We start from the raw sequence: 49098 nt of genomic DNA, 5'->3' as shown, positions 1-49098 counted from the left end.
CGGGGGCGTGGCGGAATTGGCATACGCAGGAGACTTAAAATCTCTCGCCGCAAGGATTGTGGGTTCGAGTCCCACCGCCCCTACCATATGGAGCTTTCGAGCCCGTGTCCCCAAGGGATGCGGGCTCGCTTCTTTTAGATGCCGGTGGGACTCGAACCCGCGAGGGGGCGAGCGTTAAGCGGACGCGCAGCGTCCGAAGCCGGTGCGTATTTGCGCAGCAAATGCGCGGACGTCCCACCGCCCCTACCATATGGAGCTTTCGAGCCCGTGTCCCCAAGGGATGCGGGCTCGTTTCTTTTACACGCCGGCGGGGCTCTAAGTTGCGGTGGAATAGATCCTGTTTATACCGTTTACCAGCTTATTTAGGAACTATTTCACCGCAACTCAGAGGAAGACGGTTAAAGAGCACTCAGGCTCGGGGTCCAGGCGATGGTGGGAGTCGCGCCGTCGAGAACCTCGTTGATGGTGGCGGCCATGCCGGCGAGGAGGCTGTTCTCGCTTACAGTGAGCGCATCGTAGCCGCCGGCACGCATGAGCTCGCGGATCACCACGGCGCCGGCCAGAATCACGCCCGCGCGCTTGGGCTGCACGCCCGGCAGCGCAGCGATACCCTCCACATCCAGCGTAGACATATGATCGATAGCGTCCGAGATCTGCTCCATCGAAAGCTCGCGCAGGTGCACAAAGCTCGAGTCGTACGGCTCCAGCTCGTGGACCAGCGCCACGAGTGTGGTGACGGTACCGCCCACCGCGACCAAGCGCTCGGCGCGCTCAAAATCGCTCGGCAGGCTCTCAAAGTAAGCCTCGAACTGCTCGCCCGCCCAGTCGGCAGCGGCAGCAAGCTCGCCGTCCGAAGGCGGCAACGCCGAGAAGAAACGCTCCGTCACACGACGGCAACCAATGTCCAGCGAACGCGTTCCCTCCAGCGCGAAGACCCCGCGCTCCGGCGCGTATACGCCCGTCGCGAGCTCCGTGGAGCCGCCACCCGAATCGGCGACGATGATGCGCTCGCCTGCAAAGTCGTGCGCTACGCCAAAAAACGTCAGGCGCGCCTCGACCTCGCCCGGAATCACCTGCGGTTCGAGCCCCAGCTCACGCAGACCGTCCAGCAGCAGTGCGGCATTGGATGCATCGCGCGCGGCGCTCGTGCATGTGGTGCAAATGCACGCGGCCCCAAAGGCACGCGCCTCGTCCACAAACATGCGGCATGCAGCGAGCACGCGCTCGACCGCCGCCTCGCAAAAGCGACCCGTCGCGTCCACACCCTCGCCCAGGTCGGTAATCTCGGTATGCTTGGACGATTCCACGATCGCCCCGCCCTCGACCTGCGCCAGCACCAGTCGCGACGACACCGTTCCCAGATCGATCGCCGCCACCTTATATCGTTTGCAATCTGCCATTGCGGGCTCCCCTCCGGGCGCTATTTGCCGTTGGACACGACCGTCTGGCCCTCGACACCGTTAAACCCAAACAGCATGTCGAGCGCCTGGATGTACCACGGGGCGTCCTTACCGACTTCTTCGATTTCCTTGGCAACTTCGCTGGCCTTCTTGGCGTTCGACGACTTCTTGCTCGAAGACGAATCCGAATCGTCGTCCAGGCCCTGCACTTCAACCCTCTTCTCGCCGGGCATCACCAGGCCCAGATCCTCGGACGCCGCATCCTTAATGCCCTCCTCCGAGAGCAGTTTGTCGACGCTTTTTTGCAGCTCATCATTGTATTGCTGACGAATCTCGACCTGCTTGGCCAAGATATCGCTCGAACGCTTTGCCACGTACAGATCGCGCACGGGGAAATACAGGCTCACGAGCACCAGGGCAACGACAATGCCGATGAATAGCCCTCGCTGAGGACCGTGGGTAAAGTCGTAGATCGCCTTGACCACCGCGTTGTCGTTGGCGTAGTGCATAAAGTCCGAGCCCGAAAAACGGTTCGAAGGCCTGCTCGACCTATCGTGCGTTTGAGCCGACGAGCGCTGAGCATGCGACGAACGTGCCGGGCGCACTGGTCCATCTGTCGAAGTATTCACTTGAGCATTGGGGCGCGAGGTACTTGTCGGGCGTTGCATGGAGCGGTCGGCGCCGGCGTAGGCGGACCCACCGAGCTGCACCGTGCGCGCACGGCGAGGCGACGGCTCACGCGAACCGGCGGAATAGTACCTGTTGTCGTAAATCTGATCCATGTGCGCCTTGTGCGGTTGAGGTTTGTTTGCGCTAAGTATTCTAGTTATAGCACGAGCGCCCGCACCGCCTTCGCCAGCCTTTGCTCGACATAAAAAAGGCGCTGAGTCATATGGCCCAGCGCCCAATGGTGCTCAACAGCGCCCGGCTGGAGCAAGGCAAATCCGAGTCTTCCCCGCCCCCGCGACCTCCGCGTGCCTAGCGAATGTTGTAGAACGCGGCCTTGCCGGCGTAACGCGCGCTGCCCTCGAGCTCGTCCTCGATACGGATGAGCTGGTTGTACTTGGCGATACGGTCGCTACGGCACGGGGCACCCGACTTAATCTGGCCGGCATTGACGCCCACGACCAGGTCGGCGATCGTGGAATCCTCGGTCTCGCCGGAGCGGTGACTCACGATGCAGGCGTAGCCGGCCTCCTTGGCGGTCTCGATGGCCTCGAGCGACTCGGTGAGCGTACCGATCTGGTTGACCTTGACCAGAATCGCGTTGGCAGCGCCCAGTTCGATGCCCTTCTTGAGGCGCTCGGTGTTGGTAACGAACAGGTCGTCGCCCACCAGCTGCACCTTGTTGCCGATGCGACGGGTCAGCTCGACCCAGCCATCCCAGTCCTCCTCGGCCATGCCGTCCTCGATGGAGATAATGGGGTAGGTGTCGACGAGCTTCTCCCAGTAATCGACCATCTGGGCGCTCGTGTACTCAACACCCTCGCCCTTGAGCTCGTACATACCGGTCTCGGCGTTGTAGAACTCGGTCGAGGCCGGATCCATGGCGTACATGAAGTCGACGCCGGGCTTAAAGCCAGCCTTCTCGACGGCCTTGGTAATGTACTCGAACGGCTCGGCATTGGTCTTGAGGTTGGGCGCGAAGCCGCCCTCGTCGCCCACGCCGCCGCCAAGGCCGGCCTCGTGCAGCACGCCCTTGAGGGTGTGGTAGACCTCGGCGCACCAGCGCAGGCCCTCGGCAAAGCTCGGAGCACCCACGGGCATGATCATGAACTCCTGGAAGTCAACGTTGTTGTCGGCATGCATGCCACCGTTGAGGATGTTCATCATGGGCGTGGGCAGCAGGTGAGCGTTGACGCCGCCCAGGTACTGGTACAGCGAAAGACCCGCCGACTCTGCCGCAGCGCGGGCAACGGCCAGCGACACGCCCAAGATGGCGTTAGCGCCGAGCTTGGTCTTGTTGGGCGTACCGTCGGCGGCGATCAGCGCGGCATCGACGGCACGCTGGTCGAAGGCATCGAGGCCCACGACGGCATCGGCGCACTCGTTGTTGACGTGCTCGACGGCCTGCGAGACGCCCTTGCCCAGATAGCGACCTTTGTCGCCGTCGCGCAACTCGCATGCCTCAAAGGCGCCGGTCGAAGCGCCCGAAGGCACCATCGCGCGGCCGAAGCTGCCGTCCTCGAGCACGACCTCGACCTCGACGGTGGGGTTGCCGCGGCTGTCGAGTACCTCGCGACCGTAGACGTCCAAAATATCGCTCATGTTGTCTCCCTCTCACTTGGAAACGTAGTTGATGCAAGCGACTGGCCGACTGTGCACCATCGGTGCGCCTCCGTAAGTTAGCCATGTCGCACTTTTTGCATTATGCCCTAAGTTAGCCGAGGGATACACTTGATTTTCGAAAAATTTAGCGGGAACGATGAGGCATGTCAGCCCGTCGTTCCCGCAGTCTTACTCCTCCGCCTTTGCGGCATCCCACAGGTCGTTGAGGCCGTGGGTCGAAAGCTCGGCAAGATCCACGTGGGCGTCGGACGCCATCTGCTCCATCGCGGCCCAGCGACGGCGAAACTTGGCCGTGCTCGCGCGCAGGGCACTCTCGGCGTCGATCCCCTCTTTGCGCGCGACGTTGACCAAGGCAAAGAGCAGGTCGCCAAACTCCATTTCGCGCTCGGGCGAGCCAGGGGCCTCGGCCTCAAACTCGGCACGTTCCTCGGCGACCTCATCCCACACGTCCTGGACCGTCTCCCACTCAAAGCCCACGGCAGCCGCCTTGCGCGACACCTTCTGAGCCTGCATCAGCGCCGGCAGATGCGTGGGCACGCCGTCGAGCAGACCCTCGGGCGCGGCCTCGCCCGCTGCCACGGCCTTGTCCTTGGCGGCTTTCTCGGCAAGCTTGACCTCGTCCCAAATCTTGAGTACCTCGTCGGAACTGTCGGCATCTACATCGCCAAACACGTGCGAATGACGGCGGATGAGCTTGGCATCGATATCACGCGCCACGTCGGCCAGCGTAAACTCGCCGGCGTCCGCCGCAATCTGCGCATGCAGCACGACCTGCATGAGCACGTCGCCCAGCTCCTCGCGTAGGTGAACCGCGTCGTCCGCCTCGATGCAGTCGAGCGCCTCGTAGGCCTCCTCGATCATGTTCTTGCCAATGCTGCGGTGCGTCTGCTCACGGTCCCATGGGCAGCCATCGGGCTGACGCAGACGCCAGATGGTCTGCACCAGATGCTGCAGCTCGGTCGACGCGTCGACTAGCGTGGACAGATCGCGCGAGCCCTCGGCATTTTGCTGAGCCATGTGCTGCGCCATGGTTAGTCCTCCTCCAGGATCACGTGGCGGAACGCGCCGTCCTCGTAGATGCCGTAGCTGTGCGTGCCGTCCTTGGGAATGCTCACGCTACCGGGGTTGAAGAGCCACAGGCCCGGGTGCGCGGCGCTTTCCTCGTTGACCTTGATGTGCGTGTGGCCGTAGACGAGCGCTGAGCCCTCGGGCAACGCGGGCGCGTGGTCGACGCTGTTGTGCATGCCGGCGCCAAAGACATGGCCGTGCGTCAGGAACAGCTCGCGGCCGGTCTCGTCGAACAGCGTGGCATAGTCGGCCATGACGGGGAAGTCGAGCACCATCTGATCGACCTCGGCATCGCAGTTGCCGCGTACCGCGATGATGCGGTCGGCCAGGGCGTTGAGCAGCGGGATCACGCGCTTGGGGGCGTAATCGCGCGGCAGGTCGTTGCGCGGACCGTGATAGAGCAGGTCGCCCAGCAGCACGATGCGGTCGGGCTGCTGGGACTCGATGGCGGCAACCAGGCGCTCGGCCCAATATGCCGAGCCGTGGATGTCGGAGGCGATGAGGTATTTCATGGGGAGATCCTTTCGAATGGGGTTGATATGGCTGGGCGCAGGATGTCGCCACCAGCCGCGTTATTCAAATCGCAGTGCCACGGCTTGTGCCGCCTGCATCACGCGCTGGAGCGGCACATTGTGCTCGCGAGCGAGACGGGCGCAGTCCTCGTACTCGGGCGCTGCACGCTCGCTGCCGTCGGGCAGGGTTGCCACCTTGACGGACACCTCGCCCCATAGCGTCGTTACGCGCTCAAAGCGGCGTGGCAGGCAAACGCGCTCCATGACCTGGCGACGAATGCCGTTGGTCGTGGTTTCCAAAAAGATAATCGTCTGCAGGCGCTCGATATCCTCGTGAGCACAGATTACCTGTAGCTGCCAACTGGGACGGCCTTTCTTGCAATAGAGGGGCAGCCAATGCACCTCGCGCGCACCCGCCTCGCGCAGGCGGTCGGCAGCGTAGGCGAGCACCTCGGGCGACGCGTCGTCGATGTCGCATTCCAGCTTGACGATGGTCTCGGGCGCATCGGTCTCGCGGGACAGCGGGGATGTGCTATCGCATTGCATACGGTCCGGATCCTTTCCGCGCGGGCTCGTTTTGTTCATCCAAACGCTAGCACATCGCGGGCGGCGCGGATGTGACGGCGCGCGATGAGCGCGATTTTCCTTGCCCGCAAGAAACCGACACTCCACCGCCTCATCCAAACATGTACATCAGCCTCCAAACATGTCATTTTCTGCAGCTTTTGGAGGCTGATGTACATGTATTGGAGTAGAGCCGCACCGCGCACCCTTTCCAGTCGATTTCGGCCCCCCGCGTGCACGACGCGCCGAGGCTGCGCCATTACAATGAAGCGGATTCGCTTGACGCAAAGGAGCTGCCATGCCTGCTTGCCCGCTGGTCGATTGCCACACCCACACCTCGTTCTCGGACGGTCATGCCTCGTTTGAGGACAACGTTCGCGCCGCTGCTGCGGCCAGCTGCCGCGTCATGGTCTCAACCGACCATCTCACCCTGCCCGCCAGCATGGATGCCAACTGCGAAGTGCAGGTTACTGAGGGCGACCTGCCGGCACATCGTCTGGCTTTTGAGGATGCTCGCAAGCTTGCCGCGCAGATTGCGCCGGAGCTCAGCTTTATCTATGGCTTTGAATGCGATTGGTACGAGGGCTGCGAGCCTTTGGTTGATCGTTGGTCCCAGGGCGCCGTCGTGCGCCTGGGCAGTGTGCATTGGATTGGCAACCCAGGCGATATTGCGGCAGGCGCTGCGGGCACGGCGGGGACGGAGGACGCCGCTCGTCCCGATACGCCCGATTCGAGCTGCGGTTGGATCGACGACGACACCAACCTGCATGTTTGGGAAAACTTGGGCGTGCGCGGCGTATGGGAGCGCTATGTCGACGACTGGTGCCGCGCCTGCGAAAGCCCACTTAACTTTGATGTGATGGCTCATCCCGACCTGGTCATGCGCTTTTCGAAGGAAGGCTTTGCGCCCGACTTTGACCCCGCACCGTTTTGGCAGCAGATGGCCGAGTGCGCGCACGATACGGGTCGCCGCGTTGAGGTCTCGACCGCCGCACCCCGCAAGGGCCTCGACGACTACTATCCCGCGACTGGGCTGTTGCGTTGCTTCGCCCACGCCGAGGTACCGATTACCTTTGGCTCGGACGCGCACCGCGCCTGCGACATCTGCTGGAACATCCGCGAGGCCCAGGCCCACGCCTACGACTGCGGTTATCGAACCTTCGACATCCCCCACGCCACCGGCGAATGGGAATCCACGCCCCTCGCCTAGCCATCCCTTCATAAGTTGCGGTGAAATAGGGATTGTTTTGCTTGATGAAGCGCTTAAACAGTCCCTATTTCACCGCAACTTCCATGACCCCGTTACACCAACAAAGACTGTCCCAAACGACTAGTGGCGGCGGGCGTTGAGTTCGCCGGCCAGCTCGTCGAGGGTGATGCCGTAGCGCTCGAGCGTCACGAGCAGGTGGTAGACCAGGTCGCCGGCCTCGTAGCGGATGTGATCGTGATCGTTATCCTTGCAGGCCATGATCACCTCGCTCGCCTCCTCGGCAAGCTTCTTGAGCAGCTCGTCCTCGACGTCGGTCAACAGACGAGCGGTGTAGCTCTCCTGCGGCGATGCGTCGCGACGGCCGTGAATCACCTCGGCGAGCCCCGTCAGCGTCTCACCGATATTTCCATCCTGAACGTTTGCGGTGCGCACACCCATAGTTCAATCCTTTCTGGTTGGCCGAGCGTCTAATCGAGCGCCCGCCCTACGCGAGTTTCTTAAAGAAGCAGGTACGGTTGCCGGTATGGCAGGCCGGACCCGGCGAGTCAACCTTGACCAGCAGCGTATCGCTATCGCAGTCGGCCCAAAGCTCCTTGACCTCCTGCATATTGCCGCTCGTCGCGCCCTTGTTCCAGAGCTCCTGGCGACTGCGGCTCCAAAACCACGTGGTACCGGTCTTGAGCGTCAGCCCCACCGACTCCTCGTTCATCCAAGCAACCATAAGCACCTCGCCGGTGTCATACTGCTGAACCACACAAGGAATCAACCCACGGGCGTCGTATTTCAGCTCGGTAGCATTTACCACCTCAGTCATCATTCCTCCCAAGTAATTACCGTGAACATCGCAGGTCGGCGAGGCTTGCCCAGGTGCCGCAGGTTGCCGCGAAAGAGGAGCGACGCGTACTTTGGTACGCGAGCGACGGTTTGAACGGCAAGATGCGGTGCCTGGACAAGCCGCAGCGAAGCCCGCAGCATTAGAAGTCCAACCTCACAGGAATACCTTGAGAGGCCATATACTCTTTGACTTCGCGAATGCTGAACGTCCCAAAGTGAAAGACGCTCGCCGCCAGCACGGCATCGGCCTCGCCCTCAATCACGCCCTCGGCAAAATGCTCGAGCGCGCCCACACCGCCGCTCGCAATCACCGGAATCGGCACCGCGCGCGCCACGGCGCGGGTGAGCGCCAGGTCAAATCCGGCCTTGGTGCCGTCGCGGTCCATACTGGTGAGCAGGATCTCGCCGGCGCCGCGACGAGCCGCCTCCTCGGCCCACGCCACCGCGTCGATGCCCGTGGCGTTGCGGCCGCCCGCCGTGAAGACCTCCCACTTGTCGGCACCAGATGCGCCGGGCAAACCGACGCGCTTGGCATCGATCGCCACGACCACGGCCTGGCTACCAAACGCCGCGGCAGCCTGGCTAATCAGCGACGGGTCGCGCACGGCGGCAGAGTTGAGCGACACCTTGTCGGCACCGGCTGCAACCATGGTGCGCATGCCCGCCAGGTCGCGAAAACCGCCGCCCACGGTATAGGGAATGGCTAGCTCCTCGGCCGCATGCGCCGCCATCTCGATGGTCGTCGCACGGTTGTCGCTCGTGGCGGTAATGTCCAAGAAGACGACCTCGTCCGCACCCTCGCGGTCGTAGGCGCGCGCCAGCTCCACCGGATCGCCCGCATCGCGCAAGCTCACAAAGTTGACGCCCTTGACCACACGGCCGTCCTTGACGTCCAGGCAGGGAATCACACGTTTGGTAAGCATGGGCTACTCCTCCCCTCGGGCGGCGGTCAGCGCCTGTACCAGCGTAAAGTTGCCCTCGTAGAGCGCGCGACCGGTAATGGCACCTTCAATCGCGCCCTCACGCACTGCGGCCAGCGCGCGGATGTCGTCGAGCGTCGAGATGCCACCCGATGCCACGACGGGAAAGCCCGCGACCTCGGCCACATGGCGATACGCCGCCACATCGATGCCCGCCTGCATGCCATCGCGCGCAATGTCGGTATACACCAGATGCTTAAAACCCAGCTCGGAAAGCTGCGCCACGGCGTCGTCGAGCGCCACGCCCGCGCCGTCACGCCAGCCATTCACCTTGACCTGGCCGTCGCGTGCGGCAATATCTGCCACCAACAGCTCGCCAAAGCCTTGGGCCGCCACCTCGGCAAAACCCGGCTCGGTCACGAGCACCGTGCCTAGTGCGATGCGGCGCGCACCGTAGCCGGCCAACTCGTCGATGCGCGCGAGCGAGCGGACGCCGCCGCCCACGTCCACGGACAGACCGTTGACGCCGCAGATGGCCTTAATCGCCGCCGAGTTGGCAGCGCATGTGTCCTCGTCCTCGCCAAAGGCAGCGGACAGGTCGACGACGTGCACCCAGCTTGCGCCCTGCTCGGCAAACGAGCGAGCAACGGCCACGGGGTCGTCGGAATATACCTTGCAGCGACTCCGGTCGCCGCGCTCCAGGCGCACGACCTTGCCGCCGATCAGATCGATTGCGGGAAACAGGATCATCGGCCGGCCTCCTCGACGATGTTGACGAAGTTCTTAAGGATGCGCTGACCCAGCGCGGAGGATTTCTCGGGATGGAACTGGCAACCCCACACGTTGCCATGGCGCACGATGCACGGGAAGCTCCGCGTATAGTGCGTGCGCGCCAGCACATCGGCGGCATCGGAATCGTCGGCCACCGCGTAGCTGTGGGTGAAGTACATGTTGGCACCCTCGGCAAAACCAGTAAGCAGCGGATCGGCCGCACCGGCGGGCGTCATGTGCACCTGGTCCCAGCCCACGTGCGGCACCTTCAGGCGGCTCGACTCCAGGCGCGTGCACGAACCGCGCATAATACCCAGGCCATCGACCCAGAGGACACCGGCCCGCTCGGAGGCGTTGCCGTCGGCGACCGCGCTCTCGCTCGCAGGAACGCCCTCGTTGCCGCGCTCAAAAAACAACTGAAGGCCCAGGCAGATGCCGAGCAACGGAGTTCCGGCGGCAACGGCGTCGAGCACCGCGTCCGCCTCGCCGCCCTCGCGCATAAAGGCGACCGCGTCGTAAAACGCGCCCACGCCCGGGATGACCAGGCCGTCGGCGTTGCGGATCTGCTCCGGATCGTCCGACGTGCAGGCGGCGGCACCGGCGCGCGCAAGCCCGCGCGCAACGCTCGACAAGTTGCCCTTGTGGTAGTCGACCACCACGATCTTCGGTTCGCCCACGCGACCCCTCCCTTATCTCATCATCCAAAACCACCACAAAGGAGACAGGCACCTCTGTGGTGGTTTGTGCGATCCGTCAGCTACAGCGAGCCCTTGGTACTGGGGATGCCCTGCACGCGGGTATCGAGCTCGCAGGCGTGGCGCATCGTGCGGCCCACGGCCTTAAAGGCGGCCTCGATAATGTGATGCGAGTTGCCGCCCGCCAGCTCGCGCACGTGCAGCGTGAGCTTGGCGTCGCGCGCAAAGGCGTAGAAGAACTCGACGGCCAGCTCGGTATCGAAGCTGCCCACGCGCTCGGTCGGCACGGGCAGCTCGCAGTAGGCCTGCCCGCGGCCCGAAATATCAACAGCAGCCATCACGAGCGTCTCGTCCATGGCGATCGCCGCGTCGGCAAAGCGCGTAATGCCCGCCTTGTCGCCCAGCGCCCGGCAAAACGCCTCGCCCAGCACAATACCTGTGTCCTCGACGGTGTGATGCGCATCGACCTCGACGTCGCCCACCGCGTGCACCGTCAGATCGAACAGACCATGGCGGCCAAAAGCGTTGAGCATGTGGTCGAAAAACGGCACGCCGGTCGAGATATCGCACACGCCAGATCCGTCCAGGTCGAGCTTTACGACAATGTCGGTCTCGCCCGTCTTGCGGGTCACCTCGGCATAACGGCCCATCTACATCTCCTCCTTCACCAGCGCGGCAAACGCGGCCAGCACCTCGTCGTTTTCCTGCGGGGTGCCCACGGTAATGCGCAGGCAGTCCGCGAGCCCCGGCGCGTAGCTAAAGTCGCGCACCAAAATCGAATACTCGTCGCGCAGGCGCTCGCGCACGCACGTGGCATGCAGCGTGCGCACGAGCACAAAGTTCGCCGCGCTCGGCCATGCCTCCACGGGCAGGCCCTCGGCAGCCATCGCGCGCAGGGCGCACAGCTCGCGCTCGCGCTCGGATGCGACCTGCACCACCACGGGCGCGTACGCATCGCGGGCACGCACGCAAGCAAGCACCGCGGCCTGGCTCAGCACATTGACCGAGTAGATCTGGCGAATCGCCGCGAACACGTCGATGACCTCGGGTGCCGCGATCACGTAGCCCAGACGCGCGCCGGCGGCGCCGAACGCCTTAGACAGCGTATGCAGAATCACCAGGTTGGGATACTCGGCGATAAGTCCCTGTGCCGTGGTGGCCGCACCAAATGAATCATCGGCAAACTCAACGTAAGCCTCGTCGATCATAACCATGCCGGGGCACGCATCGCACAGGGCCGCGACAAAGTCGAGCGGAGCCACATCGCCCGTGGGATTGTTGGGCGAGGTCACGATAGCAAGGTTGCACTCGGGCGCCGCCGTGAGCACGGCCGCCTGGTCGAGCTCAAAGCTCGCCGGATCGCGCCACACGTCGCGAACCTCGGTCTGGCAGAGAGACGCAAAAAACGCGTACTCACTAAAGCACGGCGGGCAGTTGAGCAGGGTCCGCCCGGCGCCGCCAAATGCCAGCAGGTAGTTATAGAGCAGCTCGTCGCCGCCGTTTCCCACACAGATGTTCTCGCGCGTCACGCCATGCCAAGCGGCAAGCTCGTCGCGCAGGTCGTTGGACATGGGATCGGGGTAGCGGTTGAGCGGTGTGGCAGCCAGGGCGGCGTCGATCGCCTCGCGCACGCCGGCCGGCACGGGATAGGTGTTCTCGTTGGCCGAAAGGTTGATGCGCGTAGGCGTAAAGTTAGGATCGTAGGGCTCAATACCAGCCAGGTAAGGCTGGACGAGCTCCTTCATGCGGGGCGTCAGCTCGGCCATATTAGGCCTCCCCGCCGCTCGCGCCAGCGCCATCCGCGCCTGCGGCCGCGAGGTCAACGCCCTCGGCAACCGTCGCCACGGCGTCACCCGGCCAGGCGACCTTGGTCAGGTCGGCCGCGGCCAGCGACTCGGCACTCACGGCACCCTCGCCCTGCTCCAGCACGCGGCGGCGCAGTGCGGCCGAAAGCGCGTGCGCCCACAGGCCCTCGGCCTCGGCCAGGCACTGCGTAGCGGGAGCGTCGGAGAGCAGACCCTCAGGCGTATAGCAGATAACGCTCGAGCGCTTAACGAACTCTTCGACCGAAAGCGGGTTGGAGAACATGGCCGTGCCGCCAGTCGGCAGCGTGTGGTTGGGACCGGCAACGTAATCGCCGAGCGGCTCGGAGCTCCAAGCGCCCACAAAGATGGCACCGGCGTTGCGAATGCCGCCGAGCAGGCCCATCGCATCCTTGCAGTGCAGCTCAAGGTGCTCAGGCGCCACGGTGTTCACGGCCTCGACGGCGGCGGCCATGTCGGCGGCGACCACGATGGTGCCTTCGTTGTCGAGCGAGGCGCGCGTGATCTCGGCACGCGGCGACTGCGCCACCAGAATGTCGATGCCGGCCTCGACCTCACGCGCAAACTGCTCGTCGCAAGTCACTAGATAGCAGGCTGCCAGCGGATCGTGCTCGGCCTGGGCCATCAGGTCTGCCGCGACCACCATGGGCTTGGCCGTAGCATCGGCCAGCACGCAGACCTCGGACGGGCCAGCGACCATGTCGATGCCCACGTCGCCCGAGACAATCTGCTTGGCAGCGGCAACAAAAGCGTTGCCCGGGCCGGTGATTTTGTCGACGCGCGGAATGGTCTCGGTGCCGTACGCCAGCGCGGCCACGGCCTGAGCGCCGCCCACCATATAGATCTCGTCCACGCCGCCGAGTTTTGCCGCGGCGAGCGTGTAGGGGCTGATCAGGCCGTCTTTTTGCGGCGGGGTCACCATAACCACGCGCTTGACGCCGGCGACCTTGGCGGGAATGGCGTTCATGAGCACGGTGGAGGGATATTGCGCGCGGCCGCCCGGTACATAGATGCCGGCCGCCGCGAGCGGGGTCACCTTAACGCCGAGCATCGTGCCGTCCACACGCGTGGTAAACCAGCTCTGCTCGACCTCGCGCTGGTGGAACTCGCGAATCTGGCGCGCGGCCTTCTCAAGCGCGGCGACAAAGGCCGGGTCGAGGCCTTCAAGCGCGGCATCGACCTGCTCTTGCGGCAGACGGAAGCTCTGCAGCTCGACGCCGTCAAAACGCTGACAGTAATCGCGCACCGCGGCATCGCCGTTGGCGCGCACGTTGGCCACGATATCGCGGGCGGCGTCGATGATGTTTTGCGGCAGCACACCCTTGCGGTTGAGCTGGTTGGTAACGAGGCGCTCACCGGGAGCAAGCTTGATGGTCTTCATATCGGTATCCCCTATCGGTCGATGTTGTGTTCGAAAAACGAGAGGCCGGGCGGCGGCGCCAATCGGCCCGCAGTCCGTACGTTGGGGCGCCCGTGCGCGCTCGCGCTATTGTGCCGAGCCCGCGACGGGCTCAAAATGCTTGTCCTTAACGGCCGCGGCCAAGCGATCTGCCAGATTGCGTACGCGCGGATCTAAGCGCGCGGCACCCGGGTTGACAAAGAAACGGGCCGTGCAGTCCATGATGCGGCCGGTGATGACCAGGTCGTTGTCGCGCAGCGTGGCGCCTGTGGCGGTAATATCCACGATGCGATCGGTCATGCCGACAATGGGGCCCAGCTCGATGTTACCGTGCAGCGAAACGATGTCGGCGTTCACGCCGCGCTCGGCATACCAGGCACTCGCGATGCGCGGGTACTTGGTTGCCACGCGAAGCGAACCGCGGCGGGCATAGTTGCGCTCGGCCTGACCGGCGCGCCACGCGGGCTCCGCCTCGATAAAGGTGCACAGGCCATAGCCCAGGTCTACCAGCTGCAGCAGGTTGAGGTCCGCCTCGATGAGCGAGTCCCAACCGCAGATGCCGCAATCGGCACCACCGCAGCCCACAAAGGCAGGCGCATCGCTGGGACGCACGATGACAAACTCGATATCGCCGACCGTGCCCTCGCCGGCACGCGTGTCGCGACCGCGCACAATCAGGTGACGGCCGGGATCACGCAGCTCAGAGACGTCCAAGCCCGCGGTCTCGAGCACGTCGAGCGTGTCGGCCTTAAGCGAGCCCTTGGGCACAGCGATGCGCAGCGGGCCCTCGGCGCCACGGCCCGCGGCGTGATCGCCGTCGGAAGCGGCATCCTCGGCCGAGGTGCGCGCGGCCTCCAGGCGCTCGAGCGAAAAGGCGAAGCCCGCCGCCGGCACCTCAATACCGTCGCCAAATGCGCCGGTAAAGATGGAATCGTAGCGTCCGCCCGAACCGACCGGATCGGGCAGTCCGCCGGCATAGGCCTTAAAGACCAGGCCCGTGTAGTAATCGAAAGAATTCATAATGGAAAAGTCGAAGGACAGCACCTGAGCGTCCTCGGGCGCCAGGCCCTCGACCAGCGCGCGCAGCTCACGCGTGAGCGGCGCGACAATACCGGCAGCCGCCAGCAGCGCATCCACGCGATCGAGCACTTCGGCCCCACCATGCAAGCGCGGCAGTTCGCTGACGGCGGCCTTAACGGCATCGGTCTCGGCGCTTGCCGCCACGCGGGCATCGAGGCCCACAAAGTCGTTGGCGTGCACGCAGCGCAGAGCCTCGGCAGCCAGCTCGCGATCCTCGCACGCCGCGAGCAGCTCCTTAAACGGGCGCACGCTACCTGCGATAATGCGCGCATCGGGCAGCGCCAACTTGCGAACGGCCTCGGCCACCAGCGAGACGATCTCGACATCGCCCGCGGTATCGCCCGCGCCGATGAGCTCAAAACCCAGCTGGGTAAATTGACGCGAACCGCCGGCATTGCGCTGGCATTCGCGAACCACCGGCGCCTCATAGCGCAGGCGCAGCGGCAAGTCGGCCGCGCGCATGCGGGTCGAGACCAAACGCACGATCGGCAACGTATTGTCGGGACGAACCACCAACAAGCGGCCGTCATCGTCAAAAAGCTTAAACGGCGTGTCCGCGATACGGCCGCCCTCCTCGAGCGAGCCCTTGTCCTCGAGCAGCGGCGTCTCAACCGGCAGATAATTATGCTCCCTAAAGCAGCCCTTCACCGTCAGCGCAATCTCCTCGCGCGCCTGAGCCTCCTCGGGCAATATGTCCCGGAATCCCCACGGTGTGGCCGTCATCTGGTGAGCCTCCTCATGCTGTGTTTCGTATGGAACAGAAGACCGGCATAGCTCCGCCGGTTTTCTGGGTACTTTAGCATACTAGAGTGTTTGCGGGGAGAATCGTCCTCCTCGGCTCACACCGTATTCATTTGGAAACATAGGAGCGGATTGTCGCAACCCAACCCCACCTAGACGCCAATCGCACGACGATACTCTGCCATTACCTGCGCATCGGCAGCTGCGGGGTCGGCGAAATAGCGCCAGTCATAGGTCTCGGCCGAAACAACTCCGCGATAGCCGCGCGCCACCAGCCTATCCAGGTCGGCGCACATATCGCGGTCGCCGTCACCCCAAGCAAGATGCGTCGTGCCGTCTGCCGCAACATCGACAAAATGCACGTGGGCGACATCATCGCCAAGCAGATCGAAATAATCGTCGATGGTATCCCCTGCCACCGCCATAGCGCCCAAATCCAGACACGCCTTAAGTGCCGGATGATCAACTGCCTCGATCATGCGCTTCGTATCGGCCGCCGAGTTCACGATCATCGACTCAACCGGCTGTAGGGCCTCGAGCACCAGTCGCACGCCGCACTCTCCCGCATGCTCGGCAATCGCACGCAGCATCGAGGCGCTGCGACCCCACGCGTCCTCGATCGGCTCGTTCAAAAATGCCCAGCCGCTCGAGACCATGACCTGCTCGGCTCCAAGTTCCGCCGCGATATCTACAACGTTCTTAAAGTACGCGAGCGTGCGGGCACGCGCCTCATTCCCGCGCGCCGCGATATTCCACGGCTTGGGGTTGTTCTGTTCGGGACAAAGCCCCACAATCCGAACCCCATACCGCTGTGATAGCTCCCGCACCTGCTCGAGCGAATCGTATCCATGGCAATCGACATACAGATGCATCGCCCCGGTCCAAAGCTCGCAACACGTGTAGCCCGAAGCCGACGCCGAAGAAAAGAACTCCTCAAGGTCAAAATAACGATGGCTGATATTCATGACGGCAAGCTGGGGATAGCTCATAATTACTCTCCAACCCAAGCGAGGCCCCGTTCCATATAGGAGCGAGGCCCAATTACACAAACGTTATTTGCTCTTAGTAGTCGAACTGGTGATAGTAGCGACGGTAGTTGAGGTTGTGCTTGGTGATCGTCTCGTAGTAAGCGGCAAGGCGATCGGTGATCAGCGAGGAGAGGATCCACGGAGACACGATGACGCGGAACTCGTCGTCAAGGCCGGGGATCGCGAACTCGGCGGTGTCGATGACGTTGATGTCGGTGTCGCCGGTCACGCCGCGGGTCAGGAAGGCGCGGACGCGCTCGTCGAGCTTGCGGTTCTCGTCCTCGCCCATGAACAGGAAGACCGGGACGCCGGGCTCCACGAGCTCGAGGGTGCCGTGGAAGAAGTCGGCCGAGGTGATGTAGCGGGTGCGCTTCCACTGCATCTCCTCCAGGATGCACATCGAGAACAGGATGGTCTCGCCCCACAGGGCGCCGGAGCCGATGAACATGGTGTAGGGGGCCAGGGCGTACTTCTTGGCGAGCTCCTCGGCGCGCGGCTCGAAGCTCTTGCGGATGTCGACCAGGTGGGTCCAAACGTCCTTGGTCTGCTCGATGAACTTATCGAACTGCGGGAAGCAGCCACGGCGATTGAGCAGGCGCAGGCCGAAGCAGTCGGCGAGGTAGTAGCCCATCTCGCAGCCACCGTTACCATGATCGGAAGCCATCTTGACGCAATTCTCGGCGCCGACAGCCTGGCCGATGAGACCCTCAGGCTTGGTCATGGCGTAGACGCGAATGCCCTTTTCCTTCATCTTCTTGACGGCCTCGAGGACCTCGGGGGTAGTGCCGGACTCGGAGGCGGTGAGCACGACGGACTTCTCGGTCATGCGCTTGTGGCCGGAGACGTTCCACTCGGCGGCGTGGATCAGGTAGACCTCGAGGTCGCGGTCGCCGAACTTGTTCATGAGGTACTCGAGCTGCATGAGCTCGTCCCAGGTGCCGCCGACGCCCATCAGGAACACGGCGTCGTAGCCCTCGTCGGCGACCTTGTCGGCGAGCTCAATCATCTTCTTGCCGGTCTCGTAGACGTTCTTGCCGTCCTCGACGTAGCCCTCCTGGCTAAAGTGCATGATCTCGATCTTCTCGGTTTCCTTCATGGCTTTTCCTTTCTGTCCTGCACGCAACTCTATACATCGCGTTTCTTTTCGATACCAATTATAGACATACACCTAATGTGTTTTTAATACCACTTATCAATCTGCTCCAATCCTCGGTGAACGGTCGAAATTCTCTGGTGAGTGGTATTAAATTAGAATTGAATGTATAGCTAACGCCTCTTGCGCCTCCCTTGTGTGACAAAGAACAGCGTTCCTACCAGCGCAATAATGGTCGATGCCCCAAACAGTACCGTCTGGACACCCAAAGCCTCCGCCAAAAACGGAGCCGCCAGCAGCGGCACCACGCCGGCGCTCATCAGGCCAAAACGCACAAAGCCGGTAATGCGCCCCAGGTATTTGATGTCGGCACGCTCCTGAATCAAGATCATCTGCAGCGGCTCCAGGAACCCCCAGGCCAGACCGTTAATCGCCTGACCGATAATCGCGACCCCCAGCATATCGGTACCCACGTACACCATGGACCCAATGCCCACGGCCATGAGCGCGCCGAGCAGCAATCGCAGGTTGACATGGCGAGCAGAAAGCTTGGTCAGGATGAACGCGCCCACCGAGGAAGTGAGGCCCACGACCGAAGACAGCCAGCCCAGCCAGACGATATCCACGTTGAGTACATCACGGTAGAACAACGACTCCAGCGAATCGAACGCGCCAAACGCAAAGAAACCCAAAAAGCCCGAGATAAAGATGAGACGCAGGTCGTGGTCGCGAAACGTAAGTCGCGCACCCTCGGCCATGCCGCCCAGAATACCGCCCTTCGGCTTCTCCCCTTTTGCGGGAGCAACACACTCGTGACAGCCCAAGGAGAGCACGGCCGCCACACCCATCATGCCCGCCATGAGCAGATAGACCGATTGCGTGGCAAAACAGCTCACGATGGCACCGCCGAGCAGCGGGCCAGCGGTATAGGCGATATTGCTGTAGAACACCATGAGGCCGTTCACGCGGGTACGGCCCTCGGTGGTCGACTCCAGGTATCCCGGAAACGCATGCGTGCAGGTGTTGATAAAGCCGCCCGCAAGTCCCAAGACGCACGCGGCAAACACAAGCCCGGGGACAGACAACGGCGCTAACCCCACGCCAAGCGATAGCACTGCCGTAATCACGCACGTCACAAACGACGTCCGGCGCGGTCCAAAGCGATCGATGACCGAGCCCGACACCATATTGCCCACCGACGTCATAAGATTGCGCACGAGCGTAATGGCGGCAACCAAAAAGGCCGTGCCGGCCAGATCATACGTGGCCGCACCGATAAGCCCCAAAAAGTAGACCGCGTTGTTGGCGCACCACTGCAGGGACTCAATAAGAATCAGCCTGACCTCTGCCGGCGTCAGGCGCATTGCTTCGCGATCCTTCGCGAACATACGAACTCCTTCTATACAAAAAGGGGATGGAGGGCATAGGCCTGCTCCATCCCCTTTCCAGGTTGCAACGAAAATCTATGCAGCCGGGCCCTTACGCCAGCACGCCGAAGAACGCGCCGATGATGCCCACGACCATGGTGGCCACGATCAGCACCATGGGGTTGATCTTCTTGGACAGCAGCCAGTAGTACAGCCAGAAGGCGATCATGCCGAGCATGCCGGGCATGATGCCGTCCAGGATGTCCTGGAGGGTCTGGGCGTCCTCGCCCGAGCCGATGGCCACCGGGATGCTGGCCCAGAACATGTCCTTGCACATGGCGCCCACGACCATGACGCCCACGATGCCCACGCAGGTCATGATCTTCTGCATGAGGCCGGTCCTCTGGGCCTCGTCCAGGAAGCCCACGCCCAGCTCGTAGCCCTTGACGGCGCCCCAGATGCGCAGCGCGAAGCCGGGGACGTTGTAGATGAGCAGGAAGGCGATGGGGCCGAAGGGGTTGCCGGCCTGGCACAGGCTGATGCCCACTGCGGCGGCGACCACGCGCAGCGTCGACAGGAAGATGGAGTCGCCGATGCCCGACAGCGGGCCCATGAGGGCGGCCTTGACGTCGTTGACGCTCTCGGGCTCGATCTCGCCGCGGGCGACCTTCTCCTCCATGGCCATCGCGATGCCGCCGACGAACGGGGCGAACTGGACGGTGATGTTGAAGAACGCGCAGTGGCGGTGCAGGGCCTCGGCGTAGTCGTCGGGGCGGCCGGCGTAGATCTTCTTGAGCATGTTGGCGACCATCAGGCAGAAGGCGATGTTCATCTGCTTGTAGTAGGTCCAGGAGAACTCCATGCCCAGGGCGCCGGTGTTGACGGCGCTCTTGATGAGGTCGGAGCGCGTGATCTTGTTCTCGGGACTAGAAGTCATCGTCCTCATCCCCTTCCGCGGAGAGCTGGGGCTGGGCTCCGCCCAGGCCGAGCAGGTCGAACTTGTCGATGCCGATGATGATGGCGATCAGGGCGACGCCCAGGACGGGCACGTTGGCGTAGGAGCACAGCAGGAAGCCCAGGAAGTAGAAGGGCACGAGCTGCTTGGTGAGCACCAGGCGGCCGAGCATGGCGAAGCCCATGGCAGGCAGGATGTTGGCTGCAACGCCGCAACCGTCGATGATGAAGGGCGGGATGAAGTCGAGCAGGCCCTGGATGGCGTCGGAACCCAGATAGAAGGCGCCGCCACACAGCAGGAAGTACTCGAGGCAGCCCCAGATTCCAATTCCCCAATGAACGGCGTAGATGCCTTTGAGGTTTCCCTTGAGGGCGAACTTGTCTGCCATATCGACAAACACAGGGAACAAGGCATTGGTAATGTTGCCGATCGTCAGCGCAAGGACGGCGATGGGCATGGCGAGCGCGATGGCCGTCTCGGTACCCTGACCGAGCTGAATGGCGAAGGCGCAAGCGAGCACGCCGCCGACGGTTTCGTTAGGCGGTACGTAGGCGCCGATGGAGATCGAGCCCATGAACAGCAACTCAAGGCTTGCACCTACGGCAAGGCCAGTCTGCAGGTCTCCCAGCACCAGGCCCACGAGCGGGCATAGAACGATGGGGCGAAATGCGTAGAGGGTGCCGAGCTGGTAGTCGAGACATCCAAACGCTCCGACTAAGCCGACGAGGATTGCTTGGACAAGCATAGTTCCTCCCAATAAGGAATCTCGAACCGTCGTCACTCCCGTCGCGCGCGCTGTTGATATCAATCCGGAAACTCGACCACACGGCCCGAAGCGTACCTGGTGTGCTGTTAACACCTATTCCAGGCACAAATGATTTGATACCAATTATAGATATGCAGGTTCTTACTATTTAATACCACTCGCTCAGCGGGGTGTTTTTTACCGTAAACGGCAGACGTATCCCATCAGGCGCGCTCTTTGTTTCGATGGCGGACAAGCGCCACCAGAAAGCCATCGCCAAAGGCATCGTATGCCAAGTTGCCTACAATCACCAAAACGATTATCGCCGCGCCCAAAAACTCGTTCCAGCGAAAGACCTCGCCAAAGAGGAGCGCCGACCAGCAGGGAGCGAGCACGACCTCGCTCATGCAAACCAAGTTGGCCGCAAACGCGTTAGTGCGCGCAATCCCCTTGGCATACAGCACACTCGCAAGGCCGCTGCAAAAAAGGCCATGCACCAGCATAAGCCCCCACTCAAAGGGTTTTACGGAGCCTAGGTCGCCGGCAAAATAGACGATCGGCAGTATCGAGATGCCGCAGGAGATGAGCGAGGACACCATGGGCGACGCATCGGGGCGAGAGTTTAAAAAGAAACACAGCCCAAAGGTGGCTCCCGAAATGACGGCAAGCAGGTTGCCGAGCATGCCCTCGGCGCTCAAATCGCCTAAAAAGAAAAGTCCCATACCCGTAAAAGCAACCACCACGGAGGCAATCTTCGCAGGCGAGGGCAACGTGCGAGTTGCGAGCGACTGATACACGATAACGAAAATCATCGAGGTGTACTGCAGGACGATCGCGTTGCCGACCGTCGTGAGCTGGTTGGCAAAGTTAAACGTGGTGCCCGTCACGAAGTTGCAGACGGCCACAAGGGCAATAAGACGGCTGACGCGGAGGACAGGCCTACCGACGAGCAGGATAAAGAGCGCCATAAATATTGCCGTAACGGCACCGATCAAAAGAGCCGACTGCGAATTGGCGCGAACGAGGATGCCGATAAAACTCCACAAGAGCGCCGTGCCAAATAGATACATCGCCCCGCTCACGCCATTATCGGATGGATTGTCAGATCGAATCACGAAGCACCTCCGGCTAGCTTTCGGTAATAAAAAACGGCGACCGCAATGGGTCGCCGTTTCCCTTGGGGGCAGAATAGAACGCAGGAACCTACGCCAGCACGCCGAAGAACGCGCCGATGATGCCCACGACCATGGTGGCCACGATCAGCACCATGGGGTTGATCTTCTTGGACAGCAGCCAGTAGTACAGCCAGAAGGCGATCATGCCGAGCATGCCGGGCATGATGCCGTCCAGGATGTCCTGGAGGGTCTGGGCGTCCTCGCCCGAGCCGATGGCCACCGGGATGCTGGCCCAGAACATGTCCTTGCACATGGCGCCCACGACCATGACGCCCACGATGCCCACGCAGGTCATGATCTTCTGCATGAGGCCGGTCCTCTGGGCCTCGTCCAGGAAGCCCACGCCCAGCTCGTAGCCCTTGACGGCGCCCCAGATGCGCAGCGCGAAGCCGGGGACGTTGTAGATGAGCAGGAAGGCGATGGGGCCGAAGGGGTTGCCGGCCTGGCACAGGCTGATGCCCACTGCGGCGGCGACCACGCGCAGCGTCGACAGGAAGATGGAGTCGCCGATGCCCGACAGCGGGCCCATGAGGGCGGCCTTGACGTCGTTGACGCTCTCGGGCTCGATCTCGCCGCGGGCGACCTTCTCCTCCATGGCCATCGCGATGCCGCCGACGAACGGGGCGAACTGGACGGTGATGTTGAAGAACGCGCAGTGGCGGTGCAGGGCCTCGGCGTAGTCGTCGGGGCGGCCGGCGTAGATCTTCTTGAGCATGTTGGCGACCATCAGGCAGAAGGCGATGTTCATCTGCTTGTAGTAGGTCCAGGAGAACTCCATGCCCAGGGCGCCGGTGTTGACGGCGCTCTTGATGAGGTCGGAGCGCGTGATCTTGTTCTCGGGACTAGAAGTCATCGTCCTCATCCCCTTCCGCGGAGAGCTGGGGCTGGGCTCCGCCCAGGCCGAGCAGGTCGAACTTGTCGATGCCGATGATGATGGCGATCAGGGCGACGCCCAGGACGGGCACGTTGGCGTAGGAGCACAGCAGGAAGCCCAGGAAGTAGAAGGGCACGAGCTGCTTGGTGAGCACCAGGCGGCCGAGCATGGCGAAGCCCATGGCAGGCAGGATGTTGGCTGCAACGCCAAAGCCAGCAAGGACAAAGGGCGGGATGAAGTCGAGCAGGCCCTGGATGGCGTCAGCACCCAGATAGAACGACAGCGAGCACAGCAGGAACGCCATGATGATACCGGTCAAACCGATCAGGAAGTGCATCGCATAGACACCCTTAAGGTTGCCCTGGCCGGAGTAGACATCAGCGCGGTCGACCAGGATTGGCAGGGCGGCGTTAAGGATGTTCTTGATGGCAAGGCACAGCGTGGCGATGGGCATGGCAAGCGCGATGGCTGCCTCGGTGCTCTGGCCCAGCTGGATAGCGAAGGCGCAGGCGAGCACGCCGCCGATCGTCTCATCAGGCGGCACGTAGGCGCCGATGGAGATCGAGCCCATGAACAGCAGCTCCAGACTCGCACCGATCGCGAGGCCGGACTGCAGGTCCCCCAGCACCAGGCCCACGAGCGGGCACAGGACGATGGGGCGGAACGCGTAGAGCGTACCGAGCTGGCAGTCGAACTTACCAAATGCGGCGATAAGTCCGATGAGGATTGCTTGGGTAAGCATACATCCCCCTTTCCATATAGGACACTACGAAGAGCTCAGACTCTTCGAAATTGAACGCCTAGAGCACGCTGGCGCAGTCGACCTTGGGGTCATCGGCCAGGGGTCGAATCTCGACCTCAACGCCACGATCCAGCATCTCGCGCACATCGGCTTCCTCGGCCGCGGTCAGGAAGATCTGACGAGAGACCTGACGAGCGTCGGGACGCTTCTCGTCCTTGGGCTTGGTGTTGCCCAGGTTGACCGACTTGATCTGCGGGCAGCCCTCAACAAGCTGCTTTGCCTCAGCGATAGTGGCGACGCAGATGATCATCTTGTACTTGTCGGTCACGCCCGAGTTGATAGCTTCGATTGCATGCTCCATATCTTTGATGACGAGCTTGCAGCCGGCAGGCTTGCCCATCTTGAGCGTCGTCTTCCACACCGGGTCGTTAGCGACCTTATCGCCCACGCAGAAGATGCAGTTGGAGCCAAGGCCCTGAACCCAGGAAACTGCGACCTGGCCATGAAGCAGGCGATGGTCAACGCGAAGTAGCTGAATCATAATGTGACCCCCCAAAGGTCTTGTGCCGTCATACGGCGTGTCAGTAGGTGCTGCGGATTAGAACTCTTCCTCCTCCTCGTCATCGACCAAAAGATCGTTGACAAACTTCACGCGCGTATCGTCCGCAGCGACGATGGCGCGAATCGTCTCCTCAACCGGCGCCGACTCGTCAGAGAACAGCAGCTGGATGAGCAGAGGAAGGTTCATGTTGGTAACGAGGTACGTGCGGGGACGCGTCTGGACGATCTTGGTGAACTCGTTGTTAACGCTACCGCCAAAGAGGTCGGTGCAGACAACGACATCATCGTCGGCAGACATGCCTGCCAGCAGTTTTTGGGCCTCCTCGGCCACGTCCATGCGGCCATCGACGAACATCGAAAGATCGTGGACGTTGTCGCGAGCGCCCGAGAGCAGCTCGACGCTCTCCTTGATGCCGGTGGCGAAGTGCGCATGGCTGGCGATGATGTACTGTCTCATTCTGTGTTCCTCTCAATAGCCCGGCACGTTCCCGCACCCGTTTTCTTTAGTAGTCGAACTGGTGATAGTAGCGACGATACTTGAGGTTGTGCTTGGTGACCGTCTCGTAGTAGCGAGCCAGGCGGTCGGTCACGAGCACCGTCAGAATCCACGGGGAGACGATGACGCGGAACTCGTCGTCAAGGCCGGGGATCGCGAACTCGGCGGTGTCGATGATGTTGATGTCGGTGTCGCCGGTCACGCCGCGGGTCAGGAAGGCGCGGACGCGCTCGTCGAGCTTGCGGTTCTCGTCCTCGCCCATGAACAGGAAGACCGGGACGCCGGGCTCCACGAGCTCGAGGGTGCCGTGGAAGAAGTCGGCCGAGGTGATGTAGCGGGTGCGCTTCCACTGCATCTCCTCCAGGATGCACATCGAGAACAGGATGGTCTCGCCCCACAGGGCGCCGGAGCCGATGAACATGGTGTAGGGGGCCAGGGCGTACTTCTTGGCGAGCTCCTCGGCGCGCGGCTCGAAGCGCTTGCGGATGTCGAGCATGTCCTTCCAGATATCCTTGGTCTGCTCGATAAACAGATCGAACTTGGGGAAGCAGCCGCGGCGGTTGAGCAGGCGCAGGCCGAAGCAGTCGGCGAGGTAGTAGCCCTTCTCACAGCCGCCCGAACCATGGTCAGAAGCCATGGCGACGCAGTTCTCGGCGCCGACAGCCTGGCCGATGGGGCCCTCGGGCTTGGTCATGGCGTAGACGCGAATGCCCTTTTCCTTCATCTTCTTGACGGCCTCGAGGACCTCGGGGGTGGTGCCGGACTCGGAGGCGGTGAGCACGACGGACTTCTCGGTCATGCGCTTGTGGCCCATGACGTTCCACTCGGCGGCGTGGATCAGGTAGACCTCGAGGTCGCGGTCGCCGAACTTGTTCATGAGGTACTCGAGCTGCATGAGCTCGTCCCAGGTGCCGCCGACGCCCATCAGGAACACGGCGTCGTAGCCCTCGTCGGCAACCTTGTCGGCGAGCGCGGTCATCTTCTTGCCGGTCTCGTAGAGCGCCTTGCCGTCCTCGAGATAGCCCTCCTGGTCGAAATGCATGATCTCGATCTTCTCGGTTTCCTTCATTTGTCTCTCCTTTCTGGGGTTGTTTCCACATCCCCCATGCCAACGGGCATCAAAACCCGCTTACATTCCGTAACACTCGGCCGCTTTGGCCTTAAGCGCATTGACTGACTCTTCGTAGCCCTCCGCCTTGACCTCCATTTGCTTGGAGACGGCATCGAGATACGGGTGAACGTCCCATGACTTCAGACGCTCGGCGATTATTGCCGCAATCGTCTGGAAGAACACGAGATTGGGAATTGCACTGAGCAGCGGAGCCACCTGAGGCACCACAACCTCGTGAGCCCTACCCTTGGGATGGGCCGTGAGCAGCACCGTTTTTGCCGTAACGTTCGATAGCGCATCGGCGATATTCGCAAGACGCTCCGACCCCTGCGGATCGTCGACAATAAACACCAGGTAGCCCGGAACAATCTGCATCTCGGGACCGTGGACGAACTCCTCGCCTTCGTGATGCATGGCAGGAATCTTGATGGTCTCGCTCAGTTTGAGCGCCGCCTCCTCGGCAACACCGTAGTTGGGGCCGTTGCCGACGACCATAGCGGGCGTGTGCTCAGAAAGCTCGAGCATGTGGTCTTGGACATATGCCTCGGCGGTCTTGCACATCACGGCATTAGCCTGGATAGCCTCGCGCAGGCCATCAAGACGCTGAGCAACGCCCTTGGCGTCAATCGTTCCGCGCGCCTGACCGCCGTAAATACCAAAGAGCACCAGGTACTCAACGAGAACCTCGACGCCCAGAGTCACAAAGTCCACCGACTCGACACCCACACCGTAGTCAAGAACGATGTCGGCGTGTTCCTTGATGGGTGCCTCGACGTTTGCCGTGAGCGCAACTGCAGCCATATCGTGTGCGCGCATGTAATCAAGAGCCGCGATCGTATTGGTCGAATAGCCACTCTGCGAAACGGCAATGTTGAGCGCATGCTGTGGATAGGTGTGTTCAAAATCGACGAAGGCCTCGGGCGTCACAACGGACACCTGCATCTGCAGCGTATCTTGCAGGAAATCGCGGGTGCAATCCGCAGCATGGCGCGACGAACCCGAAGCAACGATGCGCAGTGCGTCAAAAGAACCGGACTGGAAAATATCAACGAGCTGCGCTACCAGCTCAGACGAACGCTCGAGGTTCTCCCCCATACGCACATGGGCAAGCTGAACGTAATCGAGCATCTTCATCGTCTCACCTCGTTACAAATCATTAGTATTTGATATCAATCACAGTTATAGGTTACGGCTTTTTGATACCTCTTTGTCGATTAATTTATCCCCTTTGGCGAACGGTCGATTTTGAGCCATGTAAGGTTGTATATACAGTCGGTCAAATTGCCCAAACAGACCGGCTGTTACCGCGCGCGATGCAAAGCCCCAGCTAGTACGTATAGGTGTAGCCGCCCGTATCGCCACGATTGAAGGACTTTACATACTCGATAGCCTGACCGCTCGCGTCATAGCTCACGCATTCCAAAAGCAAAACAAGATCGCCCTGTTCCAGTCCAAGGAGGCCGGCATCTCGTGCGCCCAGTGCCTCGATATCGAGCTTTTCCTGTGCCATGACTGGCTTTCGGCCCAGCATCTCATAGGTCTCGTACAAACTGAAGACCGACACGTCAATATCTTCGATGGTTGGGAACAGCAGGCAGGGAATCAGCGCCGTCTCAATCGATACGGGGCTACCGTTTATGCAGTTCAGGCGTCGAACGGAATAGAGCAGGTCGTCCTCGGCGATGCCAAACAGGTCGGCGTAATATGGCCCCGCATAACGCTTGGAACGCGCGAGAATACGGACGGACGGCTCGCCGCCCGAAGCACGGACCGATTCACGGAAACCGACCGTGCGTTCAAAAAAAGCAGGTACTTTCTGCGCCACAAAGGCACCTTTTCCCCGAACACGGCGAATCTGCCCGCGTCGAACCAGCTCATCGACAGCGCTTCGGATGGTCAAGCGTGTCGTACCAAATTCCTCGGCGAGGTCTTTTTCGGACGGAATCATGGAACCCGTGGGATATGCACCGCGCTCGATACGTTCCTCGATGCAGCGTCGAATGCGCATATAAACCGGGGTGGCATCTACTGTTTCAGCCATTGTTCACCTGCCACGCTCCTCATGCCGTTCTCTTCGCCGTTATCGGCAAAGCGGAACTTTGTGGGCAAAATCACCGATTTGCAATGCTCCACAAAACGCATGTCCTTATCAAATTCGATCGAGCTCTCATAGAACACCGGCGTTCCCTCTTCTTGCTGGAGCAGCTCGGCCTCTTCGGCGTTCAAACGCGAGATGGAGATATGCTCACGTCCATGCTCAACACGCACGCCACCTTCTTTGAGCAAGACATCGTAAAGGCTCTCACACTCAAAATCGTGCTCGGGAAGCGATGGGCACAGGGACAGGTTAACGTGAGCGGTCTCGATTGACGCCGGCTCGCCCTCAATAAGTCGAACGCGCTGCATGCGGAGCAAGGGAGCGCCTACAGCCACCCCAAGCTTGTCGGCAAGCGCCTCATCCGCCTCGATGGTCCCGGTGGAAACCAGACGAGAAGAGGGGTGCAGGCCGGCAGTCCGCACAGCATCGGAAAAGTTATACGTTTCCTGGAAGATGTTCAGCGGCTTGGGAGGACACACATACGTGCCCGATCCGCGACGGCTCTCGAGCGTTCCACACGAGATAAGCCGCGTGATACCGGCACGCAACGCCGTACGCGAAACGCCAATCTCTTCGCACAGCACGCGCTCGGCCGGCAGGCGATCGCCGCCGGCAAGCTGATGGTGCTGGATATACCAAAGAATTCCCTCAACAGCATGATCTTTGGGGGGAATTGCATAAGATTCGCCTGCCATTGCACAGACTCCTCATTCAGAAACGTATGCCGCCAAAATTAGGCCAGCCCTCCCATGGCATCAAATTCGGCCTTGATCTTCTCGGCGACATTCCGATACGACTTATATAGACTTGAATCGCGTTTGACTTCGTCGGTCATAACGGGAATCTCTAATTTGGAAACCTCGTCTTTTCCCGTCTGAACCGCCACAACAACGCCCATACCAAGACACATATTACGCTTGGCAGCGTTTATTTTCGCCGCCTTGGCAGGATTTGCCAGGATACGCTGGGCAAATTCCTGTTTAGAGACCGCTTCTTCGGCCTCCGGATCGCCCGCCTCGGCCACTTCGCACTGCAACACGTCCGCATAGTCAAAAATCTTCGGCTCGCCGCCGCGCTGATGTACGGCCCACTTGCGATGCGTGGCATCCTGGTAGATAGCCGGCAAAAACGTAAACCGCGGCGGGTCCAAAATCGTATCCGTGATGGTAAACACATCGGGATCAAAGGCATCCTGCGGGTTTTTCTTCTTGAACAGCCCCATATCAGCCTCCCGTACTAGTATTAAACAACTCAAGCTGAATATAGCACCAATTTCAAGCCGCCGCCTTACCCTATCGGTGCGCGGCGTCTATGGCTCGCCCAGCGGAAGAGTTCACGGACGAGGGCCGGGGTGCCTGCCTTGTTTTGAGAAGCGGGCTCAGCGAACTTCTCAAAACAAGGCAGGCACCCCGGCCCCGCCGGCAAATAGCGGACACTCCGCATGCAATCTATGCAAACAAACAGGTACGCTTAGCTATATTCGGTAAGATCAAGCACGCTGTCCTTAACGACAAGCGCCGGCTCCAGAACGACCTCTTCGGCACGTCTACCGCCCCTACCGGCAAGACGCTTGGACATGCAGCCAAAAGCATGCTCCGCAAGGACACCAGGATCCTGCTCGATCGCGGTCAGCGCCGGCTCAAAGAGAACGTCGGCCGCCGAGTTGTCATAGCTTACGACCGAGATATCGCCTGGGATGCTCTTCCCCATCTCGTGCAAGCGCTTGAGCAGACCGAGGGCAATGTTATCCGAGCTTGCGAACACGGCGGTGGCGTCAGTTGCGAGCACCGCCTCCGAGGCCTCGTAGGCACTCGGAATGTAGTACTCGCTCTCAAACTCCAAACGCGCGTCGATCGGCAGGCCAACCTCGCGCAGCGCACGCTCGTAGCCGGCAAGTCGCTTACGACCTGTATTGGAACGGCGTGCATTAACCAAGCAGGCAATGCGACGGTGGCCCTGCTCGATTAGATAGCGGGTGGCCATGTAGCCACCCATCTCGTGGTCGAACATCACCTTGTCGCACTCGAGCCCCTCAATGGCACGGTCGACCATTACCGCCGGGATGGGTAGATGGCTGACTTCCTCGCGCAAAGCGCGGTCGTCCGAGAACTCGTCGCCCACGACCAAGAACACACCATCGACGCCGCGCGTCACCAGCTGGCGCAGGAGCTCCAGATCGTCCTCGGCACTTCCACCCGAGCTGGTAATAAAGAGCGCGTAACCGTCCTCGCGGCAGCGCTTTTCCAAGCTGCCGGCGAGCGAGGCAAAAAAGCGGCTTTCGATATTGGGAACGATAAGGCCCAGCGTGCGCGACTCGCGCATGACCAGGCTGCGCGCGATCTGGTTAGGAACATAGTGGTTGCGCGCCGCAACCTCCTTGATGAGCTTGCGGTTTTCTTCCGAGATGCGACAAGGCCGGTTGTTAAGGACAAGCGAGACCGACGAAGGGGAAAGCCCCACCTCCTGGGCAATCTGCTTGAGAGTAAGTTTGTTGCCCATCTCGCTCCTTCCGAGTATTCGCGCAATCTCTTGAAAGTATAGCGACCGTCCCTCTACCTCGATGATAAACACTTTACCAATCCGGTAGACGGCTGTTTTATCGCCGTGATTGGCGCAAAGTAACCCGGCCCCTTTGCACCATGTGATGCATTGGGGTCAGGTTACTTTGCACCAAATCCATCCGGGTGGGGTATATTGCATTCGATTGATGAAAACGACCACCATAAGGCGGATATTCGTATGCACGAGAATGACTTTTTTAACGAGGACCTGCTCTGCGCGCTCGCCGGAGTTGCCGGCGAGGACAACGTGCTCATGAGCGAGCCCATGCGCGAGCACACCACGTTTAAGATCGGCGGCCCGGCCGACGTCTTTGTCACGCCCGACACCGAGCAGGGCCTCGTCGCCACGCTCGATACCTGCTATCGCTGCGATCTGCCCCTCACCATCGTGGGTAACGGCTCTGACTTACTCGTCGGTGACAAAGGCATCCGCGGCGTCGTCGTGGCGCTGGGCGAGGGCCTCTCCGACATTACGGTCAACGGCACGCACGTCACGGCGGCAGCCGGCGCCTTACTTTCCGATGTCGCCGCGGCTGCCGCCGAAGCCTGCCTCACCGGCATGGAGCCCCTCTCGGGCATCCCCGGATCGGTCGGCGGCGCCTGCTACATGAACGCCGGCGCCTACGGTGCCTGCATGGCCGATGTTTTGGAGTCCGTGCGCGTCTATAAGCCCGCCCGCGCGCTCGACGACGGCACCCGCGGCAGCGGCAATATCATTGAGTTCGATGTCGACGAGCTTAACCTGGGCTATCGCAAGAGCCGCATCGCCGACGACGGCTTTATCGTGCTCTCTGCCACCTTTAACCTCGCCCCGGGCAACGCCGCGATGATCAAGGCCGACATGGACGACTACCGCCAACGCCGCGAGGACAAGCAGCCACTCGACATGCCGAGCGCCGGCTCCACTTTCAAGCGCCCCGAGGGCCACTTTGCCGGCAAGCTCATCATGGATGCCGGTCTGCGCGGCCATGCTGTCGGCGGCGCGCAGGTGAGCGAAAAACACTGCGGCTTCATCGTCAACGCCGACCACGCCACCGCCGCCGACGTCGACGAACTCATCCGCCACATCCAGGCAACCGTCAAAGACCAATTCAACGTAGACCTAGAACCCGAAGTCCACCGAGTCGGCGAATTCCTCTAAAAGAGAAGGCCCCGAAAGGGGCCTTCACCATATTTATTCAGATAACCCAGTCCGGTGTGTCGCGCCCCGAATCCGAGAGGGCCGGGACAGTCCGAGAGGCATAAGGTTGATCGCGAGTTCCGCACGAGCCGGAGAGCACTTAATGTGCTCTCCGTGCGAGCAGGACTGCCCGAGCAGGCAACCTTATGCCTCTCGGACTGTCCCGGACCAAGCCGCAGCTACGACAGCGCAATACCGCCGAGCCAGCCCCAACGCACGCCAGAGCCAGTGCCATAGAAGCTAATAAACGAATCAAGCGACTTAGACGTAATGGCGCCCTCGTTGCTCATAACGATGCCGCCGCCAACATAGATGCCCACGTGTCCGTACAGCAGACCCGGCGTACCGGTGCCGCTGTGCGACGAGTCGGCCACGATCATGCCCACCTGCAGCGCCGAACGATTGGAGCTGTAGCACCAGGCGTTAAACATGTCGCACGCATTGCCGCCAAAGTAGCCCACGCCGGCGTTACGGAACACGTTGGTAACCCACGCCGCGCACCAATTCTGACCCGGCGAAGGCGTGGAGTAGCACGCGTTGACGACGGCCTGTTGCTTGCCCGAGCCGGCATTCTGCTGCGGAGTTCCGGGCGCATACGATCCGCCACCCGAGCTTGAACCCCCCGAGTAGGAATTGTTCTTGTTTGCGGCAGCCGCGGCAGCGGCAGCCTTCTTGGCAGCCTCCTCGGCCTGAGCGGCAGCAAGAATCTCGGAATCGCGCTGGGCCATGAGCTCCTTGACATCGTCGGAGAGGCCGTTCAGAACCGTCTGGACCTCCTGCTGCTTGGCCTGCATGTCCTGCATCTGAGCCGTCTGCTGGTCCTTGAGCTTCTCCAAGTCGGCTTTTTGCGACTCGAGCTCGGACTTCTGTGTATCGAGCTCTTTCTGGATGGTCTGGATGTCCTCGATGGCGTCGCGGTCGCTCTTGTTGATCTTCTCGACGTAATGCGCGTTGGCGACGAGCTCCTCAAACGAGCCAGAGGCGAGCAGCAACGACAGAATATTGGTACCGCCCGACTTGTAGCTGGCGGCAACGCGATCGGAAAGGTCGTTACGCTTCTTCTTGAGCTCCGACTTCTTGGTGTCGATCTGCTCCTGGGTGTCGTCGATCTGACCCTGCACACCTTCGATATCGCTGAGGGTCTGGGCATTCTTGTTGGCGAGCGCCGCGTACTCATTGGCAATGCTGTCGAGCTGAGCCTGGACCTCGTCGAGCTGGGCCTGGGCGGCATTCAGTTTGTCGGTGGTTTCTTGGCTGGCCTCAGCCGCATGGGCGCGGGTGGGCAGGCCAAAAAGAACAGCCGCGGAAGCAGCGCCGAAAAGAGCCTTGAGGGCAGTGCGGCGCGAAAGCTCCTGCGTAAAAATGGAATCGTTGTTTGGTGACATATGTACTCCGTTACATGCTTATTTATATGTCGCTCAACTCAAACATATTAACGCACATCGCGCTTGTCCCAACTATTTCCACGAACGGCTGGAAAAGCATGGTCAGCGGCTCGCAAATACGTCCCACACCAAAGGTAAGAATTATGCAAATAACACCCTATGAGTACGTTAACATCATTCCTCTGGTTTTCCTGACCCGCGTGTTTTGGGCGCGCCCAGCTGCGCTATACTCCCCTCAAGAAGTGTTCCTGATTCGATAGGAGACTACATGTCCAAAGCACTCGACCCCAAAGACACCTGCGTCCTCGTTACCGGCGGCGCCGGCTTTATCGGCTCGCACACCGTCGTTCAGCTGCTCGAGGGCGGCTACCAGGTCGTCATCGTCGATGACCTTTCCAACTCCAGCGCCGTCGCCGTCGACCGCGTCAAGACCATCGTGGGCGAAGAGGCTGCCAAGAACCTCACCTTCTACGAGGCCAACGTGCTCGACCGCGAGGCCATGAACAAGATCTTCGACACCCATCAGATCGACCGCGTCATCCACTTCGCCGGCTTTAAGGCCGTCGGCGAGTCGGTGAGCAAGCCCGTCGAGTACTACCACAACAACATCGAAAACACCCTGGTGCTCATCGACGTCATGCGCAACCATGGCTGCAAGTCCATCATCTTCTCGAGCTCCTCGACCGTCTACGGCGACCCGGACAACCCGCCTGTCACCGAGGAAGACCCCAAGAAGCCCGCAACCAACCCCTATGGCTGGACCAAGTGGATGATCGAGCAGATCCTTATGGACGTTCACACCGCCGACCCCGAGTGGGACGTTGTGCTACTCCGCTACTTCAACCCCATCGGCGCCCATCCGTCGGGCCTGATCGGCGAGGACCCCAAGGGCATCCCCAACAACCTGGTGCCCTATGTTGCGCAGGTTGCCGTGGGCAAGCTCGAGGCCGTTCAGGTCTTTGGCAACGACTACCCCACACCCGACGGCACCGGTGTGCGCGACTACATCCACGTGTGCGATCTGGCCTCTGGTCACGTTGCCGCCCTTAACTGGATGAACGGCAAGACCGGCGTCGAGATCTTTAACCTGGGCACCGGCACCGGTACCTCGGTACTCGAGGTCGTCGCCGCCTTCTCCAAGGCTTGTGGCAAGGAGCTGCCCTACGTGATCCGCGAGCGCCGCGCCGGCGATATCGCCGCCAACTGGTGCGATGCCTCCAAGGCCGAGCGCATGATGGGCTGGAAGGCTCAGTACGACATCGCGGATATGTGCCGCGATAGCTGGAACTGGCAGAGCCACAACCCCAACGGCTTCGCCGACGCCGAGTAGCAAAAACCTACATACCGCTCTTGCCCCGATCTCACGTTGTGAGGTCGGGGCTTTTTCATGGCATGTAACCATTCGCCGAAAATCGACCAACTTTTTTATCTTGCCTGTACATGTTTAAACAACATGTTTTACAATAGGCATATCGAATCAGAACATCGGGGGCGGACTGCACATCCATCGGCAGGCCGGCCCCACAACAAGAAGGTTGGTGAGCGCATTCATGGAGCGTGCAAGCGGCGTCCTCATGCCCGTCTCATCTCTGCCCGGACCATACGGAATCGGCGGCTTTGGCTGGAATGCCTACGACTTCGTCGATTTTCTCGCCTCGTGCAAACAACATTACTGGCAGATTCTGCCCCTTACGACGACAAGCTATGGCGATTCGCCCTATCAGTCGTTCTCGGCCCGCGCGGGCAACCCCAACTTTATCGACTTTGCCGAGCTTATCGAGGCAGGGTATCTGGAGCAGCGCGATATCGATGACGTGTATCTGGGATCCGACCCCAGCAATGTCGACTACGGCGCTATCTTTGGCGGCCGCCGTCAGATTCTCGACCGCGCCGCTGAGCGCTTTGCTGCCGACAAGCCGGCCGATTTCGACGACTTTATCCAGGCAAACGAGGACTGGCTCATTCCCTATTGTGAGTTCATGACCGTGAAGGAGGAGTGCGGGCTCAAGGCCTTTTGGGAGTGGCCCGAGGAGCTCCGCCGCCGCGGCGAGGCATCCAGCAAGGTCTTCGCCGCCCATCCCGAGCGCATGCTCTACCACCAGATGACGCAGTACTTCTTCGATCGCCAGTGGAGCCGCCTCAAGGCCTATGCCAACGAGCGCGACATCCTGATCATCGGCGACCTGCCCATCTATGTCTCGCGTGACTCCGTCGAGATGTGGGCGACACCTGAGCTCTTTAAGATCGACGCCGCCGGCAATCCCGTCAGCGTCGCGGGAACGCCGCCCGACCAGTTCTCGGCCACCGGCCAGTACTGGGGCAACCCCATCTACGACTGGGACGCCATGGAGTCCGACGGCTTCTCCTGGTGGGAGGGCCGCATTCGCGCCGCCCTCGACATGTACGACGTCATCCGCCTGGATCACTTCCGCGGCTTCGAGGCCTATTGGGAGGTGCCGTTCTCCTCGCCCGATTCGTCCTACGGTTCGTGGACGCAGGGTCCCGGCCTCAAGTTCTTCAAAACGCTCGAGGAAAAGCTCGGCACGCTGCCCATCATCGCCGAGGACCTGGGCTTCCTCACCTCCGGCGTCATCGACATGCGCGACAACTCGGGCTTCCCCGGCATGAAGATCCTGCAGTTTGCCTTTGAGGGCACCAACTCGTACTACCTGCCGCATAACTACATCGCCAACACCGTCGCCTATGTGGGCACCCACGACAACGAGACGGCGCGCGGTTGGTTTGAGGGAACGGCCACCCCGCGTCAGCGCGAGCAGGCAGCCCTGTACACCCATCAGCAAGCCGGCGAACCCATGGCAGATGCACTCAACCGCACCATCGCCGCCAGCGTGAGCGACACGTGCATCTACACCATGCAGGACCTGCTCAACTTGGGCAACGAGGCGCGCATCAACACCCCTGCCACGCTGGGCGGCAACTGGACCTGGCGCATGCTCGACGGCGCCATCACCCGCGAGCTCGAGCACAAACTCACCGACTGGACCGAGACCTACTTCCGCATCCCGTCGGAAGCCGAAATCGAGCTTCCTCAATAGGAGCCACCGCGCCCGACCCCTCCCCACCGTGCGGACGCGCTTGCTTTTCCCGCGCGAGGCCACCCCAATCCCCTCGCGCGGGCTTCTTATGAATTGCAGACATGAAACAACCCATCACAGGAGAAAACATGCCCCGAATTAACCTCATGGAACTCGCCGAGCAGTCTTTTGGCACCTCGCTCGAGCAGCTCGGCGACCGTCGCATTTACAAGCTGCTGGTCAAACTCGTGCAGGAGCGCTCCGCCGCCCGCCCGCTCAACAACGGCAAGAAAAAGCTCTATTACATTTCCGCCGAATTTTTGATCGGCAAGCTGCTCATCAACAATATGATCGACCTCGGCATCTACGACGAGGTTAAGGACCAGCTCACCGCCGCAGGCCACGACCTCAACAAGATCGAGGAGTTCGAGGTCGAGCCGTCGCTCGGCAACGGCGGCCTGGGCCGCCTGGCCGCGTGCTTCCTGGATTCCATCGCCACGCTGGGCTTGACCGGCGATGGCGTGGGCCTCAACTATCACTACGGTCTGTTCCGTCAGCGCTTTGTCGACAACCAGCAGAAGGCCGTCCCCGACGAGTGGCTCGGTGAGCAGGACATCCTAGTCGACGATGACCGCTCCTACACCGTCGAGTTCGGCGATTTTGCCGTTACTTCCAGGCTCGTCAACATCGATGTGCCCGGTTACGGCCAGCCCACCAAGAACCGCCTGCGCCTGTTCGACCTGGCGAGCGTCGACGACGGCCTGGTCCCCGGCAGCTCCATCGACTTCGACAAGACCGAGATCGCCAAGAACCTCACCTTGTTCCTCTACCCCGACGATTCCGACGAGCAGGGCCGCCTACTTCGCATCTATCAGGAGTACTTCATGGTGAGCAACGCCGCCCAGCTCCTGATCGACGAGGCCGTCGAGCGCGGCAGCAACCTGCACGATCTGGCCGACTATGCCGTGGTCCAAATTAACGACACGCACCCCACCATGGTCATCCCCGAGCTCATTCGCTTGCTCACCACCGAGCATGGCATCGAGTTTGACGAGGCCGTGACCATCGTACGCTCCATGGTCGCCTACACTAACCACACGATTCTTGCCGAGGCGCTCGAGAAGTGGCCGCTCGCCAGCCTGCAGAAGGTCTCCCCTGCCATCGCCGACATTATCGTCAAGCTCGATGAGATCGCGAAGGCCGAGCACGATGACCCGCGCGTCGCCATCATCGACGAACACGATACCGTCCACATGGCCCACATGGACATCCACTTTGGCTTCTCCATCAACGGCGTAGCCGCCCTCCACACCAAGATCCTGGAGGACACCGAGCTTCATCCGTTCTACGAGATCTATCCCGAGAAGTTCTCCAACAAGACCAACGGCATCACCTTCCGCCGCTGGATCCATGGGGCCAACCCCGCGCTCGCCAGCCTGCTCGACGATGTGATCGGCACCGACTGGCGCAGCACCGGCGATCTGAGCAAACTCGCCAAGTTCACCGACGACAAGGATGTTCTTGAGCGCCTGGCCGCCACCAAGGTCGAGGCCAAGGCCATCATGCGCCAGTTCATGGCGCTCGAGCAGGGCGTGACCATTCCCTCCAACGCCATCATCGACGTCCAGGTCAAGCGCATCCACGAGTACAAGCGCCAGCAGATGCTCGCGCTCTACATCATCTGGAAGTACCTCGATATCAAGAACGGCAACAGACCTAAGCACCCCGTCACCATCATCTTTGGCGGCAAGGCGGCGCCTGCCTACACTATCGCGCAGGACATCATCCATCTGATCTTGACGCTGTCGCAGTGGATTGCAAACGACCCCGACGTAGCTCCCTACCTGCAGGTTGTCATGATCGAGAACTACAACGTCACCGCCGCCGAGCGCGTGATCCCCGCCGCTGATATCTCCGAGCAGATCAGCCTGGCCTCCAAGGAGGCGAGCGGCACATCCAACATGAAGTTCATGCTCAACGGCGCCCTAACCCTGTGCACGCTCGACGGCGCCAACGTGGAGATTGCCGAGCTCGTGGGCGACGAGAACATCTATACCTTTGGTGCCTCGTCCAAACAGGTCGAGCAGCTCTATGCCGACGGCACCTATGACGCCGGTGTGCTCTACCGCAAGCCCGGTATCAAGCTGCTGGTGGACTTTATCACCAACCCCGCCTTTATGGCGACCGGCAACGCCGAGCGCCTGCAGCGCCTGCACGACGACATTAAGGGCAAGGACTGGTTTATGGCCCTGCTCGACATTGAGGAGTACATCCAAACCAAGGAGCGCGTGCTGGCCGACTACGAGGACCAGGACGCCTGGATGCGCAAGGCGCTCATCAATATCGCCAACGCCGGCACCTTCTCGTCCGACCGCACCATCTCCCAGTACAACGACGAGATCTGGCACCTGAACTAATTTCGCTTCCCTTACCCATCCTCCTGAGAAACGGAGTCGTGGCAACACGGCTCCGTTTTTTGTGCCCGCACGTTACCCTGCGACCCAACTCGGCCAAACAATCTCGATCTGTAACAACTACTCAATCAAAACGGCCCTACCCGTTACAGATCGAGACAAACGACCGGCCAGACAACCCCAACACAAAGAAAGGCTCCCCTCTCGCCCAGTGGACGGGAGGGGAGCCTTATATGTGACCGCGGCAAAAGGATGGCAATACCGCAGTCGCCCAAAGGGAGGGCCTGGATGCACCGGGCCTAGATAAGGTTCTTGCCAGAGACCTTATCGAAGAGGTGGGTCGCGTTCTTCTCGAACTTGAACCAGATGGTGTCGCCAGCCTTGAGCGCGCCCTTGGCCTCGAGGTCGACGACGGGGATAATCAGAACAAACTGGCCGTCGGGAGCGGTCACGTGGACATGCTCGGTCGAGCCCATGAGCTCGGTCACCTCGACGGTACCCTGGAGCGCGCCCTCCTCGCCCTTGTCAGCAAGCAGGATCTGCTCGGGACGCACGCCGGCCGTAATCTCCTTCACGTCGCCGCCGTCCCAGTTGAGGGCAAGTTGAGCGCAAGTCTCGGGGGCGAGTGCCACGTTCATATCCTCGGTCTTGACGGTAAAGCCGTTGCCCGAGCGCACCAGCTGGGCATCGAAGAAGTTCATCTGCGGCACGCCGATGAAGCCGGCGACGAAGATGTTCGCGGGATGGTTGAAGACCTCCTGCGGCGTGGCGATCTGCTGGACGACGCCGTCCTTCATGACCACGATACGGTCGCCAAGGGTCATGGCCTCGGTCTGGTCGTGAGTAACATAAATGAACGTGCCCTTGATCTCGTGGCGCAGCTTAATGAGCTCGGCACGCATCTGGTTACGAAGCTTGGCGTCCAGGTTGGACAGCGGCTCGTCCATCAGGAAGACCTTGGGGTCACGCACGATGGCGCGGCCGATAGCGACACGCTGGCGCTGGCCGCCGGAGAGTGCCTTGGGCTTACGGTCGAGGTACTCGGTAATGCCCAGAATCTCGGCAGCAGAGCGAACCTTGCGGTCGATCTCGTCCTTGGGAACCTTCTTGAGCTCGAGCGTAAATGCCATGTTCTCGTACACCGTCATATTGGGGTACAGAGCGTAGCTCTGGAACACCATGGCGATGTCGCGGTCCTTGGGCGCCACGTCGTTGACACGCTTGCCGTCGATGAGCACATCGCCCGAGGTAATGTCCTCCAGGCCGGCGACCATGCGCATCGTCGTGGACTTACCGCAGCCAGAGGGGCCAACGAGGACGACGAACTCCTGGTCGTGAACGGTGAGGTTGAAGTCCTCTACAGCGAGCACACCGTCCTCGGTAACCTTGAGGTTGTGCTTCTTCTCCTCGGTCTTCTTCTTTTTGCCAAAGAAGCCCTTCTTTTTTGACTCGTTGTTGGGATACACCTTCTGAACATGTTTGAGAACGATCTCGGCCATGTCTCTACCTTTCGATATGCGGCGCCGCGCTGAGGGGCGCCGCAGAAACTTGCAAAACAGTTACGGCATCAGCCCTTGACGGCACCTGCCACCACGCCGTCGATGATGTACTTCTGACAGAGGATGTACATGATAACGATGGGGATAACGACCATCATGATGCAGGCCATCATGGGGCCGAGCTCGACGTGGCCGTAGCCGCCGCGGAAGTACTGGATCAAGATAGGAATGGTCTTGTACTTGGTGGAGTCGAGCGTAAGGTAGGGCAGCAGATAGTCGTTCCAGACCCACATGGTCTCGAGGATGCCGACCGAAAGATAGGTGGGCTTCATGATGGGAAGGACGATCTTAAAGAACACCTGGACCGGGTTGCAGCCATCAATCATGGCCGCCTCCTCGATCTCGAGCGGGATGTTCTTTACAAAACCGGCGAACATAAAGACCGCCAGGCCCGCGCCAAAGCCGAGGTAGATAAAGCAGATGTTGAACGGCGTGTTGAAGCCGATGCGGTCCGCCAAATTGGACAGCGTGAACATGAGCATCTGGAACGGCACGACCATCGAGAACACGAACAGGTAATAGAAGAAGTTCGAGATCTTGTTGTTGACACGAACCACGTACCAAGCGCACATGGAGCAGCACACCAAGATCAGCACGACCGACGTGACCGTGATGATGAGCGAGTACATAAATGCCGAGGCAAAGCCCTGCTCGTTAAGGGCGTGCATGTAGTTTGCGAGGCCGTTGAACGTCTCGGGCGTGAGCAGATCGAATGCCGTGGTGGTGCTGATTGCGGTCGCTTTCTTAAAAGAATTAAGCGCAATCATGAACACGGGGTAGATCCACGCGAGCGACAGGATCGTAAAGAAAATCGAGAGCGCGCGGTTGATAACCTTATCGCGTTTCATTACTGCTGCACCTCCTTGGACCTCGTGGCCTTAAGCTGGATCATGGAGATGGCCACGACCAGGATGCAGAAGATAACCGCCTTGGCCTGACCAATGCCCTGCCATGCGATACCGGCACGCGAATAGAACGTGTTGTAGATGTTCAGGGCGAGCATCTCGGTGGAGTGCGCGGGGGCGCCGCCGGTAAGGGCGAGGTTCTGGTCGAACAGCTTAAAGCCGTTGGTGATGGACAGGAACAGGCAGATGGTGATGGTCGGCATCAGGTTAGGGATCTTAACCTTCCAAAACGTCTGCCATGCCGTAGCGCCGTCGACCTTGGCGGCCTCGATGTAATCGGACGGAATGGACTGCAGACCAGCGATGTAGATGATCATCATGTAGCCGACCTGCTGCCACAGGGTCAGGATGATAAGGCCCCAGAAGCCAGCAGCAGAGTTAAGAGCGATGAGCTGGGCGCCCACGTTGGAGAGCAGGCAGTTGATCAGAATCTGCCAAATGTAGCCCAGCACGATGCCGCCGATCAGGTTAGGCATAAAGAAGATCGTACGGAAGATGTTGGTGCCTTTGAGCGCCTTGCGGGTGAGCGCCTGCGCAATGGCCAGGGCGATCACGTTGATGAGCACCGTCGACAGGAAGGCAAACGCCACGGTAAAGAAGAACGACGTGGCAAACTGCGGATCGGACAGTGCGCGCACGTAGTTCTCGATACCGACAAAGTGCGTATTGTTGATGGTAATAAACTGGCAGAACGAGAGATAGAAGCCCTGGATAAAGGGAATCACGAACCCGATCATAAACGCCAGGCACGTGGGCAGCATAAAGAGCGGCCACCAGCGCTTGAGTGCTTTGCCCATAGAAGGGTCCTTTCAATATGCAGGGGGCGGGCAAACCAACGTCTGCCCGCCCCCTGTCGCTAATCAGATAGCTTGGGCAGCAACTACTTACTCGGAAGCAGCCTTCTCGGTCTTCCAGCCATCGACGAAGGCGTTCTTGACGCCGTCCCACTTGCTGTTGTCGGCAGCATAGGCAATCAGAGCCTGCTTGAGGTTCTTCTTCCACTCCTCAGAGGGGATGTAGACGAAGTCCCAAGCGACGGTCTTCTTGCCGTCCTTGGCCATGGCAACGGCCTGCTGCGAGAAGACGTTGGTGGTTTCCTTGGCGCTCTTGAACGGGGCGGTCAGACCCATCTTGTCAGCGATGATGCTGGTGGCGGTGTCAGAAGTGACGCACCAATACATGAAGTCCTCGGTGGCCTTCTGGGCATCCTCGGAAGCCTGGGAGCTGACGCACCAGTAGTTCTCGCCGCCGGAGCACAGGCCCTGGTTCTCCTCGCCGTCGACACCGATGTAGATGGGCATCATGCCAATCTGATCGTCGGTCATGCCGGCCTTGGTGAGGTCAGCGTAAGCCCAGGAGCCGTTCTGATAGAAGACGGCCTTGCCGGTTGCGAACTCGTTGGTGGCGTCGTCGCCAGTCTTGGAAGCAAGCTGCGAAGGATCGCAGGTGGAGTCGGTGATATACAGGTCGAAAATCTGCTTGAAGTTGTCGAGATACTCGCCCTTGATCTCGTCGTCCTCCTGGTTGTGCTCCTTCTCGAACTCGTAGTAGAGCGGGAGGTTGGCGAGGTGGGTGGTGTAGCGCCAGCTGGAGGAGTCATCCATGCCAGCAGAAGTGAAGGCGCCCTCAATGCCGAGCTCGTCCTTGCGGGCCTGGATGTCGTCGGCACAAGCCTTCAGCTTGTCGAAGGAGTTGATGTCCTCGGCCTTGTAGCCAGCCTTCTCGAGCAGCTGCTTGTTGTAGATGATGCCGTAGCTCTCCTGGACCCAGTCGATACCCAGATCCTTGCCATCGGACTGCAGAGCCAGGGAGTCGTCAATGAGCTCACCGCGGAGCTTGGTATCGGACAGGTCGGCGCAGTAATCCTTCCAGTTCTTAAGACCGGTGGGGCCGTTGACCTGGAACAGGGTCGGAGCGGAGCTCTTGGACATCTCGGACTTGAGCTTCTCCTCGTAAGTGTTGGAGGCGGCGGTCACGATCTTGACCTCGACGCCCTTCTCCTTCTTATAGGCCTTGGCGATCTCCTTCCACTCCTTGTCGACCTCGGGCTTGAATTGGAGGAAGTAGACCTCGGCAGCGTCACCAGAAGCAGAGGAGCCGGAGCCGGCAGAACCACCGCAACCCACGAGGCCCAGACCAAGAACTGCAGCCGCGGAACCAGCAAAGCCCAGGAACTGCCTTCTGCTCATTTCGTTCTTCATTACAATCCACCCTTTCACACCGTGGCGGCACCCTTTGCCGCCGCCTTCGGAGATTGGCTCGGGGACTTTGCCCCTTTTGCTGATTTGAACGATACGCTATTTGGCTAGTTGTTTGAACAAGTATTACTAGAGCGGTAGAAAAACTTCGGTGAACGGTAATTTCAACTTGATACTTGACAAGTTTTGTATAAACAATTATTAGTTATCGAATGCAGAGAAAACGCCCGGTCAAGCCGATGTACCGTCGGTTTGACCGGGCGTTTTCTCTTTGAGGCCATGAGTCTCGTCAGGCTGCGAGCTAGCCGGCTATCGCTTGGAATTGACGCGGTAATGGAAGATCTCGGGGTGTGTGCGAGTGTGCGTCACCTCAAACAAGATGCCATCCGAGGTGTACGACTGACTCTCCATGACGGCAACGCAGTTGTATTTGCCGAGGTCAAGATAGCTGCAGTCCTCATCGTTGGCGAGCTCGACACTCACCGTACGACGGCTCGCCATCACTTTGACACCGCGCTTGTGCTCCAGATAGCCGTAAATAGAATCTGCCGCGATCTCGGGAGTCAGGCCCTTGGCGATCGACGCCAAAAAATAGCCATGGTCCACTTGGCGCGCGTTGCCGTTGAGGCTTCGGACACGCACTACGCGAATCAACTCCTCGCCCACCTTAAAGCCCAGGTGACGAGAGAGTTGCTCGGTGCAAACCAGATGTTCGAAAGACTTAACGTCCGTCGATGCAACGGCATTGTTGCGCTTTGCAAACTCGCCAAACGACTCAACCTCTTCGAGTGCGCCCAACATGTCGGTTTCGCCCTTAAGCCAAATAACGCGCACGCCCTTGCCGTGTATGGGCTGCACAAACATCCCGTCGGCCAGCATACCCAAGGCGCGACGGACGGTATTGCGAGTGCATCCGAACTCCGCGGTCAGCTCGGCTTCGGTTGGCAGCATCTCCTGAAACGCATAGGTCCCATTAATGATGCGCGAGCGTATTTCTCGGTAGATTCCTTCGTATATCGCTTTTGGCATTGTTTCACCTCTACATTATTCATTTCCGGCTAGGCACGATAGCATTTCTTAAAGTTGTTTAAACCGAATATCGGTAAAGCGACAGGATTTAACCGTTGACGGTTTCTGTCATGCCCAAATCGGTTTCGCTCAAAACTGCCGGTACGACAATCGTCTGGTCCTCTACAATGAATCCATTGTTTAAACGTTTCCCCACGCGCAACGCGCCTCGATATTCGGAAGGCAGAACATGCTGCAAAAAATCCAACGCTTTGGCGGGGCAATGTTCGCGCCCGCCATGCTGTTTTCTATATCAGGCCTCATGGTCGGCGTCTCCGCTCTCGCAACGACTGCGGACATCGTCGGCGATCTCGCCGTATACGGAACCCCTTGGTACGTTTTCTGGGCTATCATCCAGCGCGGCTCGTGGACGGTCTTTAAACGCCTCCCGCTCCTTTTTGCCGTAGCGCTGCCCATCGGTCTTGCCCAAAAACAACCGGCTCGTTGCTGCCTCGAGGCTCTCGTCGCCTATTTTGCCTACTGCTTCTTTTTGAGCGAGATCATTAAGCTGAGCGGAGACAACCTTGGATTTGAGTACCCGTCATCTTTGACCTCCGCCAGCGGTATCACCGTCATCGACGGCATCAAGACGCTCGACACCGGCATTATCGGCCCGCTGGCGGTATCGGCAACCGTCGTCGCCATCCATGACCGCTTCTACGATGCCAAAATTCCCGATTGGCTCGGCACCTTCTCGGGCTCCTCGCTGGTCTACCTCATCAGCTTTTTTGCCGTGTTTGCCCTTGCCGCTATCTCGGCCGCCATCGTGCCCTACGTATACGATGTAACTGATACGCTGCGTCACGCGCTTGCAGGCGTCGGTCCCTTTGGCGTGGGCATCTTTGTCTTTTTAGAACGAGCACTCGAGCCCTTTGGCCTGCACCACCTGCTCTACATGCCGATCTACTACGACAACCTGGTCATTAACGACGGCATCTACGCCACGTGGAGCAGTTTGCTCCCCATCCTCTCCCATAGCACGCGCCCCCTTAATGAACTTGCGCCGTGGGCCGGTTTTACCGCCACCGGCTGGGTCAAGCTCTTTGGCCTTCCCGCCATCGCAGCCGCGTTCTACTCCACCGCAAAACCCGAGCGCCGCGCCGGCCTCAGGGTCATCCTTGCTCCCGCCATCATCGCCTCGGTGGTTTGCGGCGTTACCGAGCCACTCGAGTTTCTCTTTATGTTCACCCACCCCGGGCTCTTTTTGCTCTACGCCGTCTTATCGTCTTGCCTTGCCACAACCATGAATCTCTTTGGCATCGTCGGCATCTTCTCGGGCGGCCTGATGGAGATGGCAGCCTTCAACTTTATTCCGCTCATGCGCACGCATGCCGGTGCCTATCTTTTGGCGCTCGGTATCGGCCTTGCCTTTAGCCTCATCTTTTTTGTTAGTTTTCGAGCACTCATCTTGGTCTATGACCTTAAGACACCGGGCCGCGAGGATCATGTTGCCAATCGCGCGGCAATCGATTGTTTAACGGGAAGCGACTTTGCCAAAGAGCAATCCCCCAATGACGAGGTCGACAGTCGATCCGATCAAGATCACGTCCTCGCTGAGCGGGTAATTCAGCTTTTAGGTGGCGTTGGCAATATCGTGGGCGCAACCAACTGCACCACGCGCCTGCGCGTCGAGGTCGCAGACCCTTCCATCGTTGCAGATAACGCGTCGTTTGTCGCGGTGGGCGCCAAGGGCCTCATCATTACGGGCAAGACCGCCCAGGTGATCATCGGCATCTCCGTTCTCCGCGTTAAAGAGCATTTTGACCAGATCATGGGCCTCGAGCCGGAATTTGTGCCCACCACCTCGGCCTCCCCTGCCGCCAGCGCAGCCCATAAGCGCGGCGATATTTGCTTCTTCGATATCGACGGAACGCTCGCCTGGCAAGACCCCAGGCTCGCCCAAGACCTTCCCGAAGACGAGCGGGACCTCTCCCCCTATCCCAACGAGGCGGTTTCGCAGGCAATCCGCGAGTTTGTCGCCAACGGCAACATGGCCTTTATCTGCACGGGACGCACCATGAGCTGCATCCACCCCAAACTTCTTGAGCTGCCCTGGACCGGCATCGTCTGTCTTGCGGGCGGTTACGCCGAGATCAACGGACACGCAATTCGCGATCTGTCGATGACGCCCAGTATGCTGCAGCGTCTTGCCCCCTACCTTGAGCAATCGGGCGAGGTCATCCGCTTTGAGGGCCTCAACGGCGTCGTGCGCATGAGTGCCGATGCGCCCGATGCTCCCGGATACGCGCGCACCCTGGGCGACGCAGTCACGCAGCTGCAACATTACAGTGTCTACAAGATCTTGATGTCTACATCACTCGCCAACCACATCGCTCAAGATAAGGCACTTGAGCCGCTGCTGTGCTTTAACGAGCTCGAACTCGAGGTAACCGAAATCTCGCCCCGCGAATGCACGAAGCGCGGGGGCATCCAGTCTGTACTCGACGCCCTCGATCCCCACCACGGAACCGTATACGGCATCGGCGACGCCAGCAATGACGTCTCGCTGATGAACGCCGTCGATGTCGGTATCGCCATGGGCAATGCGCCGGACTATCTCAAGGATAAGGCCGATTACGTGACCGACACCGTCAATCACGACGGTGTCGTTGCGGCGCTCGAGCATTTTGGGCTGATTTAGGCGCGCTCCATCAAACGCACGCCCGTTGTCCCAAATCGCCAAAACTGCCGCGCCAAACGCCCTAATGTGGCAATATGTTGTCTGCATATTGCATCAACGCAACCTCAGAAAGAATGCGAGAACCCGTGTCCAGTCCGTTTACCAGCTTTTTAGCCCAGCACTTTGACCAGATTAACGACTATCTGGCCACGTTCTTTGACGGACAGGCGACCTCTGCCGATATCGAGCGCTACCTGTATGCGCCGCTCTCGGCTTTTACGGCCAACGCCGGCAAGCGCCACCGCCCGCTTATCTGTATGCTCGCCGCAACCGCAGTGGGCGGTAGCTTTGAGAGCGCCCGCAGCGCCGCGGCAGCCATCGAGCATTTCCAGTCGGGCGCGCTGATCCACGACGACATCGCCGACAACGGACAGCTTCGTCGAGGCAAGCCCTGCATGCACCTTACCGAGGGCACGGGCCTTGCCATCAATTGCGGCGACTTGGCGCTCACCATGGTCACCAAGACGGTTCTCGACGACCCCACGCTGGAGTCCGACGTGAAGCTGCGCGTGCTCCACGAGCTTACCGAGATGATCGTTCGCACCATCGAGGGCCAGGCGCTCGACCTGGGTTGGGTCCGTGACGGGCGCTTTGATATCTCGGTTGATGACTACCTGGACATGGCGACGCACAAGACCGCGTTTTACAGCGGAGCCACGCCGCTTGCCGCCGGAGCCATTATCGGCGGCGGCAGCGATGAGCAAATCGAAGCGCTGCGCGCCTTTGGCCTACACACAGGCCTCGCCTTTCAGATTCAGGACGACCTGCTCAACCTTGTCGGCACTAAGGAAGCCGCCAACAAGGACTTCCGCACCGACATCACCGAGGGCAAGCGCACGCTTGTCGCCGTACACGCCCTCTCTGATGAGCGCCACCACGACGAGGTCGAGGCGATTCTTTCCTCGGGCACCGATGATCCCGCGCAGCTCGCACGCGCCGTGGAGATCTTCCAGGAGACCGGCTCCATCGATTACGCCCACACTTACGCGCTCGACCTGACCGCTAAGGCCAAAGCGGCCATCGAGAACGTTGAGCTTGATCCGCACGCACGCGAGCTGTTCCTCTCCATGGCAGATTTCTTTGTGGAGCGCCTTAACTAACGGGGGTTATAAAACCTGTCAGCAGCGTATTTAGGCACAACTTGCTACACTGTTGAGTGCATGTTTATGCATCCCTTTGCGTTGTCTATCCGACAGACGCTCAAATAGTACGAATGGTACGCCGAAAGGGGTTCGTTCATGGAACCTATTACAACGGGCATGCAAGGAGCAGCCGTCGAAGACGTGCAGTCTCGTCTCCTACAGCTCGGCTACACGATTGATGCCGCCGAAGTCACCGACAAGTACTTTGGAGCCACCACTGAGCAGGCCGTCAGCACCTTCAGGCTCGACAGCGGCCTTGCTGCCGGTCATGCCGTCGATATCCCCTGCTGGAGCGCCCTTGTAGACGCTTCGTATAAGCTGGGCGACCGCACTCTCTATCTGCGCATGCCCAATTTCCATGGCGCCGATGTGCAGGCCCTGCAGCGCGCTCTCAACGTTTTGGGCTTTGCCTGTGGCGAAGACGACGGCTACTTTGGTCCGCATACCGAGGCCGCCCTGCAGCAGTTCCAGGAAAATGTCGGCCTGTTTGCCGACGGCATGGCCTTCCAGGACACCTACGCCTACATCAACCGCCTGCACCATGTGTGGGAGGGCAAGCCCTCGGTCACCGAAGCCGAGTCCCGTATCGGTTTTGCTCGCGCCGCCAACGTGCTCGAGCGCTTCCAGATTGCCGTTATCGGCGAGGACCCCATCGCACGCAGCGTTGCGTCGCGCATGTGGAATATCGCCACGGCAACGACCGACAACAGCGGCATGATGCTCTGCGACTCCGAGGTCCCAACCGACGTTGACCTAGTGCTCGAGATCGCAAGCGATGAGCTGCCCGCAGATGCAGCGCCGCGCGCCACGATCGCCCTCGCCGAGTGCCACAACCTGGCCCAGCGCATCCGCACTGCCAATGTCGCCGCGCAGCAGAAGCCGGCACGCATTCGCATTGAGCTCACGGGCATGACGCGCTACAACGGCACCTTCACGGCCAGCGACGCGCAGACACTCGCCGTACGCCTGCTCGACGGCGTTTGCGATGCCCTCGCAGATTAGGTAAACTAAACGAGTTGTTTTTGGGCAACACCACACATTGGGACGTAGTTCAACGGTAGAACTCCGGTTTTTGGTGCCGGCTGTTGGGGGTTCGAATCCCTCCGTCCCAGCCATTAAAATTGAGCGCCCTGAGCCCATAACGGCCCAGGGCGCTTTCTTGTGGGCAAGCGGAGGGATTCGAACCCGCAAGGGTGCAGAGCTGAGGAAACGCGAAGGCGCCCCAAGCCCATTAGGACCAAGAGCGCCTAACATCAAGAAAATATCAGCCCAGTTCCGAAAAGCGAGCCGCATGCAACAACCAGGTAACCACAGGCCCCGGGAGAGCGGGGACACCGGCTTAGGTTTATCGCGAGTTCCGCACGAACAGGAGGCCACTTAATGTGGCCTCCGTCGTGAGCAGGACTGTAGAGCAGGAAAC

At 60.5% G+C, this 49098-nt stretch carries 45 protein-coding genes and 2 tRNA genes; 10 read left to right on the top strand and 37 right to left on the bottom strand.

Features of this window, described 5'->3' with window-relative positions; all coding sequences use genetic code 11:
* Position 1 precedes the first annotated feature (1 nt).
* Positions 2-86 (top strand) — tRNA-Leu (locus ABHR63_RS05820).
* A 312-nt stretch (positions 87-398) separates the two neighbouring features.
* Here the strand turns inward: ABHR63_RS05820 and ABHR63_RS05815 are convergent.
* The 6 genes from ABHR63_RS05815 to larC2 all read right to left on the bottom strand — a co-directional run bounded on the left by ABHR63_RS05815 (position 399) and on the right by larC2 (position 5815).
* Positions 399-1400, bottom strand: a complete 1002-nt coding sequence (locus ABHR63_RS05815) for a Ppx/GppA phosphatase family protein (protein WP_346965080.1) — start codon at positions 1398-1400, stop codon at positions 399-401.
* A gap of 20 nt (positions 1401-1420) precedes the next feature.
* On the bottom strand, positions 1421-2182 hold the full coding sequence (locus ABHR63_RS05810; protein ID WP_229028219.1) for a hypothetical protein: 762 nt from the start codon (positions 2180-2182) through the stop codon (positions 1421-1423).
* Positions 2183-2378: 196 nt separating this feature from the next.
* Positions 2379-3668, bottom strand: a complete 1290-nt coding sequence (eno, locus tag ABHR63_RS05805; RefSeq protein WP_346965079.1) for a phosphopyruvate hydratase — start codon at positions 3666-3668, stop codon at positions 2379-2381.
* Positions 3669-3857: 189 nt separating this feature from the next.
* On the bottom strand, positions 3858-4718 hold the full coding sequence (gene mazG / locus ABHR63_RS05800; protein ID WP_346965078.1) for a nucleoside triphosphate pyrophosphohydrolase: 861 nt from the start codon (positions 4716-4718) through the stop codon (positions 3858-3860).
* A 2-nt stretch (positions 4719-4720) separates the two neighbouring features.
* Entirely contained in the window at positions 4721-5269 is a 549-nt protein-coding gene (gene yfcE, locus ABHR63_RS05795; protein WP_346965077.1) for a phosphodiesterase, read from the bottom strand.
* Positions 5270-5329: 60 nt separating this feature from the next.
* The gene (gene larC2 / locus ABHR63_RS05790) at positions 5330-5815 is read right to left on the bottom strand and encodes a nickel pincer cofactor biosynthesis protein LarC2 (protein ID WP_195232708.1); all 486 of its coding nucleotides are present in this window, start codon (positions 5813-5815) and stop codon (positions 5330-5332) included.
* Between the two features lie 316 nt (positions 5816-6131).
* Here larC2 and ABHR63_RS05785 point away from each other — a divergent pair, with 316 nt between their 5' ends.
* Positions 6132-7043: a PHP domain-containing protein gene (locus ABHR63_RS05785; protein WP_229107764.1), complete on the top strand. Its 912-nt coding sequence runs from the start codon at positions 6132-6134 to the stop codon at positions 7041-7043.
* Positions 7044-7163: 120 nt separating this feature from the next.
* On the opposite strand, the gene hisE is transcribed toward ABHR63_RS05785, so the two are convergent.
* The 25 genes from hisE to ABHR63_RS05660 all read right to left on the bottom strand — a co-directional run bounded on the left by hisE (position 7164) and on the right by ABHR63_RS05660 (position 30050).
* A complete protein-coding gene (gene hisE / locus ABHR63_RS05780; RefSeq protein ID WP_006235893.1) occupies positions 7164-7481 on the bottom strand; it encodes a phosphoribosyl-ATP diphosphatase in 318 nt (105 codons plus the stop codon).
* A 46-nt stretch (positions 7482-7527) separates the two neighbouring features.
* On the bottom strand, positions 7528-7857 hold the full coding sequence (hisI, locus tag ABHR63_RS05775) for a phosphoribosyl-AMP cyclohydrolase (RefSeq protein ID WP_117746844.1): 330 nt from the start codon (positions 7855-7857) through the stop codon (positions 7528-7530).
* A gap of 160 nt (positions 7858-8017) precedes the next feature.
* Positions 8018-8800, bottom strand: a complete 783-nt coding sequence (gene hisF, locus ABHR63_RS05770; protein ID WP_055310384.1) for an imidazole glycerol phosphate synthase subunit HisF — start codon at positions 8798-8800, stop codon at positions 8018-8020.
* A gap of 3 nt (positions 8801-8803) precedes the next feature.
* Positions 8804-9547, bottom strand: a complete 744-nt coding sequence (locus ABHR63_RS05765) for a 1-(5-phosphoribosyl)-5-[(5-phosphoribosylamino)methylideneamino]imidazole-4-carboxamide isomerase (RefSeq protein WP_195361818.1) — start codon at positions 9545-9547, stop codon at positions 8804-8806.
* The gene (gene hisH, locus ABHR63_RS05760; RefSeq protein WP_195568488.1) at positions 9544-10245 is read right to left on the bottom strand and encodes an imidazole glycerol phosphate synthase subunit HisH; all 702 of its coding nucleotides are present in this window, start codon (positions 10243-10245) and stop codon (positions 9544-9546) included. The genes ABHR63_RS05765 and hisH overlap by 4 nt, the downstream gene beginning before the upstream one ends.
* An 80-nt stretch (positions 10246-10325) precedes the next feature.
* On the bottom strand, positions 10326-10913 hold the full coding sequence (hisB, locus tag ABHR63_RS05755) for an imidazoleglycerol-phosphate dehydratase HisB (protein WP_346965076.1): 588 nt from the start codon (positions 10911-10913) through the stop codon (positions 10326-10328).
* A complete protein-coding gene (gene hisC / locus ABHR63_RS05750; protein ID WP_346965075.1) occupies positions 10914-12029 on the bottom strand; it encodes a histidinol-phosphate transaminase in 1116 nt (371 codons plus the stop codon). It abuts the gene before it with no gap.
* A 1-nt stretch (position 12030) separates the two neighbouring features.
* Positions 12031-13467 carry a histidinol dehydrogenase gene (gene hisD, locus ABHR63_RS05745; RefSeq protein WP_346965074.1) on the bottom strand — a complete coding sequence of 479 codons (1437 nt, stop codon included), beginning with the start codon at positions 13465-13467 and terminating at the stop codon, positions 12031-12033.
* A gap of 105 nt (positions 13468-13572) precedes the next feature.
* Entirely contained in the window at positions 13573-15288 is a 1716-nt protein-coding gene (gene hisG / locus ABHR63_RS05740; RefSeq protein WP_346965073.1) for an ATP phosphoribosyltransferase, read from the bottom strand.
* Between the two features lie 170 nt (positions 15289-15458).
* The gene (locus ABHR63_RS05735; RefSeq protein WP_346965072.1) at positions 15459-16295 is read right to left on the bottom strand and encodes a sugar phosphate isomerase/epimerase family protein; all 837 of its coding nucleotides are present in this window, start codon (positions 16293-16295) and stop codon (positions 15459-15461) included.
* Positions 16296-16368: 73 nt separating this feature from the next.
* The gene (locus ABHR63_RS05730; protein ID WP_346965899.1) at positions 16369-17430 is read right to left on the bottom strand and encodes an SIS domain-containing protein; all 1062 of its coding nucleotides are present in this window, start codon (positions 17428-17430) and stop codon (positions 16369-16371) included.
* 170 nt (positions 17431-17600) lie between these two features.
* Entirely contained in the window at positions 17601-18815 is a 1215-nt protein-coding gene (locus tag ABHR63_RS05725) for an MFS transporter (RefSeq protein ID WP_346965427.1), read from the bottom strand.
* Between the two features lie 91 nt (positions 18816-18906).
* Positions 18907-19740: a PTS system mannose/fructose/sorbose family transporter subunit IID gene (locus ABHR63_RS05720; RefSeq protein ID WP_346965424.1), complete on the bottom strand. Its 834-nt coding sequence runs from the start codon at positions 19738-19740 to the stop codon at positions 18907-18909.
* Entirely contained in the window at positions 19721-20494 is a 774-nt protein-coding gene (locus ABHR63_RS05715) for a PTS mannose/fructose/sorbose/N-acetylgalactosamine transporter subunit IIC (protein ID WP_346965426.1), read from the bottom strand. The genes ABHR63_RS05720 and ABHR63_RS05715 overlap by 20 nt, the downstream gene beginning before the upstream one ends.
* 224 nt (positions 20495-20718) lie before the next feature.
* On the bottom strand, positions 20719-21609 hold the full coding sequence (locus ABHR63_RS05710; protein ID WP_346965425.1) for a DMT family transporter: 891 nt from the start codon (positions 21607-21609) through the stop codon (positions 20719-20721).
* A gap of 88 nt (positions 21610-21697) precedes the next feature.
* Positions 21698-22531, bottom strand: coding sequence for a PTS system mannose/fructose/sorbose family transporter subunit IID (locus tag ABHR63_RS05705; RefSeq protein WP_346965424.1), 834 nt, complete (start codon positions 22529-22531; stop codon positions 21698-21700).
* Entirely contained in the window at positions 22512-23285 is a 774-nt protein-coding gene (locus ABHR63_RS05700) for a PTS mannose/fructose/sorbose/N-acetylgalactosamine transporter subunit IIC (RefSeq protein ID WP_148346726.1), read from the bottom strand. Before ABHR63_RS05700 ends, ABHR63_RS05705 begins: the two co-directional genes overlap by 20 nt.
* Positions 23286-23343: 58 nt before the next feature.
* Positions 23344-23826, bottom strand: a complete 483-nt coding sequence (locus tag ABHR63_RS05695) for a PTS sugar transporter subunit IIB (protein ID WP_099432286.1) — start codon at positions 23824-23826, stop codon at positions 23344-23346.
* Between the two features lie 57 nt (positions 23827-23883).
* Positions 23884-24303 (bottom strand): PTS sugar transporter subunit IIA, encoded by a 420-nt coding sequence (locus ABHR63_RS05690; protein WP_148346728.1) that lies wholly within the window; start codon positions 24301-24303, stop codon positions 23884-23886.
* A 46-nt stretch (positions 24304-24349) separates the two neighbouring features.
* Positions 24350-25411 carry an SIS domain-containing protein gene (locus tag ABHR63_RS05685; RefSeq protein ID WP_138113433.1) on the bottom strand — a complete coding sequence of 354 codons (1062 nt, stop codon included), beginning with the start codon at positions 25409-25411 and terminating at the stop codon, positions 24350-24352.
* A gap of 60 nt (positions 25412-25471) precedes the next feature.
* Positions 25472-26587 carry an SIS domain-containing protein gene (locus ABHR63_RS05680; protein WP_138113435.1) on the bottom strand — a complete coding sequence of 372 codons (1116 nt, stop codon included), beginning with the start codon at positions 26585-26587 and terminating at the stop codon, positions 25472-25474.
* A gap of 193 nt (positions 26588-26780) precedes the next feature.
* The gene (locus tag ABHR63_RS05675) at positions 26781-27494 is read right to left on the bottom strand and encodes a GntR family transcriptional regulator (RefSeq protein ID WP_035137743.1); all 714 of its coding nucleotides are present in this window, start codon (positions 27492-27494) and stop codon (positions 26781-26783) included.
* Entirely contained in the window at positions 27479-28246 is a 768-nt protein-coding gene (locus ABHR63_RS05670) for a GntR family transcriptional regulator (protein WP_346965436.1), read from the bottom strand. Before ABHR63_RS05670 ends, ABHR63_RS05675 begins: the two co-directional genes overlap by 16 nt.
* Before the next feature lie 38 nt (positions 28247-28284).
* On the bottom strand, positions 28285-28773 hold the full coding sequence (locus ABHR63_RS05665; protein WP_138113439.1) for a hypothetical protein: 489 nt from the start codon (positions 28771-28773) through the stop codon (positions 28285-28287).
* A 248-nt stretch (positions 28774-29021) separates the two neighbouring features.
* Complete coding sequence (locus tag ABHR63_RS05660) at positions 29022-30050, bottom strand: LacI family DNA-binding transcriptional regulator (RefSeq protein ID WP_346965437.1); 1029 nt, start codon at positions 30048-30050, stop codon at positions 29022-29024.
* Between the two features lie 240 nt (positions 30051-30290).
* On the opposite strand from ABHR63_RS05660, the gene murB reads away from it, so the two are divergent.
* Positions 30291-31253, top strand: a complete 963-nt coding sequence (gene murB, locus ABHR63_RS05655) for a UDP-N-acetylmuramate dehydrogenase (protein ID WP_346965438.1) — start codon at positions 30291-30293, stop codon at positions 31251-31253.
* 218 nt (positions 31254-31471) lie between these two features.
* Here the strand turns inward: murB and ABHR63_RS05650 are convergent, their stop codons facing one another.
* Positions 31472-32677, bottom strand: a complete 1206-nt coding sequence (locus ABHR63_RS05650) for a coiled-coil domain-containing protein (RefSeq protein ID WP_346965439.1) — start codon at positions 32675-32677, stop codon at positions 31472-31474.
* A gap of 268 nt (positions 32678-32945) precedes the next feature.
* Between ABHR63_RS05650 and galE the strand changes: the two genes are divergently transcribed.
* The 3 genes from galE (at position 32946) to glgP (ending at position 38129) form a co-directional block, all read left to right on the top strand.
* On the top strand, positions 32946-34007 hold the full coding sequence (gene galE / locus ABHR63_RS05645; protein ID WP_118081984.1) for a UDP-glucose 4-epimerase GalE: 1062 nt from the start codon (positions 32946-32948) through the stop codon (positions 34005-34007).
* A 208-nt stretch (positions 34008-34215) separates the two neighbouring features.
* Positions 34216-35733 (top strand): 4-alpha-glucanotransferase, encoded by a 1518-nt coding sequence (gene malQ, locus ABHR63_RS05640; protein WP_346965440.1) that lies wholly within the window; start codon positions 34216-34218, stop codon positions 35731-35733.
* A 128-nt stretch (positions 35734-35861) separates the two neighbouring features.
* Positions 35862-38129 (top strand): glycogen/starch/alpha-glucan family phosphorylase, encoded by a 2268-nt coding sequence (gene glgP / locus ABHR63_RS05635; RefSeq protein WP_346965198.1) that lies wholly within the window; start codon positions 35862-35864, stop codon positions 38127-38129.
* Positions 38130-38425: 296 nt separating this feature from the next.
* Here glgP and ABHR63_RS05630 read toward each other — a convergent pair whose 3' ends face one another.
* From ABHR63_RS05630 to ABHR63_RS05610, 5 genes are all read right to left on the bottom strand, one after another.
* Positions 38426-39625, bottom strand: coding sequence for an ABC transporter ATP-binding protein (locus ABHR63_RS05630; protein ID WP_035137764.1), 1200 nt, complete (start codon positions 39623-39625; stop codon positions 38426-38428).
* A 68-nt stretch (positions 39626-39693) separates the two neighbouring features.
* Positions 39694-40533, bottom strand: a complete 840-nt coding sequence (locus tag ABHR63_RS05625) for a carbohydrate ABC transporter permease (protein ID WP_022095055.1) — start codon at positions 40531-40533, stop codon at positions 39694-39696.
* On the bottom strand, positions 40533-41387 hold the full coding sequence (locus tag ABHR63_RS05620) for a carbohydrate ABC transporter permease (RefSeq protein WP_055285610.1): 855 nt from the start codon (positions 41385-41387) through the stop codon (positions 40533-40535). The genes ABHR63_RS05625 and ABHR63_RS05620 overlap by 1 nt, the downstream gene beginning before the upstream one ends.
* Positions 41388-41474: 87 nt before the next feature.
* Positions 41475-42791, bottom strand: coding sequence for an ABC transporter substrate-binding protein (locus ABHR63_RS05615; protein ID WP_195544790.1), 1317 nt, complete (start codon positions 42789-42791; stop codon positions 41475-41477).
* Positions 42792-43097: 306 nt separating this feature from the next.
* On the bottom strand, positions 43098-43817 hold the full coding sequence (locus tag ABHR63_RS05610; RefSeq protein ID WP_035137765.1) for a GntR family transcriptional regulator: 720 nt from the start codon (positions 43815-43817) through the stop codon (positions 43098-43100).
* A gap of 229 nt (positions 43818-44046) precedes the next feature.
* On the opposite strand from ABHR63_RS05610, the gene ABHR63_RS05605 reads away from it, so the two are divergent.
* The 4 genes from ABHR63_RS05605 to ABHR63_RS05590 all read left to right on the top strand — a co-directional run bounded on the left by ABHR63_RS05605 (position 44047) and on the right by ABHR63_RS05590 (position 48793).
* Positions 44047-46497, top strand: a complete 2451-nt coding sequence (locus ABHR63_RS05605; RefSeq protein ID WP_346965199.1) for a PTS transporter subunit EIIC — start codon at positions 44047-44049, stop codon at positions 46495-46497.
* Between the two features lie 125 nt (positions 46498-46622).
* Positions 46623-47636 (top strand): polyprenyl synthetase family protein, encoded by a 1014-nt coding sequence (locus ABHR63_RS05600; protein WP_260699342.1) that lies wholly within the window; start codon positions 46623-46625, stop codon positions 47634-47636.
* 138 nt (positions 47637-47774) lie between these two features.
* Entirely contained in the window at positions 47775-48680 is a 906-nt protein-coding gene (locus ABHR63_RS05595) for a peptidoglycan-binding domain-containing protein (protein ID WP_022094145.1), read from the top strand.
* Between the two features lie 38 nt (positions 48681-48718).
* Positions 48719-48793: transfer RNA gene (locus ABHR63_RS05590), tRNA-Gln, on the top strand.
* The last annotated feature ends 305 nt before the right edge of the window (positions 48794-49098 follow it).

The organism is Collinsella aerofaciens (assembly GCF_039752775.1).
GTDB lineage: Bacteria > Actinomycetota > Coriobacteriia > Coriobacteriales > Coriobacteriaceae > Collinsella > Collinsella aerofaciens_R.
The sequence above is the reverse complement of the archived record's forward strand: the minus strand, read 5'-3'. Positions and strand labels throughout refer to the sequence as shown.

What these genes read in the sequence shown, in the direction of transcription:
- ABHR63_RS05815 (WP_346965080.1), bottom strand. Translation starts at nt 1,400, where the DNA reads ATGGCAGATTGCAAACGATATAAGGTGGCGGCGATCGATCTGGGAACG.
- ABHR63_RS05810 (WP_229028219.1), bottom strand. Translation starts at nt 2,182, where the DNA reads ATGGATCAGATTTACGACAACAGGTACTATTCCGCCGGTTCGCGTGAG.
- eno (WP_346965079.1), bottom strand. Translation starts at nt 3,668, where the DNA reads ATGAGCGATATTTTGGACGTCTACGGTCGCGAGGTACTCGACAGCCGC.
- mazG (WP_346965078.1), bottom strand. Translation starts at nt 4,718, where the DNA reads ATGGCGCAGCACATGGCTCAGCAAAATGCCGAGGGCTCGCGCGATCTG.
- yfcE (WP_346965077.1), bottom strand. Translation starts at nt 5,269, where the DNA reads ATGAAATACCTCATCGCCTCCGACATCCACGGCTCGGCATATTGGGCC.
- larC2 (WP_195232708.1), bottom strand. Translation starts at nt 5,815, where the DNA reads ATGCAATGCGATAGCACATCCCCGCTGTCCCGCGAGACCGATGCGCCC.
- ABHR63_RS05785 (WP_229107764.1), top strand. Translation starts at nt 6,132, where the DNA reads ATGCCTGCTTGCCCGCTGGTCGATTGCCACACCCACACCTCGTTCTCG.
- hisE (WP_006235893.1), bottom strand. Translation starts at nt 7,481, where the DNA reads ATGGGTGTGCGCACCGCAAACGTTCAGGATGGAAATATCGGTGAGACG.
- hisI (WP_117746844.1), bottom strand. Translation starts at nt 7,857, where the DNA reads ATGACTGAGGTGGTAAATGCTACCGAGCTGAAATACGACGCCCGTGGG.
- hisF (WP_055310384.1), bottom strand. Translation starts at nt 8,800, where the DNA reads ATGCTTACCAAACGTGTGATTCCCTGCCTGGACGTCAAGGACGGCCGT.
- ABHR63_RS05765 (WP_195361818.1), bottom strand. Translation starts at nt 9,547, where the DNA reads ATGATCCTGTTTCCCGCAATCGATCTGATCGGCGGCAAGGTCGTGCGC.
- hisB (WP_346965076.1), bottom strand. Translation starts at nt 10,913, where the DNA reads ATGGGCCGTTATGCCGAGGTGACCCGCAAGACGGGCGAGACCGACATT.
- hisC (WP_346965075.1), bottom strand. Translation starts at nt 12,029, where the DNA reads ATGGCCGAGCTGACGCCCCGCATGAAGGAGCTCGTCCAGCCTTACCTG.
- hisD (WP_346965074.1), bottom strand. Translation starts at nt 13,467, where the DNA reads ATGAAGACCATCAAGCTTGCTCCCGGTGAGCGCCTCGTTACCAACCAG.
- hisG (WP_346965073.1), bottom strand. Translation starts at nt 15,288, where the DNA reads ATGACGGCCACACCGTGGGGATTCCGGGACATATTGCCCGAGGAGGCT.
- ABHR63_RS05735 (WP_346965072.1), bottom strand. Translation starts at nt 16,295, where the DNA reads ATGAGCTATCCCCAGCTTGCCGTCATGAATATCAGCCATCGTTATTTT.
- ABHR63_RS05730 (WP_346965899.1), bottom strand. Translation starts at nt 17,430, where the DNA reads ATGAAGGAAACCGAGAAGATCGAGATCATGCACTTTAGCCAGGAGGGC.
- ABHR63_RS05725 (WP_346965427.1), bottom strand. Translation starts at nt 18,815, where the DNA reads ATGTTCGCGAAGGATCGCGAAGCAATGCGCCTGACGCCGGCAGAGGTC.
- ABHR63_RS05720 (WP_346965424.1), bottom strand. Translation starts at nt 19,740, where the DNA reads ATGAGGACGATGACTTCTAGTCCCGAGAACAAGATCACGCGCTCCGAC.
- ABHR63_RS05715 (WP_346965426.1), bottom strand. Translation starts at nt 20,494, where the DNA reads ATGCTTGTCCAAGCAATCCTCGTCGGCTTAGTCGGAGCGTTTGGATGT.
- ABHR63_RS05705 (WP_346965424.1), bottom strand. Translation starts at nt 22,531, where the DNA reads ATGAGGACGATGACTTCTAGTCCCGAGAACAAGATCACGCGCTCCGAC.
- ABHR63_RS05700 (WP_148346726.1), bottom strand. Translation starts at nt 23,285, where the DNA reads ATGCTTACCCAAGCAATCCTCATCGGACTTATCGCCGCATTTGGTAAG.
- ABHR63_RS05695 (WP_099432286.1), bottom strand. Translation starts at nt 23,826, where the DNA reads ATGATTCAGCTACTTCGCGTTGACCATCGCCTGCTTCATGGCCAGGTC.
- ABHR63_RS05690 (WP_148346728.1), bottom strand. Translation starts at nt 24,303, where the DNA reads ATGAGACAGTACATCATCGCCAGCCATGCGCACTTCGCCACCGGCATC.
- ABHR63_RS05685 (WP_138113433.1), bottom strand. Translation starts at nt 25,411, where the DNA reads ATGAAGGAAACCGAGAAGATCGAGATCATGCATTTCGACCAGGAGGGC.
- ABHR63_RS05680 (WP_138113435.1), bottom strand. Translation starts at nt 26,587, where the DNA reads ATGAAGATGCTCGATTACGTTCAGCTTGCCCATGTGCGTATGGGGGAG.
- ABHR63_RS05675 (WP_035137743.1), bottom strand. Translation starts at nt 27,494, where the DNA reads ATGGCTGAAACAGTAGATGCCACCCCGGTTTATATGCGCATTCGACGC.
- ABHR63_RS05670 (WP_346965436.1), bottom strand. Translation starts at nt 28,246, where the DNA reads ATGGCAGGCGAATCTTATGCAATTCCCCCCAAAGATCATGCTGTTGAG.
- ABHR63_RS05665 (WP_138113439.1), bottom strand. Translation starts at nt 28,773, where the DNA reads ATGGGGCTGTTCAAGAAGAAAAACCCGCAGGATGCCTTTGATCCCGAT.
- ABHR63_RS05660 (WP_346965437.1), bottom strand. Translation starts at nt 30,050, where the DNA reads ATGGGCAACAAACTTACTCTCAAGCAGATTGCCCAGGAGGTGGGGCTT.
- murB (WP_346965438.1), top strand. Translation starts at nt 30,291, where the DNA reads ATGCACGAGAATGACTTTTTTAACGAGGACCTGCTCTGCGCGCTCGCC.
- ABHR63_RS05650 (WP_346965439.1), bottom strand. Translation starts at nt 32,677, where the DNA reads ATGTCACCAAACAACGATTCCATTTTTACGCAGGAGCTTTCGCGCCGC.
- galE (WP_118081984.1), top strand. Translation starts at nt 32,946, where the DNA reads ATGTCCAAAGCACTCGACCCCAAAGACACCTGCGTCCTCGTTACCGGC.
- glgP (WP_346965198.1), top strand. Translation starts at nt 35,862, where the DNA reads ATGCCCCGAATTAACCTCATGGAACTCGCCGAGCAGTCTTTTGGCACC.
- ABHR63_RS05630 (WP_035137764.1), bottom strand. Translation starts at nt 39,625, where the DNA reads ATGGCCGAGATCGTTCTCAAACATGTTCAGAAGGTGTATCCCAACAAC.
- ABHR63_RS05625 (WP_022095055.1), bottom strand. Translation starts at nt 40,533, where the DNA reads ATGAAACGCGATAAGGTTATCAACCGCGCGCTCTCGATTTTCTTTACG.
- ABHR63_RS05620 (WP_055285610.1), bottom strand. Translation starts at nt 41,387, where the DNA reads ATGGGCAAAGCACTCAAGCGCTGGTGGCCGCTCTTTATGCTGCCCACG.
- ABHR63_RS05615 (WP_195544790.1), bottom strand. Translation starts at nt 42,791, where the DNA reads ATGAAGAACGAAATGAGCAGAAGGCAGTTCCTGGGCTTTGCTGGTTCC.
- ABHR63_RS05610 (WP_035137765.1), bottom strand. Translation starts at nt 43,817, where the DNA reads ATGCCAAAAGCGATATACGAAGGAATCTACCGAGAAATACGCTCGCGC.
- ABHR63_RS05605 (WP_346965199.1), top strand. Translation starts at nt 44,047, where the DNA reads ATGCTGCAAAAAATCCAACGCTTTGGCGGGGCAATGTTCGCGCCCGCC.
- ABHR63_RS05595 (WP_022094145.1), top strand. Translation starts at nt 47,775, where the DNA reads ATGGAACCTATTACAACGGGCATGCAAGGAGCAGCCGTCGAAGACGTG.